The 53,971-nt window shown below is 59.9% G+C and carries 53 protein-coding genes (1 of these 53 cut by a window edge); 22 read left to right on the forward strand and 31 right to left on the reverse strand.

The genetic code is table 11. The features are described 5' to 3' along the window. The 4 genes from BLT77_RS15260 to BLT77_RS15275 form a co-directional block, all read right to left on the reverse strand. Positions 1 to 50, reverse strand: partial view of a 4Fe-4S binding protein gene (locus BLT77_RS15260; RefSeq protein WP_090366991.1) — the 5' portion only. The gene continues 1,186 nt to the left of window position 1, outside the view; the window shows 50 of its 1,236 coding nt (coding positions 1-50); it begins with the start codon at positions 48 to 50; the stop codon falls past the left edge of the window. Positions 51 to 164: 114 nt separating this feature from the next. After that, positions 165 to 797, reverse strand: a complete 633-nt coding sequence (locus BLT77_RS15265) for a DUF2959 domain-containing protein (RefSeq protein ID WP_090366993.1) — start codon at positions 795 to 797, stop codon at positions 165 to 167. A 9-nt stretch (positions 798 to 806) separates the two neighbouring features. Next, the gene (locus BLT77_RS15270; RefSeq protein WP_090366995.1) at positions 807 to 1,022 is read right to left on the reverse strand and encodes a hypothetical protein; all 216 of its coding nucleotides are present in this window, start codon (positions 1,020 to 1,022) and stop codon (positions 807 to 809) included. A 120-nt stretch (positions 1,023 to 1,142) separates the two neighbouring features. Next, positions 1,143 to 2,015 carry a DMT family transporter gene (locus tag BLT77_RS15275; RefSeq protein ID WP_090367087.1) on the reverse strand — a complete coding sequence of 291 codons (873 nt, stop codon included), beginning with the start codon at positions 2,013 to 2,015 and terminating at the stop codon, positions 1,143 to 1,145. A gap of 130 nt (positions 2,016 to 2,145) precedes the next feature. On the opposite strand from BLT77_RS15275, the gene BLT77_RS15280 reads away from it, so the two are divergent. The 3 genes from BLT77_RS15280 (at position 2,146) to dtd (ending at position 4,114) form a co-directional block, all read left to right on the forward strand. Further along, the gene (locus BLT77_RS15280) at positions 2,146 to 3,066 is read left to right on the forward strand and encodes a virulence factor BrkB family protein (RefSeq protein WP_425431739.1); all 921 of its coding nucleotides are present in this window, start codon (positions 2,146 to 2,148) and stop codon (positions 3,064 to 3,066) included. Continuing rightward, entirely contained in the window at positions 3,063 to 3,593 is a 531-nt protein-coding gene (locus tag BLT77_RS15285; RefSeq protein WP_090366997.1) for an outer membrane protein assembly factor BamD, read from the forward strand. The genes BLT77_RS15280 and BLT77_RS15285 overlap by 4 nt, the downstream gene beginning before the upstream one ends. An 83-nt stretch (positions 3,594 to 3,676) precedes the next feature. Next, positions 3,677 to 4,114 carry a D-aminoacyl-tRNA deacylase gene (dtd, locus tag BLT77_RS15290; RefSeq protein ID WP_090366999.1) on the forward strand — a complete coding sequence of 146 codons (438 nt, stop codon included), beginning with the start codon at positions 3,677 to 3,679 and terminating at the stop codon, positions 4,112 to 4,114. A gap of 49 nt (positions 4,115 to 4,163) precedes the next feature. Here the strand turns inward: dtd and rluF are convergent, their stop codons facing one another. Together rluF and BLT77_RS15300 are read right to left on the reverse strand one after the other, a co-directional pair. Then, positions 4,164 to 5,138, reverse strand: a complete 975-nt coding sequence (rluF, locus tag BLT77_RS15295) for a 23S rRNA pseudouridine(2604) synthase RluF (RefSeq protein ID WP_176819335.1) — start codon at positions 5,136 to 5,138, stop codon at positions 4,164 to 4,166. 114 nt (positions 5,139 to 5,252) lie between these two features. Then, positions 5,253 to 6,122 carry a chemotaxis protein gene (locus BLT77_RS15300; RefSeq protein ID WP_090367001.1) on the reverse strand — a complete coding sequence of 290 codons (870 nt, stop codon included), beginning with the start codon at positions 6,120 to 6,122 and terminating at the stop codon, positions 5,253 to 5,255. A 172-nt stretch (positions 6,123 to 6,294) separates the two neighbouring features. Between BLT77_RS15300 and BLT77_RS15305 the strand changes: the two genes are divergently transcribed. Further along, a complete protein-coding gene (locus BLT77_RS15305) occupies positions 6,295 to 7,146 on the forward strand; it encodes a bifunctional GNAT family N-acetyltransferase/hotdog fold thioesterase (protein WP_090367003.1) in 852 nt (283 codons plus the stop codon). A 51-nt stretch (positions 7,147 to 7,197) separates the two neighbouring features. Here BLT77_RS15305 and BLT77_RS15310 read toward each other — a convergent pair whose 3' ends face one another. From BLT77_RS15310 to gmk, 8 genes are all read right to left on the reverse strand, one after another. Next, a complete protein-coding gene (locus BLT77_RS15310) occupies positions 7,198 to 8,067 on the reverse strand; it encodes a DUF3014 domain-containing protein (RefSeq protein WP_090367005.1) in 870 nt (289 codons plus the stop codon). Between the two features lie 60 nt (positions 8,068 to 8,127). Next, complete coding sequence (recG, locus tag BLT77_RS15315) at positions 8,128 to 10,203, reverse strand: ATP-dependent DNA helicase RecG (RefSeq protein WP_090367006.1); 2,076 nt, start codon at positions 10,201 to 10,203, stop codon at positions 8,128 to 8,130. A gap of 88 nt (positions 10,204 to 10,291) precedes the next feature. Continuing rightward, complete coding sequence (locus BLT77_RS15320) at positions 10,292 to 11,965, reverse strand: AMP-binding protein (protein WP_090367008.1); 1,674 nt, start codon at positions 11,963 to 11,965, stop codon at positions 10,292 to 10,294. A gap of 550 nt (positions 11,966 to 12,515) precedes the next feature. Then, positions 12,516 to 13,223 carry a tRNA (guanosine(18)-2'-O)-methyltransferase TrmH gene (gene trmH / locus BLT77_RS15325; protein WP_090367010.1) on the reverse strand — a complete coding sequence of 236 codons (708 nt, stop codon included), beginning with the start codon at positions 13,221 to 13,223 and terminating at the stop codon, positions 12,516 to 12,518. Positions 13,224 to 13,299: 76 nt separating this feature from the next. Next, the gene (locus tag BLT77_RS15330) at positions 13,300 to 13,683 is read right to left on the reverse strand and encodes a RidA family protein (protein ID WP_090367012.1); all 384 of its coding nucleotides are present in this window, start codon (positions 13,681 to 13,683) and stop codon (positions 13,300 to 13,302) included. Positions 13,684 to 13,702: 19 nt separating this feature from the next. After that, on the reverse strand, positions 13,703 to 15,802 hold the full coding sequence (gene spoT / locus BLT77_RS15335; RefSeq protein ID WP_090367014.1) for a bifunctional GTP diphosphokinase/guanosine-3',5'-bis pyrophosphate 3'-pyrophosphohydrolase: 2,100 nt from the start codon (positions 15,800 to 15,802) through the stop codon (positions 13,703 to 13,705). A 21-nt stretch (positions 15,803 to 15,823) separates the two neighbouring features. Continuing rightward, positions 15,824 to 16,102 (reverse strand): DNA-directed RNA polymerase subunit omega, encoded by a 279-nt coding sequence (rpoZ, locus tag BLT77_RS15340; protein WP_028112586.1) that lies wholly within the window; start codon positions 16,100 to 16,102, stop codon positions 15,824 to 15,826. A 59-nt stretch (positions 16,103 to 16,161) separates the two neighbouring features. Beyond that, entirely contained in the window at positions 16,162 to 16,785 is a 624-nt protein-coding gene (gene gmk, locus BLT77_RS15345) for a guanylate kinase (protein WP_090367015.1), read from the reverse strand. A 277-nt stretch (positions 16,786 to 17,062) separates the two neighbouring features. On the opposite strand from gmk, the gene BLT77_RS15350 reads away from it, so the two are divergent. Both BLT77_RS15350 and nagA read left to right on the forward strand, forming a co-directional pair. Continuing rightward, on the forward strand, positions 17,063 to 18,805 hold the full coding sequence (locus BLT77_RS15350) for a glycoside hydrolase family 3 protein (RefSeq protein ID WP_090367018.1): 1,743 nt from the start codon (positions 17,063 to 17,065) through the stop codon (positions 18,803 to 18,805). Then, a complete protein-coding gene (gene nagA / locus BLT77_RS15355; protein ID WP_090367021.1) occupies positions 18,802 to 19,944 on the forward strand; it encodes an N-acetylglucosamine-6-phosphate deacetylase in 1,143 nt (380 codons plus the stop codon). The genes BLT77_RS15350 and nagA overlap by 4 nt, the downstream gene beginning before the upstream one ends. On the opposite strand, the gene BLT77_RS15360 is transcribed toward nagA, so the two are convergent. The 5 genes from BLT77_RS15360 to cobA are packed head-to-tail and all read right to left on the reverse strand — an operon-like array spanning position 19,933 to position 26,756. Next, the gene (locus BLT77_RS15360; protein ID WP_090367024.1) at positions 19,933 to 21,627 is read right to left on the reverse strand and encodes a bifunctional protein-serine/threonine kinase/phosphatase; all 1,695 of its coding nucleotides are present in this window, start codon (positions 21,625 to 21,627) and stop codon (positions 19,933 to 19,935) included. The two genes, nagA and BLT77_RS15360, sit on opposite strands and share 12 nt — an antisense overlap. Continuing rightward, a complete protein-coding gene (locus tag BLT77_RS15365) occupies positions 21,617 to 23,086 on the reverse strand; it encodes a NarK family nitrate/nitrite MFS transporter (RefSeq protein WP_090367026.1) in 1,470 nt (489 codons plus the stop codon). Before BLT77_RS15365 ends, BLT77_RS15360 begins: the two co-directional genes overlap by 11 nt. A gap of 28 nt (positions 23,087 to 23,114) precedes the next feature. After that, the gene (gene nirD / locus BLT77_RS15370) at positions 23,115 to 23,447 is read right to left on the reverse strand and encodes a nitrite reductase small subunit NirD (protein WP_090367028.1); all 333 of its coding nucleotides are present in this window, start codon (positions 23,445 to 23,447) and stop codon (positions 23,115 to 23,117) included. Continuing rightward, on the reverse strand, positions 23,444 to 25,960 hold the full coding sequence (gene nirB / locus BLT77_RS15375) for a nitrite reductase large subunit NirB (RefSeq protein WP_090367030.1): 2,517 nt from the start codon (positions 25,958 to 25,960) through the stop codon (positions 23,444 to 23,446). The genes nirD and nirB overlap by 4 nt, the downstream gene beginning before the upstream one ends. Before the next feature lie 10 nt (positions 25,961 to 25,970). Then, positions 25,971 to 26,756, reverse strand: coding sequence for a uroporphyrinogen-III C-methyltransferase (cobA, locus tag BLT77_RS15380; protein ID WP_090367032.1), 786 nt, complete (start codon positions 26,754 to 26,756; stop codon positions 25,971 to 25,973). A 349-nt stretch (positions 26,757 to 27,105) separates the two neighbouring features. Between cobA and BLT77_RS15385 the strand changes: the two genes are divergently transcribed. Both BLT77_RS15385 and BLT77_RS15390 read left to right on the forward strand, forming a co-directional pair. Further along, positions 27,106 to 29,751 (forward strand): nitrate reductase, encoded by a 2,646-nt coding sequence (locus tag BLT77_RS15385; RefSeq protein WP_090367034.1) that lies wholly within the window; start codon positions 27,106 to 27,108, stop codon positions 29,749 to 29,751. 99 nt (positions 29,752 to 29,850) lie between these two features. Continuing rightward, complete coding sequence (locus BLT77_RS15390; protein ID WP_090367036.1) at positions 29,851 to 30,333, forward strand: Dps family protein; 483 nt, start codon at positions 29,851 to 29,853, stop codon at positions 30,331 to 30,333. 110 nt (positions 30,334 to 30,443) lie between these two features. Here the strand turns inward: BLT77_RS15390 and BLT77_RS15395 are convergent, their stop codons facing one another. The 3 genes from BLT77_RS15395 to BLT77_RS15405 form a co-directional block, all read right to left on the reverse strand. Beyond that, on the reverse strand, positions 30,444 to 31,451 hold the full coding sequence (locus BLT77_RS15395) for an adenosine deaminase (RefSeq protein ID WP_218126939.1): 1,008 nt from the start codon (positions 31,449 to 31,451) through the stop codon (positions 30,444 to 30,446). Between the two features lie 307 nt (positions 31,452 to 31,758). After that, positions 31,759 to 32,622 (reverse strand): YicC/YloC family endoribonuclease, encoded by an 864-nt coding sequence (locus BLT77_RS15400; protein WP_090367041.1) that lies wholly within the window; start codon positions 32,620 to 32,622, stop codon positions 31,759 to 31,761. 141 nt (positions 32,623 to 32,763) lie between these two features. Continuing rightward, positions 32,764 to 34,395, reverse strand: a complete 1,632-nt coding sequence (locus BLT77_RS15405; protein ID WP_090367044.1) for a mechanosensitive ion channel family protein — start codon at positions 34,393 to 34,395, stop codon at positions 32,764 to 32,766. 202 nt (positions 34,396 to 34,597) lie between these two features. Between BLT77_RS15405 and rph the strand changes: the two genes are divergently transcribed. After that, a complete protein-coding gene (rph, locus tag BLT77_RS15410) occupies positions 34,598 to 35,317 on the forward strand; it encodes a ribonuclease PH (RefSeq protein ID WP_090367046.1) in 720 nt (239 codons plus the stop codon). Positions 35,318 to 35,385: 68 nt separating this feature from the next. Further along, positions 35,386 to 36,027: an orotate phosphoribosyltransferase gene (gene pyrE / locus BLT77_RS15415; protein WP_090367048.1), complete on the forward strand. Its 642-nt coding sequence runs from the start codon at positions 35,386 to 35,388 to the stop codon at positions 36,025 to 36,027. 120 nt (positions 36,028 to 36,147) lie between these two features. Here pyrE and slmA read toward each other — a convergent pair whose 3' ends face one another. From slmA to coaBC, 3 genes are read right to left on the reverse strand one after another with little or no spacing between them, the layout of a single operon-like run. Then, positions 36,148 to 36,741 carry a nucleoid occlusion factor SlmA gene (gene slmA / locus BLT77_RS15420; RefSeq protein ID WP_090367050.1) on the reverse strand — a complete coding sequence of 198 codons (594 nt, stop codon included), beginning with the start codon at positions 36,739 to 36,741 and terminating at the stop codon, positions 36,148 to 36,150. A 16-nt stretch (positions 36,742 to 36,757) separates the two neighbouring features. Beyond that, a complete protein-coding gene (dut, locus tag BLT77_RS15425) occupies positions 36,758 to 37,216 on the reverse strand; it encodes a dUTP diphosphatase (protein WP_090367052.1) in 459 nt (152 codons plus the stop codon). Between the two features lie 9 nt (positions 37,217 to 37,225). Continuing rightward, positions 37,226 to 38,431 carry a bifunctional phosphopantothenoylcysteine decarboxylase/phosphopantothenate--cysteine ligase CoaBC gene (gene coaBC / locus BLT77_RS15430; RefSeq protein WP_090367093.1) on the reverse strand — a complete coding sequence of 402 codons (1,206 nt, stop codon included), beginning with the start codon at positions 38,429 to 38,431 and terminating at the stop codon, positions 37,226 to 37,228. 108 nt (positions 38,432 to 38,539) lie between these two features. On the opposite strand from coaBC, the gene radC reads away from it, so the two are divergent. The 5 genes from radC (at position 38,540) to mutM (ending at position 41,105) form a co-directional block, all read left to right on the forward strand. Next, positions 38,540 to 39,214, forward strand: a complete 675-nt coding sequence (radC, locus tag BLT77_RS15435) for a RadC family protein (RefSeq protein WP_090367054.1) — start codon at positions 38,540 to 38,542, stop codon at positions 39,212 to 39,214. A 114-nt stretch (positions 39,215 to 39,328) separates the two neighbouring features. Then, on the forward strand, positions 39,329 to 39,565 hold the full coding sequence (gene rpmB, locus BLT77_RS15440) for a 50S ribosomal protein L28 (RefSeq protein ID WP_028112609.1): 237 nt from the start codon (positions 39,329 to 39,331) through the stop codon (positions 39,563 to 39,565). 11 nt (positions 39,566 to 39,576) lie between these two features. Beyond that, positions 39,577 to 39,747 carry a 50S ribosomal protein L33 gene (rpmG, locus tag BLT77_RS15445; RefSeq protein ID WP_028112610.1) on the forward strand — a complete coding sequence of 57 codons (171 nt, stop codon included), beginning with the start codon at positions 39,577 to 39,579 and terminating at the stop codon, positions 39,745 to 39,747. Between the two features lie 100 nt (positions 39,748 to 39,847). Further along, complete coding sequence (locus tag BLT77_RS15450; protein ID WP_090367056.1) at positions 39,848 to 40,300, forward strand: hypothetical protein; 453 nt, start codon at positions 39,848 to 39,850, stop codon at positions 40,298 to 40,300. Beyond that, positions 40,293 to 41,105, forward strand: a complete 813-nt coding sequence (mutM, locus tag BLT77_RS15455; RefSeq protein WP_090367058.1) for a bifunctional DNA-formamidopyrimidine glycosylase/DNA-(apurinic or apyrimidinic site) lyase — start codon at positions 40,293 to 40,295, stop codon at positions 41,103 to 41,105. Before BLT77_RS15450 ends, mutM begins: the two co-directional genes overlap by 8 nt. Before the next feature lie 6 nt (positions 41,106 to 41,111). On the opposite strand, the gene coaD is transcribed toward mutM, so the two are convergent. Next, positions 41,112 to 41,597 carry a pantetheine-phosphate adenylyltransferase gene (gene coaD / locus BLT77_RS15460; RefSeq protein ID WP_090367060.1) on the reverse strand — a complete coding sequence of 162 codons (486 nt, stop codon included), beginning with the start codon at positions 41,595 to 41,597 and terminating at the stop codon, positions 41,112 to 41,114. Positions 41,598 to 41,839: 242 nt separating this feature from the next. On the opposite strand from coaD, the gene BLT77_RS15465 reads away from it, so the two are divergent. From BLT77_RS15465 to BLT77_RS15495, 7 genes are read left to right on the forward strand one after another with little or no spacing between them, the layout of a single operon-like run. Then, positions 41,840 to 43,234, forward strand: a complete 1,395-nt coding sequence (locus tag BLT77_RS15465; RefSeq protein ID WP_090367062.1) for a polysaccharide biosynthesis protein — start codon at positions 41,840 to 41,842, stop codon at positions 43,232 to 43,234. Then, positions 43,231 to 44,091, forward strand: a complete 861-nt coding sequence (locus BLT77_RS15470) for a glycosyltransferase family A protein (protein WP_090367064.1) — start codon at positions 43,231 to 43,233, stop codon at positions 44,089 to 44,091. Before BLT77_RS15465 ends, BLT77_RS15470 begins: the two co-directional genes overlap by 4 nt. Before the next feature lie 8 nt (positions 44,092 to 44,099). Next, positions 44,100 to 45,161 (forward strand): N-acetylneuraminate synthase family protein, encoded by a 1,062-nt coding sequence (locus BLT77_RS15475; RefSeq protein ID WP_090367066.1) that lies wholly within the window; start codon positions 44,100 to 44,102, stop codon positions 45,159 to 45,161. Between the two features lie 53 nt (positions 45,162 to 45,214). Beyond that, positions 45,215 to 46,024, forward strand: a complete 810-nt coding sequence (locus tag BLT77_RS15480) for a cytidylyltransferase domain-containing protein (RefSeq protein ID WP_090367068.1) — start codon at positions 45,215 to 45,217, stop codon at positions 46,022 to 46,024. Then, on the forward strand, positions 46,021 to 46,992 hold the full coding sequence (locus BLT77_RS15485; RefSeq protein WP_090367070.1) for an N-acetylneuraminate synthase family protein: 972 nt from the start codon (positions 46,021 to 46,023) through the stop codon (positions 46,990 to 46,992). The genes BLT77_RS15480 and BLT77_RS15485 overlap by 4 nt, the downstream gene beginning before the upstream one ends. Continuing rightward, a complete protein-coding gene (locus tag BLT77_RS15490; RefSeq protein ID WP_090367072.1) occupies positions 46,973 to 47,641 on the forward strand; it encodes a NeuD/PglB/VioB family sugar acetyltransferase in 669 nt (222 codons plus the stop codon). Before BLT77_RS15485 ends, BLT77_RS15490 begins: the two co-directional genes overlap by 20 nt. A 6-nt stretch (positions 47,642 to 47,647) precedes the next feature. After that, positions 47,648 to 48,823: a DegT/DnrJ/EryC1/StrS family aminotransferase gene (locus BLT77_RS15495; protein WP_090367075.1), complete on the forward strand. Its 1,176-nt coding sequence runs from the start codon at positions 47,648 to 47,650 to the stop codon at positions 48,821 to 48,823. 63 nt (positions 48,824 to 48,886) lie between these two features. Here the strand turns inward: BLT77_RS15495 and BLT77_RS15500 are convergent, their stop codons facing one another. From BLT77_RS15500 to BLT77_RS15520, 5 genes are all read right to left on the reverse strand, one after another. Next, entirely contained in the window at positions 48,887 to 49,966 is a 1,080-nt protein-coding gene (locus tag BLT77_RS15500; protein ID WP_090367077.1) for a polysialyltransferase family glycosyltransferase, read from the reverse strand. Positions 49,967 to 49,990: 24 nt separating this feature from the next. Further along, a complete protein-coding gene (locus tag BLT77_RS15505; RefSeq protein WP_090367079.1) occupies positions 49,991 to 51,028 on the reverse strand; it encodes a CDP-glycerol glycerophosphotransferase family protein in 1,038 nt (345 codons plus the stop codon). 74 nt (positions 51,029 to 51,102) lie between these two features. Next, on the reverse strand, positions 51,103 to 51,882 hold the full coding sequence (locus BLT77_RS15510) for a glycosyltransferase family 2 protein (protein WP_090367081.1): 780 nt from the start codon (positions 51,880 to 51,882) through the stop codon (positions 51,103 to 51,105). Positions 51,883 to 52,111: 229 nt separating this feature from the next. Beyond that, a complete protein-coding gene (locus BLT77_RS15515; RefSeq protein ID WP_090367083.1) occupies positions 52,112 to 53,227 on the reverse strand; it encodes a glycosyltransferase in 1,116 nt (371 codons plus the stop codon). Between the two features lie 96 nt (positions 53,228 to 53,323). Then, positions 53,324 to 53,971: NAD-dependent epimerase/dehydratase family protein (locus tag BLT77_RS15520; RefSeq protein ID WP_143026652.1), on the reverse strand; the 648-nt coding region annotated here is incomplete at its 5' end.

Genomic DNA, 53,971 nt, shown 5'->3' on the forward strand with positions numbered 1-53,971 from the left:
AGCGCGACGGTGAAGCCGGTGAGCAAGATTAAGGATTCGAAGATGGACATGGACCAGCCAAACAGTTTCAGATGGTCATCAGTATCTCAGCCTACGCTCCCCTTAGCAGTGCCAGCGTTGTGGTTTTTAGACACACTTAACAATTTGGATTAGAAACCAAATCTTTATTGCCCGAGGGTCTTAATAAATTGATCGGATTCGGCAATAGCTTTATTCATCTCGGTTATAAGAGCCTGCACCTCACCCTTGAGATCACCAAATTCATTACCGATGGCATTGACCGCATTGGCATTGAGGTTGTGCTTCAGGTACAGCTCATTGTCTTTGAGGCGGGCCAGTACCGGATCCATCTTCTTTTCGGCGCGGCGCATGCTCTTAAGCATGTTGGCGTATTGCCGTTTGGTGGCCGACAGGCGCTTCTCACTGTCGCGACGCAGCTTGGCAGACTGATACAGCTCCAGCTCCTGTTGCCACTCATCAAACATCGCCTCGGCGACATCATCAATGCTGTCGATGCGATCGCGGACGTCGTTGGCGGCCTTTTCCGAGGCCAGGTATTCGTCGCGGACGGTGTCATAGACGTCTTCGAGATCGCCGCCGTCAAAATCCACCAGAGTCTGCAGTTGTTCCAGCGCCGAGGTGAACTGCTCTTGTGCCTCTTGTTGACTCTCTTGGGCTGACTCTACCCGATCGGTGAGGATCTCCCGTTTATGGTAGCCGACCTGTTCGGCGGCGGCGTAGTACGCAGACTGGCAGCCTCCAAGCATCAGGGTGGCAATCAAAATCCAATACTTCATAGCAGTCCTTTAACGGTATTTGGCGGCATCGATGATGCACCATAGGTGGAGAATGGCGCCGAGGATGGCCGGCACGATCAGGAAATAGAGAAAGTACCCTGAACTGACAAACACAAAGAACAGCAGTGCGGCGAGTATTCGCCCCTGAACCAACTGTCCCAGTCCGGGAATAAAACAGCTGCAAATGGCGGCGATGACGTTACCGGCGGACCCCTGTCCGGACATGCGAACCTCCTTGGTTACCCTGCATTCATTGAGCTCCGGGACCAAGTTTGCCCGGAAGTTGAGACAGTTATGTTAACACCGACCCGAGGTTCGGCAATACCATGACGGGCGATGTCCGGCTTAGCCTTGGCGTCGGCTCATCAGGTTGAACAGGGCGCCTGCCAGGATCAACCCGCCACCGACCAGGGTCCACAGTGCCGGAATCTCGGCAAACACCAGCCAGCCAAGCAGGATGGAAAACAGAATCTGCACGTACGAGTAGGCCACCACCTTATTGGCGACCTCCCCCTGCAGCGCCTTGGTCAGACCCACCTGACCCATCTGAGTGAAGACTCCCACCAACAGCAGTAGCCCCAGAGTGGCAGGATCCGGCATCACCAACTGGTCTCCCAGTAGCAGCAGGGACACCGGCAGGGCGACCAGGGGGAAGTAGAGGATGATCACCGAACTGTCCTCCTTGCCGCTGAGGGTTTTTACCAGGATGTAGGCCACGGCGCTGCCGCAGGCACCGAGCAGGGCAATAGCCACACTGAACCAGGGTAGGGCCTGGTCCGCAGACGCCAGGCCGGGAACCAGCATGGCACCCAGCCCGCATAGGGATAACAGGATGCAGATCAACGTGAACCGGTGTACCCGCTCCCCCAGAAAATACCAAGCCAGGGCCGCGGTAAACACCGGGTGCAGGTACTGCAGCAGGGTGGCTTCTGCCAGAGGCAGGGTGGTAACGGCGTAATAGACGCACATCAGCGCCAGGGTGCCGACCAGACCCCGGGCCAGAAGCAGTCCCCGATGCTGCCCCAGGACCGACAGCCCCTTGCTGCGAATATCCAGGTAGCTGAGGATCAAGGACACCAGCGCCCGGGCGGCCACGATCTCCAGCACAGGAATGCCTTGGGCGCTGGTCAGCTTGACGCAGGCGGTCATCAGGGCAAACCCCAGGGCCGATAATAGGGCGTAGTAGAGGCTAAGGGTGGGGGTGGAGCGGGTCGGCATGGCAGCGTCGGAACTCGGGGGCAGGCTAGCGATGATCGCCATAGTGGCGGCCGAGCCGGCAGTGAGTCAAGGGTGGGGCAACGGTATTCCCGGTTGTGGAGGAATCAAATAGGGTAAATTGTTCTTTTGTATGCCATGTTATCATCAGGGTGACGTAAGGTTGCACAGGTTTACTATGAACATCATGACTCGGGCTCGACTGCAGTGGCAACGGTTTCCCTGGCGTCGCATTCCCGCTTATTTTCGATTTTTACTTCGTCGCAGTGTCGATAACCGGCTGCAGGTGACCTCGGGGTACCTGGCCTACATGACCTTGCTGTCGCTGGTGCCGCTGATGGCGGTGGTGCTGTCGATCTTCTCTGCCTTTCCCGCCTTCAAGGGGGTAAAACAGCAGGTGGAGCAGTTTGTGTACAGCAATTTTGTGCCCACCGCCGGTGGCGTAGTGCAGCAGTACCTGGCGGAGTTTGTCGACAATGCGTCGCGGATGACGGCCGTAGGGGTGGTGTTCCTGGCGGTGGTCGCCCTGGCACTGATCTCGGCCATCGACAAGGCGCTGAATCAGATATGGCGGATTCAGCAGCGACGGCGCTGGGTATATTCCTTTTCCATGTACTGGATGATTCTGACCCTGGGTCCTATTCTGATAGGCGCCAGCATTGTCATGACTTCGTATCTGGTGTCGCTGAAGCTGTTTTCTGACGTCGGCTTGTCCGGTGTGGTGCCGTTCTTTGTGGCTAAGTTGCCGTTTTTATTGTCGGTGCTGGCGTTTGTGATGATGTATGCACTGGTGCCCAACACCCAGGTCCGGTTTCACCACGCCCTCACCGGGGCGGTGGTGGCGGCACTGCTGTTTGAAGCGGGCAAACGGGGCTTTGCCTGGTACATCACCACCTTTCCGTCGTACGAAGCGATTTATGGGGCTCTGGCGGTGATTCCGATACTCTTTGTCTGGGTGTACCTGTCCTGGATGATCCTTCTGGTGGGGGCGGAAGTGACTGCGTCTTTGCCGGAGTTCTTTGCCGTAACTGAAAAACATAAGGAATTGACATGATGAAACATTGGATGATCGCCGCCGTGCTGGTTGTGTTGACCGGCTGTGCCAGTACCGGAAAGGATCCGGTGACCGTCGATATGAGTGGCATGACTAACGAGCAGGCCACGGAGCAGCTGATCGAGGCCCTGAAATCCGAGTCCTATCAGGTGAAGCGGGCCAGTGCCGACCGTGTCCTGGTGGACTACGACGGCAGCCATTTTTTGCTGCAGCCCAAGTTGATGCCCAACGGCCTGGACCGGGTGGTGATCACTAAATACTACGCCCTTCACCCGGATCTGGCCCAAACGCCGGAGCTGCTGCTGATCATCGGCAAGCTGAATCAGCAACTGGATTTTGCCAAGTTTGTGGTGCGAGATGAGGGCAAGGCCATCGAAGTTCGCGGTGCGGCCACCTTCGTCGATCGAATCAGTGTGCTGGAACTGACCCGTTTTATGGACTGGACCAATCAGGGCCTGGCGCTGTTAAGGCAGCAGTTCCCCCAGGCGCAGCCGATGGCAAAAGAGGTCCGGCTCAATAGCCTCTGAGCGACGTCGCAAAGGGATAGTTCCCCTCTTGAGTTGTCATGGTGTCGAGGTCAAACTGGAGCGACTTTGATTGAGGGGACAAGATGATCGCACTGGTGCAGCGGGTTTCGACCGCAAAAGTGGAAGTGGCAGGCCGAATCACCGGCGAAATTGACCGAGGTCTGTTGGTGTTGTTAGGCGTCGAGCAAGGCGATGACACCGAGAAGTTGCGCAAGCTGGCAGATAAGGTGATGAAGTACCGAATCTTTGCCGATGGAGAGGGCAAGATGAACCTGAACGTTCGTCAGGCCGGTGGTAAGTTGCTGGTGGTCAGCCAGTTTACTCTGGCCGCCGACACCGGTCGAGGTCTGCGCCCCAGCTTTTCAGGGGCCGGTAAACCGGATCAGGCCGAGGCGCAGTATCGGGAGTTTGTGACCTATTGTCGCAATTCGGGCATGGGTGTGGAGACCGGTGAGTTTGCCGCCGACATGCAGGTGTCATTGACCAACGACGGTCCGGTGACTTTCCACCTTCAGGTGTAACCGCCGTCAGGGAATAAAAAAGCCGCTCAACTGAGCGGCTTTTTAGTGGCTATTTGGGGGCTTTGCGTTTCAGGCTCAGGGTGCGATCACCGGGCTTGCACGCCTTGGGTTTGTCGACCTTGGGCTTGTTGGGGTTATCGACAAAGATCTTGCGGCCGCTACCACTGGGCTTATCCAGGGCGCCTCGTCCCTCCCCCTGACCACTGGGGCGCCGCGGGGCACCGGAGCGGGGTTTGATTGGCCTGGCAGGCCTGAAGTCGTCGTTGCGGCTGTCTTTGGGCGGGGTGGTGTTCACCGCGGTTTTGCTGGAGCCGGCCACGGCCTGGTTGATGGCTGCCATCTCGTCGGCACTCAGATCCCGCCACTGGCCGGGGCGCAGCCCCGACAGGGTGACGTTCATGATCCGGGTACGCTTGAGTTTGGTGACCTTGTAACCCAGGTACTCACACATGCGCCGAATCTGTCGGTTCAGCCCCTGGGTCAGGACGATTTTAAAGACATAGCGGCTGACCATGGTGACCTGACAGGGCTTGGTGACGGTATCGAGAATCGGCACGCCCTTGGACATCCGTTCGATAAACCGCTCGCTGACCGGCTGATCGACGGTCACCACGTACTCTTTGTCGTGAGCGTTTTCAGCCCGCAGAATCTTGTTGACGATGTCACCGTCACTGGTGAGGAAAATCAGGCCTTCGGAAGGCTTGTCCAAACGGCCGATGGGAAAGATTCGTCGCTTATGGCCGATGGCATCGACGATGTTGCCATGCACGTCACGCTCGGTGGTGCAGGTGATGCCGATGGGCTTGTTGTAGGCGATGTAGATGCGATCGGACTTGTTGCTGGCGCTGGCCTTGATGGGTTTGCCGTCCACGGCGACCTGATCGCCTGGCAGCACCTTGGTGCCGAGCTCCGGAGTGCGGCCATTGATGGTGACGCGGTTCTGCTCGATGAGCTTGTCGGCTTCGCGGCGAGAGCAGAAGCCCGATTCGCTGATGAATTTATTCAGACGTTTTTCGGTAGTCACTGTGGTATCCAACTGGTGGCCGGGTTTTGGCGCGCCACAGTATACCAAACTGGGGCTCAGCTGGGACCTGCGTCATGAAAAAGGCGCCGTTGAGGCGCCTTGTTCTGCGGTGGCTCAGTGGTGTGAGCCGCGAGCGATGGCCGCCAACAGAGCTTCGGGGTCGAACTTGCACAGGCCTTCATCGGCACCGCTGTTGTGGGTGTAGCGGCGGCACACGTCGCTGTTGAGCGAGGTGTGCAGAATGATGTAGGTCTCTTTGAGGCAGGCTTCGCTGCGAACCGTGGTGGCCAGCTGATAGCCGTCCAGCTCCGGCATCTCGATGTCGGAGACCAGAATCTGAATCGGCTCGCCGGCGGCAGCCTGCTCCTGCAGTCGCTCCAGAGCAGCCCGACCGTTAGGGGCGCTGTGGTAATCGATGCCGTGTTGCTCCAGCACATTGGCCAGTTGTCGCCGGGCAAAGCGGGAATCGTCGCAGATCAAAATTCGTTGGCCACGAATCTCCGCCAGAGTGGTGTCGTCGAGGACAAAATTGTCGTTGTCCTGACGGGCATTGAGGCCGACAGTTTCGTTGAGGATCCGCTCCAGATCCAACACCTGGACCAGATCGTTGTCGCGACGAATGACACCGGAACTGTAGCTGGTATCGCCCAACCTCGACGGCATGGAGGCGACGTCATCGCTGTTGCAGTAATGGATGGTATCGATGCCCGTGACCAACAGGCCGTACAGGCGCTCCTGCACCTCGCACACCACTACCTGTTTGCACTCATCGGATGCCATGCCGATGGCGTTGGCCAGATCGATGACCGTCAGAGTGTGGCCCCGCAGCGGCATGGTACCCACCACAGACGGGTGGCTGCCGGGAATCTGGTTGAACTGGCGGGTTGTCACGATCTCCCGCACTTTCAGCGTGGTGATGGCGAAAGCCCGACGAGGCCCCAGGGTAAAGACCAGAAACTCTTGACGATTATTTTCTTGTGACATCCCAAATACCAAAGGTGATTGCGGTTGTAATAGTGATAGCGACGGCAGGTTAGCGGTGATTAAATCGTGGCCGCCAGCCTGGGTTTACCTTGCCTTGGTAAGGCCAGGCTGTCCACCTAATCTGTGTTATTCTCGGCGCATATTTGCGCTACAACCGATTACGCAGGTGACCATGATATTTGTAAAGCCTGACCCAATACAATTGGCCGCGGGATTTGATCTTCGATTTCGGGTACTGCGTCAACCCTGGCAGCAGCCCCGGGGCAGTGAGCAAGATGATCTGGAGGCTCAGGGACTGCATCGGGTCGGCGTCGATGACGCCGGTACGGTCGTGGCGACCGGCCGGGTGCATCCGCTGTCGCCCAGCCGGGGTCAGATTCGCTATATGGCGGTGGCCCCGGAGCGCCAGGGGCAGGGGCTGGGTGCCCGGTTGCTGGCGGCGCTGGAACAGGCGGCGCAACAGGCCGGCCTGGAAGTGGTGGAGTTGCAGGCCAGAGAAGCTCAGCTGGGGTTCTATCTGGCGCAGGGCTACCGGGACATCGGTGTCGGCCACACCCTGTTTGGCACGGTGTCGCACCGGCGTATGGCCAAGGTGCTGGACAGCGGCATTGCCCGCCTGAATGAGGTGTGGCACCAGACCATTCCCATGGCTGACTTTATGAAGGTCGAAGGGCTGACGTTCGATGGGCGTCGTTTCTGTACCCGGGCCAGCTTCGACAGCGGCCGTAACCTGCACGGCACCCTGTTTGCCGGGGCCGGCTACAGCCAGGCGGTCCTAACCGGCTGGGGACGGGTATGGCTGGAACTGCAGCTGCTCGGAATGGAGGGCGATATCGTGCTGGCTCGGGCTGAAGTCAGCTACAGCAAACCGGTGACTGAGACCCCGATGGCCGAGGTGGAGAGCGAAGCGCTGAATCTGGCGCCCCTGCTCAGTGGTCGCAACGCCAAGGTGCCTCTGACCGTGGCTCTGGCGGATGGTCTGAGGTTACAGGCGCTGTTTGCGGTGCTGGCAGAGCGACACTGAGGGGAATGAAACAGGCTCCCTCGGGAGCCTGTTTCAGGTGGCACCGATGGCTCAGTCGTTCATGGCGGCGCGGAAGCGGCGCAGCGTCGACTTCAGTTTACGGGCGTTGTCCGGTCCCATGCGCAGCATCAGCTTCTCGACGTCAGTCAGAGACTCCAGGTCGGCGTCTTTAAACTCGTAGTTGACGCTGTGGCTTTCCAGCGGGATGGCGGTGTCCATCTCCGGCGCCGATAACAGCAGGTCGATGGCGTCGTCCAGTCGGTCGCGGAAGCTGTCTTCATACCCCAGTTCTGCGTAGGCCTGTTCGAACAGAGGCTCCATCAGCAGGAAGCTGTCACGCAGGGCCTGCTCATCGAGGCGGTACAGGAAGCTGGTGTAGGCGTCGTAACGGTGGTAGCCATCGGGATCCAGGTACAGCTGACCATTCACGTCTACCGCTTTAAACTCTTCGCTCAGGCGTTTAAACGGTCCCTGCTCACGCAGGAGGTTACCCTGCGCCAGGTTGTCCACCAGGCCTACAAAGCGGCGAACCAGGCTGTCAGGCACCAGGAACTGACCCAGTTGCATGCCATCGGACAGGCCGTTGAGTTGGGCTTTGGCAAACTCATCGGATTGGGCCAGGGGCGGCAGCTCAATCTTCGGTGCTTCTGGTTCTGGCTCGGGTTCGACCACTTCGGGCGCGGGTTGGGGCTCTGGCTGAGGTTCGGGCTCGATCACCGGCTCGGTCGGCAGGGGCTCGGCAGGCACTTCAACGATGGGTTCGATCACCGGCTCGATGGGGTCGACGGTCGCCACCGGAGCCTCCTTGTCGCCGGCGAAGTAAAACCAGGCGCCGATACTCAGAAGGATAACCAGTACCACCATCACCATGGCAATGGTGCTGGAATTGGAACTGTTGGTGTCGCGTTCATTTGAATTCATGGTGGTCTCTTTGCTCCTGTGCCGACCTACACTCCATTGTGCAAAATTAGCCCTGCCTGTCTAGGCTTGACTGTAAATCTCTCGCCCTTTTAACCACCTATCTATAAGTGGCTGCACATTTTGGGGGTGATTCCGCATCAGGTGCTGGGCCAGCCGTTTCACCTGGGGGATCAGCGCCCCGTCCCGAATCAGATCGGCGATCTTCAGATCTGCCAACCCGGTTTGTTTGGTGCCCAACACCTCCCCCGGGCCGCGAATCTCCAGATCCCGCTGGGCAATGATGAAGCCATCGTTGCTCTCTCTGAGCACGCCGATGCGGGCCTGGGCGGTTTTTGACAATGGCGGATGATACAGCAGCACACAGTGGCTGGCGGTGCTGCCACGGCCGACCCGGCCCCGAAGCTGGTGCAACTGCGCCAGGCCGAGTCGTTCCGGGTTTTCGATGATCATCAGGCTGGCGTTGGGAACGTCCACTCCGACTTCGATCACCGTGGTGGCCACCAACAGATCCAGTGCACCGGTTTTAAACTGATCCATGACCTGTTGTTTTTCGGTTGATTTCATCCGTCCATGTACCAATCCGACCCGCAAATCCGGCAGTTGTTCCCCAAGTTCCTGGGCGGTGTCTTCGGCGGCCTGACACTGCAACACTTCGGATTCGTCGATCAGGGTGCAGACCCAATAGGCCTGGCGCCCCTGCTCCTTGCAGGCCCGGCGCACCCGCTCGACCACTTCCGGGCGTCGGCTGTCGCCCACGGCCACCGTGGTGACCGGCGTGCGGCCCGGGGGCAGTTCGTCGATTACCGAGGTATCCAGATCGGCGTAGGCGGTCATGGCCAGGGTTCGGGGGATCGGCGTGGCGGTCATGATCAGCTGATGCGGGTAGTTGCCGTCCTTGAACCCCTTCTCCCTCAACTCCAGCCGTTGGTGTACCCCAAATCGGTGCTGTTCATCGATGATGATCAGCGACAGGTGATCGAAGTGCACCTGATCCTGAAAGATGGCATGGGTCCCAACGATCATCCTGGCGCTGCCATCGGCGACCCGGGCCAGGGTCTGCTCCCTGGCTTTGCCCTTCAGTTTTCCCGCCAGCCAGGCGACCGGAAAGCCCAGGGGTTCCAGCCAGGCGGCAAACGCCAGGGCGTGTTGTTCCGCCAGCAGTTCGGTGGGGGCCATCAGTGCCACTTGCTGTCCCTGACTCAGCACGGTCAGGGCTGCCAGCGCGGCTACCAGCGTCTTGCCCGAGCCGACATCGCCCTGAACCAGCCGCATCATTGGCTGGGTCTGTGCCAGGTCGGTGCGAATCTCGCCCACGACCCGTTGCTGGGCGCCGGTGGGGGTAAAGGGCAACTGGCTGAGAAAGTCCCGCTCGACGGCGGTATCCACCTGCTGCGGCAGCGCCGTATGCTGATCGGCACTCTGGCGCAGCTGCAGCATCGACAGGTTCTGTGCCAGCAACTCCTCCATGGCCAGTCGCTGCTGAGCCGGGTGCTGGCCCTCGGTGAGCAGGTCGACATTGGCGTCTGCGGGGGGACGATGGACGTAGTGCAGGGCCTGGGCCATGCTCATCTGCTCGTCGTACAGTCCTTCCGGTAGCAATTCGGGCACCTGATGCCGGCGCAGATGGTCCACCGCCTGTTCGCACAACTTGCGCAGGCTGAGCTGTTTCAGCCCTTCGGTCGTCGGGTAGATGGGGGTCAGGCTCTCTTCCAGCATTGGCGCACTGTCGTCGTCCATCAGGCTGTATTCCGGATGGATGATCTCCAGCCCATGCAGGCCGCGCCGGGCTTCGCCAAAGGCGCGCAGTCGCTTGCCCGGCTGCAGGCTGTTTTTCTGAGCCATGGCAAAGTTAAAGAAGCGCAGGGTCAGGCTGCCGCTGGCGTCGAGGATCTTCACGGTCATCATCCGCTTGCGACCGTAGGTGACGTTGGCGGACAGAATCTCCCCCTCCACGGTACCGTGGATGCCGGGCATCAGGCTGGCGATGGTCCAGATTCGGGTGCGGTCTTCGTAGCGCAGGGGCAGGTGGAACAGCAGATCCTGCACCGAGTCGACGCCGATTTTGGCGAGTTTTTCTGCTACTTTGCTGCCGACGCCCTTTAGCGAGGTCACCGGCAGGGCCGCTAGATCCGTCACACCGTTATCCAAAACTACTGTAAATATGATCAGATAATAGCAGCCCTTAGCTGAGGAATCAGCCCCTTAGTGGGGCTGACTGCGGCAGTTAGCTGGCTTTGGCCTTGTCGCTGAGCTGATCTTCCCACACCACGGTGTCGTTGCGGATGTTGCCGATCAGGGAATTAAAGCGTTTCTCCAATACGTGCCGTTTGATTTTCAGGGTCGGAGTAAGCACGTCGTTCTCCACCGTCCAGGGTTCCTGGACCACCAGCACTCCGCCTAGGGTAGCGTGGCTCTCCATAGTGGCACTGACCGCCCGGGAGGCGGCCTGCAGGGAGGCCTGCACCTGCTCCCGCGGCAGCCCGTAGGCGGACTCGGCTAACTGCACCAAAGCGACAGGATAGGGCTGGCCGGAGCCGATGACGCACAGCAGCTCGATGTTGGTGTCCTGGGCCAGCTTGCGCTCAATGGGTACCGGTGCCACGAATTTGCCTTTGGCGGTTTTGAAGTTGTCTTTGACCCGGCCAATGATGCTGACGTAGCCGTCGTCGTCGATCTCCGCCTGGTCGCCGGTGCGGAAGAAACCGTCTTCGGTCATCGATTCGGCGGTGGCTTCCGGTTGCTTGTAGTATTCACGGAACAGCCCCGGGCTCTTAAACAGCAGCTCATGGTTATCGCCAATCTTTAGCTCCACATCCATACCGGCGGTGCCGACGGTACCGATCTTATCCTTTCTGAACGGGAAGTTGAGGGTGGCGTAGGCGGCGTTTTCGGTCATGCCCCAGGCTTCGGTGATGTTCATGCCGATGCGGCCGTACCAGTGCAGCAGGGCCGGAGAGACCGGTGCAGAGCCGCAGCCAAGGATGCGGGCATTGTTCAGGCCCAGCTGTTTGCGAATTTTTCTGGCCACAAAGGCGCCGATGATGGGAATGCTAAGCAGGGTATTGAGTTTGTTTTCGCCCACCTTGGCAATGATGTTTTTCTGGAACAGGGTCCACAGTCGGGGCACCGACAGGAAAAAGTTCGGGTTGGCCACCTGCACATCTTCGACGAAGGTGTCCAGACTTTCCACGAAATACACCGTGCCGCCGCCAAAGATAGAGCTGCCGAAAATGTAGGCTCGTTCGGTGATGTGGGCCAGCGGCAGGTAGGAGATGACCCGATCTTTGGGGGTGCCGCCCAGGTGTTCGTTGATGCGGAAGGCAGCCCAGCTGAAAGCGCCAAAGGTCATTACGGCGCCTTTGGGATTGCCGGTGGAGCCGGAGGTGTAGATGATGGTCATCACGTCGTCGGCATCGGGGTACTGAGTTTGAATCGGTTCTGCCAGCTCCAGCAGTTGTTGCCAATGGTATTGGGTCTTGATGCCGTCGTAGCCCATGCCCAGGCGCAGGGTTTCGCCGCCGATTCCCGGTTCCTGGCTGGGGCCGTCATCCAGTTTACCGACAAACACCGCCTTGGATTCGGAGTGTTGCAGCACGTAGCGAATGGTGTCTGCATTGGCGGTAGGGTAGATGGGAACACTGATGAAGCCGCCGACCATCAAGGCGTAGTCGATGATGAACCATTCAGAACAGTTTTTCGACAGGATGGCAATCTTGTCACCTTTTTCAAACCCCAGCTTATACAGGGCGCCGGCCAGGCGGTGAGCCATCTGGTGCACCTGACACCAGCTGATGTCATGCAGTCTGCGTTGCTTGGGTTGGCGCAGGTAGATTTTATCGCCCTGAACCCGGGCCCATTGATCCAGCATCTCTACGGGGGTTTTGAACGCCTGTGTCATCTCACTCTCCCTAGGTGATATCGTGTCAACGATCCGTCTGGTTGTAGTTTTTTGATGGCACCAGGAGCGGATGCAGATATTGATCGCCCTGATGCTGCCAGTGTCAGTATCGGTTCGGTTGTGAAAGCCGGCATCCTGCCGGGGGCATTGGACTTGGTGGATCAACGCCCTGTCCCCCCGAAAATAGCAGGAAATTGTCGATTGTGTAGCCAAAGCATAGTGTTAAATTGCCATTTGGTGCATTTGGGGTGTGTAAATTGCGCTGTTTCAGGGGGAGTGGTTGCGATCAAATGAAGCGGAATCCGATCCGAATGGTGGTTTGTGTTGTCGCCATTGCTAACACAGGGAGGTAACGCTGTTTTTTTGTCCTGGCGGAAAAATCCGGCACCTGTGGTGCTCGCCGTCTTTGGCGGTGGTTATTTTAAAAACACCTTGAATTTTAACTGCATAAGATAAACGGTGTTGACGCGTCGACGGTGTGGCGAGGAGCGAGTCCAGGAGGGGAAGTGGCAATATTGGGGCCGGAGAGGCCCCAATGGCAGATTCGGGATCAGTCGTCCAGATGAGTCCAGGATTCCTTGTTCATCTGCACCTTCTGCCACCAGTCGTCGCTGGCGTCGATCTGGCCCTCTTCGTCGACCCGTGGGTAGGGCAGGCCCTTCTGGCGGCAGATTTTGGCAAAGATCGGATGGCCGCCTTCAAACAGCAACCGCTGGCACTCTTGCTCATCGATACTGCGCTGTTCGTACATGCCCGCTTCCTGACGCTGGCGCTGGGCTTCGTACAGCATCAGGGCAGTGGCGACAGAGACGTTCAGGGACTGCACCATGCCCACCATGGGGATGATGACGTCCTGGTCGGCCAGGGCCAGCGCTTCGGCGGTGATGCCGGTCTTCTCCTGACCCATCAGGATGGCGGTGGGCTTGGTGTAGTCGATGTCGCGGAAATCCACGGCGGTGTCCGACAGGTTGGTGGCGATGATCTGCATCCCCTGGGCCCGCAACTCCTTAATGGCGTCGACAATGGTGTCGTGGGACTTCAAATCCACCCATTGCTGGCTGCCGGTGGCGGTGCCGCCGGACAGCTTGGTCTTTTGATCCGGCCAGACGGCGTGAACCCGGTGCACCCCGACAGCGTCGGCGGTACGCACCATGGCGGCCAGGTTGTGCGGCTTGTGGACCTCTTCCATGCAGATGGTCAGGTCGGTCTGGCGGCGATCCAGCATGGCGTTGATGCGGGCGAGGCGTTCGGGGCTCATGAAACTTCCTTAAACAATGAATGCGGGGGCGCCATAAGCGCCCCCGAAGAGTATAGCTGTGGTCGTTGCGACGGGATTACAGGATCATCACCGCATCCATCTCAACCAGACTGCCCTTGGGCAGCTCTTTCACGCCGATGGCGGCGCGAGCCGGGTAGGGCTGCTGGATGTATTGACCCATGACTTCGTTGACCTTGGCGAAGTTGGCCAGATCAACCATGAAGATGTTCAGTTTGGCGATGTGCTGCAGGCTGCCACCGGCGGCTTCACAGACGGCTTTCAGGTTGTCAAACACCTGCACTACCTGGGAATCAAAGTCGTCACCGACCATCTCCATGGTGTCGGGATTCAGCGGGATCTGGCCAGAGATGTATACGGTGTTACCGGCTTTAATGGCCTGAGAATAGGTGCCAATGGCGGCCGGTGCGTTTTCGGTGGCGATAACGATCTTATCGGTCATGGGTTCCCCACAAATATTCTTAATTACGATTTCGCGCGACTTTCAGAACCTCGGGCTGCACCCTCAGTTTGCGCATGACGTTCGCTAGATGAACCCGATTCTTGACGGTCAGAGTCAATGCGATGGAGTAGACTCTGCCCTCTTTCTCTTCGGTGTTCAGGTTATGAATATTGGCATCACATGCCGCAATAATGGAAGTGAGTTTTGCCAGAATCCCCTGGTGATTCACGATTTCCATGCGTAAACCGGTGACAAACTCTTCACGGCTGTCCTGATCCCACTCCACATTTAAAAACTTCTCCGACTCCACCTCGCGGGCGCGTCGAATGTTGCGGCAGGTATCGATGTGCACCACCAGTCCTTTGCCCGGACTAACGTGGGCCACGATGTCATCACCGGGGATGGGGCGACAGCATTTGGCAAACGACAGCAGCACCCCTTCGGCACCGCGAATCGGCAGCTTGTCACTGCCGTTGGCCGATTCCAGTTCACCGCGCAGCTTCTGGGCCACCACCAGGCTCATGGCATTGCCCAGGCCGATGTCGGCCAGCAGGGTATCGAAATCGTCGTGGCGGTACTCTTCGACAATCTGGTCGATGCGGCTATGCGGGATCTCGTCCAGGGTCATGTCACCCAGGGCGTGGTTCAGCAGACGCTTACCCAGGGCGGTGGCATCGCGATCCTGCAGGCTCTTGAGCACATGGCGAATTTTGGCCCGGGCCTTGGCCGTGACCACGAAGTTGAGCCAGGCGGCATTGGGTCGGGCGCCGGGGGCGGTGATGATCTCCACCGTCTGACCCGATTTGAGCGGCTGGCTCAGCGGGTAGGCGTGGCGGTTAATCTTGGCGCCGACGCAGCCGTTGCCGACATCGGTGTGCACCGCATAGGCAAAATCCACCGCCGTGGCGCCCAGAGGCAACTCCAGAATCTTGCCGGTGGGGGTGAACACGTAAATCTCGTCCGGAAACAGATCCGTCTTTACGTTTTCAATAAATTCAAAGGAGTTGCCGGCACTTTGCTGCAACTCCAGCAGGCTTTGCATCCACTTACGGGCGCGAACCTGAGCAGTGGTGGCACTGGCTTCGGCGTCGTCTTTATAGAGCCAGTGCGCCGCCACCCCTTTGTCGGCCATCTGATCCATGTCGTCGGTGCGCACCTGAACCTCCACCGGCACCCCGTGGGGGCCATAGAGTGAGGTGTGCAGACTTTGGTAACCGTTGGCTTTGGGAATGGCGATGTAATCTTTGAAGCGATCGAGGCGGGGTTTATACAGGGTATGCATGGCACCAAGTACCCGGTAACAGGTGTCGATGTTTTTCACCGTCACCCGAAACGCGTAGATGTCCATCACTTCCTGGAACTGCAGCTCCTTGTTCACCATCTTGTTGTAGATGGAGTACAGGTTTTTTTCCCGTCCCTGTACCGTGCCTTCGATCTGTACTTCATCGAGACGACCGACAATGGCGTCCCGAATGGAGTTCATGATCGCCTTGCGGTTGCCGCTGGCGGCCTGCATCACCTCTTTGAGGACCCGGTGACGCATCGGGTAGAGCGCCTGAAAGCCCAGGTCTTCCAGTTCATTCTTGATGTTGTGGATGCCAAGGCGGTTGGCGATGGGGGCGTAGATCTCCAGGGTTTCCCTGGCGATGCGGCGACGTTTGTCCGGGCGCAGAGAGCCCAGGGTGCGCATGTTGTGGGTACGGTCGGCCAGCTTTATCAGGATCACCCGAATGTCCTGCACCATGGCCAGCACCATCTTGCGGAAGTTCTCCGCCTGCGCCTCTTTCTTGTCGCGGAATTTGAGCTTGTCGAGCTTGGAGACCCCTTCCACCAGTTCGGCGACGGCGGGACCAAACTGTTCCGCCAGATCCTCTTTGGTGACCTCGGTGTCTTCGATGACGTCGTGCATCAGGGCGGCCATCAGCGTCTCGTGATCGAGTCGCATCTCCGCCAGAATGCGGGTTACCGCAATCGGATGAGTAATGTAGGGTTCGCCGCTGGAGCGTGTTTGCCCATCGTGGGCATCTCTAGCGGTAATATAAGCGCGAGTGAGATTCTCGACCTGTTCCGGATCCAGATAACTGGACGCCAGTTCCCTCAGGCTTTCAAACAGATACAACGACGACCCCCATTATGGACGTTACAGTGCGCGTCCTTCGGCGATGGCGGCTACCGCTGCCAGTTCTGCCGCTTCCTGTTCGCGCTGAGCTTGCAGCTCCTGCTCGTCCAGTGTTTTCGCATCGATAAGGCCGGACTCGATTTCGCGCAGTGCGATAACCGTAGGCTTATCGTTCTGCTCTTCGACCAGCGGTTCCTTGCCGTTTACAGACAGCTGACGTGCGCGACGAGAGGCCACCAAGATCAGGTCGAAACGGTTGCCAATCTTATCTACGGCGTCTTCAACAGTTACCCGTGCCATGAGAAGGAACTCCTGTGTTTGAGCTTAAAAAAATGACGCAAAAGTGTACATGATGTTGGCTAGTCTGCCAACAGATCATCTAGCATATCATTGTGAGTGATCCTTTGCCCAGCTAGATGTAGCCGGTTGGCCTTCACAATGGTGGAAAATTCGTTCAGGGCGGTATCAAAATCGTTGTTAACGATCAGATAGTCGTATTCATCATAGTGGCTCATCTCGTCTACCGCATCGGCCATGCGGCGGGCGATGATGGTTTCGCTGTCCTGCCCGCGGCTGTTGAGTCGACGCTCCAGCTCTTTGCGGGACGGCGGCAGAATGAAGATGCCGATGGACTCCGGCATGACGGCCTTCACCTGGCGGGCACCCTGCCAGTCGATGTCCAGAAAGACGTCGATACCGCGGTCCAGGGTCTGCTCAATCGTGAGGCGGGAGGTGCCGTAGAAGTTGTCGAACACCTCGGCCCACTCAAAGAAGGCATTCTGGTCAATCAGGGTTTTGAACTCGTCTTTACTGACAAAGTGGTAGTGCACGCCATTCTCTTCACCTGGGCGTGGCGCTCGGGTGGTGTGGGACACGGACACCTGCATATCAGCGGGCTGATCTTGCAGCAAGGCGTTGATCAGCGATGATTTTCCGGCGCCGCTTGGTGCCGACACAATGAATAAGTTGCCACGACGAGTCATGGTAAAGGTCCACCCTATATTCGAGTATCACTCGCCGGGCAAGGCTCGGTTAGGGGCCACACCAGACGGGAGTCTAAAGAAAGCGTAGTGGTGAAGGGGCAAAGACGCCCAACCACTGGGATTGAGGCGGCGTAAAGTACCACGAATGGGGGTATAAATCACCCGTGACCGAATGCGGTGGCCACATTTCTTCCATGCGGAGGTGGTTGCAGGCTTGATAACTCATTGAAGGGGTGGGACTCTTGGTGCCACAAGCCAAGCAGTCCCATGACGGATCATGACGTTAGAACAACAGATTGCGCAAAAATTGATGCTGGATCTGCGCTATTTCGGTACCACGCCACAGACCCGCACTCCGATGCGAACCCTGCCGCCGGAACTGGCGGCGCTGATTGCCGATACCGGGCTGGGCGGGGTGATCCTGTTTGCCGAGAACTTGCAGGAGCCGGAACAGATCCTGACCCTTACCGACGACCTGCAACTGGCGTCGGCTGCCTCCGAATCTGGTGTGCCGCTGCTGATTTCGGTGGATCAGGAGGGGGGCCGGGTCTGCCGGACGCCGCGCTCCTTCACCACCGCCTTTGCTGGCAATATGGCACTGGGAGCTACCGATGAGCGTCATGGCGACGGCTTGACCCTGGCCAGCGCGGCGGCCATGGCGACGGAGCTGTCGGCGCTGGGGTTCAACGTCAACCATGCTCCCTGTGTCGACGTCAATAACAACCCCGACAACCCGGTGATCAACGTGCGCGCTTTCGGCGATGACCCCGAGCTGGTGGCGCGACACGGTGAGGCTCAGGTGCTGGGGCTGGAGGAGGCCGGGGTGATTGCCACCCTGAAGCACTTCCCTGGCCATGGCGATACCTGCGTCGACAGCCACACCGGGCTGCCGCGGGTGGATCATGGCCGGCCTCGGTTGCACGACATTGAGCTCAAACCCTTTGCCGACATCATCGCCCGCCAGCCTCCCGGTATGGTGATGACCGCCCATGTGCAATACCCGGCGCTCGACAGCACCGAGTTGACCGGGCGCCATGGCGAGGCGGTGCTGGCGCCGGCCACCATGTCCAGAGCCATCATTACCGATCTGCTGCGTGGCCAGCTGGGCTATCAGGGGGTGGTGATCACCGATGCCATGGACATGGCCGGGATCAGCGACTATTTCGAACCGCTGGAGGCGGTGATTCAGGCGTTCCATGCCGGTGTCGATATCGCTCTGATGCCACTGCGGGTGCGCTGTCCGGCGGATCTGCAGCGCTTGCCGGCCCTGATTGGCGGCGTGGCCGATGCCGTGACCGATGGCCGCCTGTGCCCGCAGGCTCTGGCGGTATCGGCTCGGCGCATATTGGATCTGAAGTGGCGCTTTAACCTGGGCAGCCGCAGCGCCCCAAGGGCCGAGCGGTTGGAATGGGCCGATTCGGTGTTGGGGTGTGAGCAACACCGGTTGCTGGAGCAGCAATTGGCCCAGGCCTCGATTACCCAGGTGGGCACGGCTAGCGCCAGCCTGCCGCAGACCGGATCCTGGCTGGTGTTGCTGCCGGAACTGGCGCAGGGGCAGGCCCTGGCATCGGCGCTTCGACGCTTCGGCCCCCCGGAGCTCCAGCTTCTGGTGATGTCGCCACGCCACCATCAAGATGGCGTCATTCGAGCCGCGATGGCCGCCTCACACGTGGTGATCGGTGGCTACGTCTCGCCGCGGCAAAGCGTGGCGGAGTTGGGTGGCATGGATGACATGGCCCGGCTGACCGAGCAGCAGTTGATCAACGCCCACGACCCCTTGCGTCTCAAGGGACTGATGAAGGAAGCCCGGGAAACCGGCAAGTGGGTGGTGCACCTGAGCCTTCGGGCCCCGTACGATTGCCGCCTTTTTGCCAAGGAGGCCCATTGGATGCTGGCCAGCTACGCCTATCACCTGGATCAGACATCCCCGCCGCAAAGTGCCAGTTTCGATGCCCTGGCCAAGGTGCTGCTGGGCCAGGCGGCCCCCCAGGGCAGCCTGCCCCTGAAGGAGGTGTTATGACAGTACGCTACCGAATTGACCGTTTGTTTGACGGCCGGCAGATGCTGGCCGACCGGGTGCTGACCGTCGGGGGCGGTAAAGTGGTGGCTGTGGATCAGCAGTGCCAGCACGCCGACGTCCATCTGCCGGGCATTGTGGCGCCGGGATTGATGGATCTTCAGGTCAATGGCGGCGGCGGAGTGTTGCTCAATGATTGCCCGGATTCCGCCGCCATGGCCCGTTTGTTTCAGGCCCACACTGCTCTGGGCACCACATCGATGCTGCCGACGGTGATTACCGACTCGTTGGCGGTGATGACCGCCGCCGCCGATGCGGTGGCCGAGGCCCGTCGCCATAACCCCCATGGCATCATCGGCATTCACTTTGAAGGCCCGCACATTGCCGCGGCCAAGAAGGGGGCCCATTGCGGCGATCAGATTCGGCCGTTGTCCGAAGCCGAATGGCAGCTGTACCTGCGTGATGATCTGGGGGTCAAACTGGTGACCCTGGCACCGGAGACGGTCAGCTGTGCCGAGATTCAGACCCTGACAGCCATGGGCGTCAGGGTGTTCTTGGGGCACTCCAATGCCAGCGCCGACCAGGCCCAGCAGGCCCTGAAGGCGGGAGCGGTCGGTTTTACCCACCTGTTTAATGCCATGTCCGCTTTTGGTTCCCGTGAACCGGGCATGGTCGGGGCGGCGCTGTTGGATGACTCCAGTGTGGCTGGCCTGATCGCAGATGGTCAGCACCTGGACTACCGCTCTGCCCGAGTGGCGCTGCGCTGCAAGGGCGCGGACAACATCGCCCTGGTGACCGATGCCATGCCGCTGGTGGGCAGCGATCAGCAGCGGTTTACCCTGGTGGATCGCGAAGTGCACCGGCAGGGGGATCGCCTGCTGGCTCACAGCGGCGAGCTGGCAGGATCGCTGCTGGACATGGGGGCGGCGGTGCGCAATGCGGTGCTGCACCTGGGGGTCAGCCTCGAGCAGGCGCTGAGGATGGCCAGTGCGGTGCCGGCCCGGGCACTGGGGCTGGAGGCCCTCTATGGCCACCTTCGCCCTGGTGCCGTTGCCAACCTGGTGTGGTTGTCACCTCAGCTTCGGGTGCAGGGCACCTGGGTGGCAGGCCGGCGGCAGACCGTTGAGACATCAGCCCACTAGCCACTGGGCAACCAGGGCCGCCATCAGTATGGCGCTGACGCCCTGCCAAAACCGAACCGGGTAGCGCCTGGCCAGAGGCAAGGATCGTTCGTTTCCACCGGTCTGCGGGTGGTGTAGCCGCTGTTGCAGCTCCGACAAGGAGCTCAGTCGTCGCTTGGGGTCGGCGGCGGTGGCCTGCTCAAGCAGGCTATCCAGCCACAGCGGTTGGTTAGGCTGCCACTGTCTGAGGCTGCGGTATCGCCAGTCACTGAGGCGCCGTCGCTGTCCCGGACGCTTACTGGCGTAAGGCAGTTGTCCACAGACCAATTCATATAGGATGACGCCCAGTGAGAACAGATCACTGCGGTTGTCTGCCGGTTGCTCCAGCTGGGTTTCCGGAGCGCTGTAATCGGCGGTGCCCACCGCCTGGGACAGCTGCTGCCAGCCGGGTAACTCCTGCAGAGATCCCGCCCCCATGCTGCCGAAATCGATCAGCTTGATGTTGCCGTCGGTGTCGATCATCACGTTGTCCGGCTTCAGATCCCGATGCACCATCTGCTGTCGCTGCAGGGCGCGCAGTCCGGCGACGATCCCGTCCACCACAGGCCGCAGCCGCTGAATCTCTGGATTGGGGTGATCCTGATGCCACTGCGACAGGGTCTGGCCGTCGATGTATTCGCAGATCAGGTACAGGAAGCGACTGTTGTGATTCAGCCGGGTGGTCATGAGATTGGGGTGACTCAGGCATTGACCGACCCAGGCTTCGCGGGCCAGGGCCGCCAGCTGGCTGTGGTGGTCTTCCAGGTTGGGCGACGGGGCCTTGAGCACCCACAGCCCGCCCTGCTGCCGATCCCGGACCAGATACAGATGAGAGCGCGGGCTGGCGTGCAGGCAGCGCACCACCTGGTAGTGATCCAGGCTTTGCCCGGCGGCCAGAATGGGCGGTATGGCCAGGTGCTGCCATTGCTGCAATAACTGTTGTGGCTGATCGCCGGGGCACTGCTGCACCTCGATGATCAGGCAACTGACGTTGTCGCGACTGCCGTGCTCCTGTGCCAGCTGCACCAATCGCTGGGCGGTGGTTTCCAGATCGTTCTGTCGCGCCAGTTCAGCCTTGATCTGTTTGGGCTTGAGGTGATCGTGAAAGCCGTCGGAGCTGAGTAAAAAGCGATCCCCCGCCTGCAGCTGTAGCTGATGGGTATCGACCCGCAGGTGGGGTTCAGCCCCAAGCGCCCGGGTCAGTACCCGGCCATTGTTGTGGCTGGCGGTCAGCACCTGCCACTGGCCGTCGCGGATCAGGGCCACCTGGCTGTCGCCGACCTGATAGAGGTAGCCCTGGTTGCCCTTAAGAACCAGGGCGGAAAAAGTGGTTAGCCATTGCTGCCGACCGAGGCCGCAATGACACAGCCACTGATTGAGGGCGGCCAGCAGCTTCGAGGCGCGGCGGTGGGTGCCCCAACTGGCCGGGGTGGCGTAGAAGTCCTGCACAAAACTGGTGACGCTGAGCACTGCCGCCGGACCGCCATGGCTGGCATTAGACACGCCATCGGCCAGGGCCGCAGCCCAGCCATGATGTTCTGCTTCCCGGGCGCCGGGGCGCCCCAGGGCAAAAGCGTCCTGGTTGGCGGCTTTGGCGCCGGCGGCAGAGTGACCGCCGAACGCCAGTGACAGCCGGGTCTGGCTGCTGACCGGATTAGCCGACACGGATCAGCTCCACGCTGCCATCTTCCCGAATCTCGGCGATCTGCCCCCGGGGTTCCTCCATCAGCAGCAGGGTCAGCAGGCCCACCACGGCAGTGGCGGCGATGACCCAGAAAAACGTGGCATAGTCCACCATCGACAGCACGGTCAGGTAGACCACGGCACCAACGTTGCCGTAGGCGCCGGTCATGCCGGCAATCTGGCCGGTGAGGCGGCGCTTGATCAGTGGCACGGCCGCAAACACCGCGCCCTCACCGGCCTGGACAAAGAAGGAGCAGGCCATGGCGGCGCCGACGGCCAGCAGCAGCGGCCAGTTACCGTCGATCTGGGCCATCAGCGCGTACCCCAGGGCCAGGCCGGTCGTCAGTATGATCAGGGTGCGTTTGCGGCCAAAGCGATCGCTGAGCCAGCCGCCCCCGGGTCGAGAGGCCAGGTTCATAAAGGCGTAGGCCGAGGCCAGCATGCCGGCGTAGACCATATCCAGTTCAAACACCTCGGCAAAGAACAGCGGCAACATCGATACCACCGCCAGTTCGGAGCCGAAGGTGGCAAAGTAGAGCACGTTTAGTACCGCCACCTGCTTGAATTTGTATTGATGCTCCGCTGCTACCGGTGTCCGGAATACCCCCTTGTTGACCCGCCAGGCCTGTACCACCTCCAGAATAAACAGCAACCCCAGGGCGCCATACAGGCCGTAGACCAGAGGCTGGCTTAACAGCTTGACCCCGGCGGGGGAAAGTTTCCATGTCAGCAGGGCCAGGGCACCGTACATCGGCAACTTCATCACCAGCAACAGGGCGAAGTCCCCCTTGCTGGTGACCTCCATGGCGCCACTCTGCTTGGGTTTGAAGTAGGTAGAGCCCTTCGGGGTGTCGTTGACGTTCTGGTACCAGATGACGCTGAACAGCAGGCTGAGGACGCCGGTCACCGCAACGGCGTAGCGCCAACCGTTGTCGCCGCCGAACCACAGCGCCAGCAGCGGCAGGGTCATGGCGCCGGCGGCGGAGCCGAAGTTGCCCCAGCCGCCGTAGATCCCTTCGGCGGTGCCCAGTTCATGGGCGGGAAACCACTCGCTGACCATGCGGATGCCGACTACAAACCCGGCGCCAATAAAGCCAAGCAGGAATCGCGACAGGGCGGCGGTGGCGAAGTCGTCGGCAAAGGCAAACATAAAGCAGGGCAGACTGCACAGCGCCAGCAGGCCGGCGTAGGTCAGCCTGGGGCCGTAGCGGTCGGTGAGCATGCCGATCACCACCCGGGCCGGAATAGTCAGGGCGACATTGAGGATCAGCAGGGTTTTTACCTGGGCACCACTGAGGCCGAGGGAATCGGCGATCACCCCCAGCAACGGCGCGTGGTTGAACCATACGAAGAAGGTGATGAAAAAGGCCATCCAGCTGAGATGGAGGATTTTCATCTTGCCGGTAAACGAAAGCAGCTTGATGCCGTCATTGCGTTGCATGGGTTACTCCTTTAACCAAAAGTGGGGATCAGGGGCGCAGTTGCACCTTGCCGTTCACCGCCCGCACCGGATAGGTGGGAATCGACACCCGTTCATCCTGCAGGCAGCGGCCGCTGCTGAGGCAGTAGTGGTGGCGGTACAGGGGCGAGCTGACGGTCAGGGTGCCGTCCACCTCCGCCAGCAGACCGCGGGACATGACATTGGCCTTGCCGAGGGGGTCGTGATTGCCGATGGCGTACAGTTCGCCGCTGGCCAGATAGAAGATGGCCACCTGCTTGTCGTCCAGCAGGGCGCAGACGCCGCTGTCGGGGCTGAGATCGTCGAGGGCGCAGATCTCCTGCCAATGGGATGAGGTGCTCATACCGACTCCTTGATGTCGATGGTGGCGGGGCGGATCTGACCGCGTTCTTCGGTAAAGACCACGCCGTCGTCACTCTGCCTGCTGTTGATGAAGTGCTGAAACTGCTTCAGGCGCTTGGGGTCATCCAGGGTGGTTTTCCATTCGCACTGATAGCGATCCACCAGCGTCTGCATCTGCCGTTCCAATTCGGCGTTGAGGCCCAGGCTGTCGTCGATGACCACCTGTTTGAGGTAGTCCAGTCCACCGTCGAGGCTCTCCAGCCACACCGAGGTGCGCTGCAGACGTTCGGCGGTACGGACGTAGAACATCATGATTCGGTCGATGTAAGTGAGCAGGGTGGCGTCATCGAGGTCGGTGGCAAACAGGTCGGCGTGACGGGGGCGCATGCCGCCGTTCCCCCCCACGTACAGGTTCCAGCCTTTATCGGTGGCGATGACGCCGTAGTCTTTGCTCTGGGCCTCGGCGCACTCTCGGGCGCAGCCGGACACCGCCAGTTTGATTTTATGGGGGGAGCGGATGCCCCGGTAGCGGTGCTCGATGCGGATCGCCATGGCGGTGGAGTCCTGAACGCCGTAGCGGCACCAGGTGCTGCCGACACAGGACTTGACCGTTCGCATCGCCTTGCCATAGGCGTGGCCAGTTTCAAAACCGGCGTCCACCAGGCGGCGCCAGATGGCGGGCAGTTGCTCCATGCGGGCACCGAACAGGTCGATGCGCTGACCGCCGGTGATCTTGGTATACAGGCCATACTCTTTGGCCACCTGACCGAGGACGATCAATTTGTCGGCGGTAATCTCGCCACCGGGCACCCGCGGCACCACCGAATAGGTGCCGTCTTTCTGCATGTTGGCCAGGAAGCGGTCATTGGTGTCCTGCAGGCCGACATGGGCGTCGTCGAGGATGTAGTCATTCCACAGCGAGGCCAGCATCGAGGCCACCGCCGGCCGGCAGATTTCGCAGCCTCGCCCCTGACCACACTGGTTCAGCAGGGCGTCAAAGGTCTTAATCTCCCGCACCCGCAGGATGTCGAACAGTTCGGCACGGGAGTAGGGAAAATGGTTGCACAGGCTGCGGTCGACGGTCAGACCCTGCTGCTCCAGCCGGTTGTCCAGCAGTTGCCCCACCAGCTGGCCACAGCCGCCGCAGCCGGTGCCGGCTTTGGTACAGCTCTTGAGGCTGGCCAGGTCGCAGGCGCCGGCCTCGATGGCATCGATGAGGTCGGCCTTGCTGACGTCGTGGCAGGCGCAGATCTGGGCCGAGTCCGGTAGGGCCTCCACCCCGGAGCCGGCCGCGCCGCCCTCCTCCGGCAGTGGCAGCAACAGCGATTCCGGCGGTTGCGGCAGTGGCATCTGGTTCAGACACAGCTGCAGCCAGTTACCGTAATCGCTGGCATCCCCCACCAATACCGCCCCCAGCAGTTTGGTGCCGCTGTCGTCGACGACGATCTTCTTGTACAGGCCGTTAGCGTGGTCACTGAACCAGTAGCTGAGGGCGCCGGGACTGTTGCCGTGGGCATCGCCGATGCTGGCGACGTCCACGCCCAGTAGCTTTAGCTTGGTGCTCATGTCGGCGCCGCTGAAGGCGGATTGCCGGCCTCGAATGGTGGCCGCGGCCACCTTGGCCATCTGGTAGCCCGGTGCCACCAGACCGAAAATGCGCTGCTGCCACAAGGCGCATTCGCCAATGGCGTAGACATTGGCATTCGAGGTCTGACACTGATCATTGATCACAATGCCTCCCCGTTCGCCGATCTGCAGCTGACTCTGGCGTGCCAGGTGATCCTGAGGGCGGATGCCGGCGGAGAACACCACCATATCGGTATCCAGGCTGCTGCCATCGGCAAAGCTCAGTCGGTAGCGACAGGGGCCGTCCGGACTGGCGTCGATGCTTTGGGTGGCTTTGTCGGTGTGCACCGTCAGTCCCAGTTGCTCGATCTTTTGCCGCAACAAGGTTCCGCCGCCATCGTCCAGCTGCACTGCCATCAGCCGGGGCGCAAACTCGACTACATGAGTTTGCAGGCCCAGGGTGTTGAGGGCGTTGGCGGCTTCCAGTCCGAGCAGACCGCCGCCGATGACCACGCCGACCCGGCTGCTGGTGGCGGAGTGCTGAATCGCCTGCAGATCTTCGATGGTCCGGTAGGGGTGGATGTGGGGCTGCTCCCGGCCTGGAATGGGTGGCACAAAGGGGTAGGAGCCGGTGGCCAGTACCAGGGTGTGATAGCTGTACTGCTGGCCATCGCTGCAGGTCAATGCCTGCTTGTTCGTGTCGATGCTGAGGACTCGGGTGGACAGATGGCTGATCACCCCCTGCCGCTGGTAATCCTGTGGATCGGCCAGGGCCAGGTCATCGGCATTGCCGTTGTCAAAATAGCGGGTCAGCTGCACCCGGTCGTAGGCCAGGCGCGGCTCTTCGGCGAACACCTGCAACTGGAAGTCGCTGCAGCCGGCCATCTCTTCGATAAATCGGTGGCCAACCATTCCGTTGCCGACCACTGCAATTATGGGTTTGGTCATTGCTCTCTCCTCAGGCAATCGCTTGCTGGCTGTGAAACGTGGGCTGCCACCACCTCAGGGAGTCGGCCAGGCGCACCACCTCGCCGATGTAAATCAGGGTGGGGCTGCGCAGGTTGTGACGCAGGGCATCGGTGGCCATCTGCGTTAGCGAGGTGATGATCACCCGCTGCTCCGGGCGACAGCCGTTTTCCACCAGGGCCACCGGCGTGGCGTCACTCATGCCGTTCAGGCTCAGCTGGTGGCGGATGTGAGGCAGTTGATTCAGTCCCATGTAGAACACCAGGGTCTGATTGCCCTTGGCCAGGGCGGCCCAGTCCAGTTGCAGCTTGGCATCGGCCTGGCCGGTGATCAGGGTGCAGCTCTGGGACAGGCCCCGGTGGGTCAGGGGAATGCCGGCATAGCTGCCACAGCCGCTGGCGGCGGTGATGCCGGGAATCACTTCGGCGACCACCCCTGCCCGATGCAGGGCCAGTAACTCTTCGCTGCCGCGGCCAAACACAAAGGGGTCGCCGCCCTTGAGGCGCACAATCCGGTGCCCCTGGCGAGCCAGCGCCACCATGCGCTGATTCAGTTGCGCCTGGGGCAGGGCGTGGTTATGGCGCTTTTTGCCCACGTAGATGGCGCTGGCACCGTCGGGAAAGCGGGCCCGAATGGCTTCACTGACCAGATTGTCATACAGGATCACATCGGCCTGCTGAATGCGATCCATCGCCTTCAGGGTGAGCAGTTCCGGGTCGCCGGGGCCGGCGCCAATCAGGGACACCTGGGCGGGGGCAGAAATGGATGGGGGTCGCATTGGGCGATCTCCTGCTGAAAAAGGAACAGTAGTCAGACAGGGGCAAGAGCGGTGCCACAACGTGATAGCTTCGGTTTATTGGTGCTTATTTTATTTATAAACAATGTTTTATATGGATTTTGACTCTCTTGGTTTCTGGGCGTCTATCGGAAAACGGTACGCATCATGCACCGTGATGAGGCACAGCTGCACTAAAGATGGGATTTTATTCGTCTTTAGCGAGTACTAAGTCGTCTTGGGTTGAGCGTCATTGCATCAAGTATTTGATTGGTAAGCGTGTTTTAGGCATTGGCCCCAGTGTTGCAACAGTCAGCCTGTCCCGATAATGATAGGTACACAGGAGAGGCCGATGACTGAGACTCGAACCACATGTCCATACTGCGGCGTAGGCTGCGGCGTGGTGGCCAGCGTCAGTGGCGACCAGATACAGATTCGTGGTGATCAGCACCATCCTTCCAACTTTGGGAAGCTGTGTTCAAAGGGAGTGCGGTTGGCTGAGACTCTGGGTGTGCGGGGGCGGTTGATGCATCCGAGTATCAAGGGGGAGCGTGACAGCTGGTCCCGAACTTTGGCCTATGTGGGGCATAAGTTTCGCCAGGCCGTGGATCAGCATGGCCCGGATTCGGTGGCGTTCTACCTCTCCGGTCAACTGCTGACCGAAGACTACTACGTGGCCAATAAACTGATGAAAGGCTTTATCGGCAGTGCCAATGTCGATACCAACTCTCGGCTGTGCATGTCGTCGGCGGTGGCGGCCCATAAGCGCGGCCTGGGTAGCGACAGCGTGCCGGGGTGCTATGAGGACTTTGAGCTGGCGGATCTGGTGGTGCTGGTGGGCTCCAATATGAGCTGGTGCCATCCGGTTCTGTTTCAGCGGTTGCAAGCGGCCCGCCGGGCCCGGCCCCGAATGCGTCTGGTGGTGATAGATCCCAGGCGCACCGCCACCGCAGAAGCCGCCGATCAGCATCTGGCCATTCGTCCCGGCGGCGATCTGGCGCTGTTTCATGGCTTATTACGATTTTTGATTGAGCAGGGACAGCAGCGGCCGGATGCCCATCAACTGCCGGGCTGGAGCGATATCCAAGCGTCGCTACAGGCCTATGATCTGGCTCGTGTCGCTCGGGAAACCGACCTGAATCGCGACGACATTGTCGATTTCTATCGGCAGTTTGCCACTAGCCCGCAAGTGGTCACCGGATTTTCCATGGGCATCAATCAATCGGAGCAGGGGGTGGATCAGGGCAACGCCATTCTTAATTGTCATCTGGTGACCGACCGAATCGGGCGGCCTGGCATGGGACCGTTTTCCCTCACCGGCCAGCCCAATGCCATGGGGGGACGCGAAGTGGGCGGTTTGGCCAACACCCTGGCAGCTCACCGGGAGCTGGATGACGAGGCTGCCCGCCAGGCCATTGCTGAGCTTTGGTGCAGCCCGCAACTGGCTTCTCGCCCCGGTCTGAAGGCGGTGGAACTGTTTGAAGCGATGGAGCGGGGCCAGATCAAGGCGGTGTGGATCATGGGAACCAACCCGGCGGTCAGCCTGCCGGACAGCGGTCAGGTGGCGAGGGCGCTGCAGGCCTGCCCTCTGGTGGTCGTCAGCGACTGTGTCTCCGGCACCGATACTCAGCGCTATGCGGATGTATTGTTGCCGGCCACCGGTTGGGGAGAGAAAGCGGGAACCGTGACCAACTCGGAGCGGCGCCTGTCGAGGCAGCGCGCGTTTCTGCCCGCCAGCGGCGAGGCGCGGGCGGACTGGTGGATGCTGTGCCAGATGGCGAAAGCCATGGGGTTTAATTATGGGTTTAATTTCACCAATGAGGCGGATATCTTCCGCGAACACGCTGCCTTGTCGGCGATAAATGGAAGGCTGGGTGGAGCGTTTGATATCGGCGCACTGGCGACTCTGACCGACCAGCAATACCAGCAACTGGCCCCGCTGCAGTGGCCGCAGCCCGCCGGTCAGCCACTGCAACTGAACAATCAGCGCCTGTTTGCCAGTCATCCCGCAAGCCCGCCTCAGGGACAGCTGCACCTGTCGTCGCCGGTCACATCACCAGCTCCGGCTGGGTGGGTGCTGAATAATGGTCGCTATCGGGATCAGTGGCATACCATGACTCGGACTGGCTTGTCGTCGCAGCTCGGTCGTCATCGCCCCTGGCCGGAGATCAGCCTGCACCCTGATGATGCCCGTTTGCTGGACGTGACCGCCAATGACCTGTTAACTCTGGAGGCTGGTGATGGCACTCTGCGACTGCCGGTGGCCCTGTCGGCACAGCAGCGACGGGGGGAGTTGTTTGCGCCGATCCACTGGAGTGGCCAGTACAGTGGCCAGGCCGCCGTGAATGCGGTGGTGGGGCGAGGACGGGATTCGCTGTCCGGCCAACCTGGCTTCAAGGGGGCCAGGGTGCAGGCCCTGGCCGTTACCGTCAGGGTGTGGGCGCAACTCTGGTTGCCAGAGCCTGTGGCATTGCCCCAAGGGGTGGCGACATTCTGGGCCAGCCAGACTCATTCTCAAGGGAGGTTGTATCTGCTGGCCAGTGAGTTGTCGATGTCAGACTGTGTCACACGGCTGGGTCAGTTGCTGGAAGAGTTGGGGCATGGCCAGCCCAGCGCCAGTCAGGCGTCGGCTCAGGGGAGCCGGCACCTGTATGTCGAGCACGAGCGGTTGCTGGCCGGGGTGTTTGTATCCCCCCAGCGCCGGCATCTACCTGGGGATTACCTGCAGCAGGCGTTACAATCACCGTTCACTGCTGCACACCAGAGATCTCTATTGATGACACCGACCACCGAATCGCGCTTGCTGTGTTGCTGCTTGCAGCTAACGGAAGCGGACATTGATGCTGCCATTGCCGAGGGAGCCGACAGTGCCGACAAGGTGGCCGATGTCTGTGGCGCGGGCACCGGATGTGGCTCCTGCCGAGGCGAAGTCATGGAACGATGCAGACTGGCAAAGAACGAATTGGAGACTGAGGTTCAAAACGCTTTAGCCGATTAAGGTGATAGTTTCCATTCGTTATCCCCCTGCCGTCTTCAGGTGTAATCTACACCCATTCGCTGCACAACGCGGCCCAAAAGATTCACTGAGGACACCGATATGACCACCACTAATTTGATTGGACTGAACCGAAATGGCGCCGAGGATCTGGCCGCGCAATTGAATGACCTGTTGGCGAATTATCAGGTGCTGTACATGAATGTACGTGGTTTTCACTGGAACATTAAAGGCGTCGACTTCTTTGAACTGCACACCAAGTTTGAAGAGATCTACAACGTGCTGCTGGAGAAGGTGGATGAGATTGCCGAGCGGGTACTGACCCTGGGTCAACAGCCTCTGCACGCCTTTTCCGATTACCTGCAGCTCAGCCAGATTCAGCAGGCGATTAACATCAGCAGCGGCGCCGACGGCATCGACTCCCTGCTGGAAGGCTATCAGGTGCTGATTGCCAAGCAACGCCAGATTCTGAATGCCGCCGGTGAACTGGGCGACGAAGGGACCGCGGCCCTGATGAGCGATTACCTGTCTCAACAGGAGAAAGAGAGCTGGATGCTGGCGGCCTACCGGGGTCGTGGCGCCTGATAGCAGTGACCGAATTTCATCATCATCCTTGCAAGTAGCAGTAAGCAGTACGTTTCATCATCATCTCTAGTTTTTGAGGGCCTGGCGGCCCTCTTTTTTTTGTGCTGAGATCAATCAAAGCACGCCATCAGTTGTTGATACAGGGCGGCTTTGCGGCCATCCGAAGCAAAACTGGCGTCGATGGCGTTGGCGGTCAGTTGCATCCATTGCGCCTGGGTCAGTGACAAGGCATTTTGCACATTTTGGTAATTTTCCAGCATATAGCCACCAAAGTACGCCGGATCGTCGGAGTTCAGCGTCACTTTCAGGCCGGCATCCAGCAGTTCCCGCAGATTGTGGTCGGCCATGGTATCGAAGACTCGCAGCCGTACGTTGGAGTTGGGACAGATGGTCAGGGGAATGCGCTGCTCGACCAGGTACTGCACCAGCGCCGGATCTTCGGTACAGGCGACACCGTGATCGATGCGTTCCACCTGCAGCAGCTGCAATGCCTGCCAGATGTAGTCCGCGGGCCCCTCCTCGCCGGCATGCGCCACCAGTCGATAGCCCTGGGCTCTGGCGGCGGCAAAGGCCCGTTCAAATTTCTCCGGTGGGTGACCCAGCTCAGAAGAGTCGAGGCCGACTCCGGTAATTTTGTCCCTGAATGGCTGCGCCTGTTCCAGCGTGTTGAGGGCGGAGTCTTCACTGAGGTGGCGCAGGAAGCAGAGGATCAATTCGAAGCTGATGCCATACTGTTTTTTTCCCTGCATAAAACCGCGATGCAGCCCGTTAATAACGGTTTCAAAGGCGATGCCGCGCTCGGTGTGGGTCTGGGGGTCGAAAAAGATCTCGACGTGGCGCACATTCTGCTGCTGGCAGCGGCCGAGGTAAGCCATGGCCAGGTCAACAAAGTCCTGTTCGGTTTGCAGGACGTTGGCGCCCTGGTAGTAGAGGTCCAGGAAGGACTGCAAGTTGCTGAAATCGTAGGCCTGGCGCAGGGCATCAACAGAATCGTAGGGCAGGTCGATGCCGTTACGTTGTGCCAGAGAGAACATCAATTCCGGCTCGAGGGAGCCCTCGATGTGCATATGGAGTTCGATTTTCGGAAGGGATTTCAGAAACTTGGGAGTCGGGGTCATTGGCATAATCTCGTTGTAGTCATTGTTAGGAGGTTATGCCCAACTAGTCTAACTCAATTCCGGCATTCCGGTTAGCGGGGATTGTGGCAACTGCCAGCCTGGTCGTGTCGAGTGTCAGGGAGGAACCTGTGGGGAGGCGAATAGTGGGGTGGATGCCGGCCGTAGCGGGGCGGCGGTTTCCCAGTACCCGATACCCACATCGAGGTGCTGGCTGCCAATCCGGGTCAAGGGGCGGTGCCCTTACCAACATCGGCGTGGAAAATAAAAAAGCCCCGCAGGGCGGGGCTGGTTGGCTGACCGGAACCGCTTACTCGATGTTCTGGATCTGCTCGCGCATCTGCTCAATCAGTACCTTGAGCTCCACGGCGGCGGCGGTGATGTCGGTGCTGATGGACTTGGAGGCCAGGGTGTTGGACTCGCGGTTGAACTCCTGCATCATGAAGTCCAGGCGTCGGCCACAGGCGCCGCCCTTTTTCAGAACTTTACGGGTTTCGGCCACGTGGGCATCGAGGCGATCCACCTCTTCGGCGACGTCCATCTTCTGCGCCATCAGGATCATCTCCTGCTCGATGCGCGCCGGATCCAGATCCTCTTTCACTTCCGCCAGGCGGTCGGTCAGTTTCTGGCGCTGCCACTCCATGATCTCCGGCATACGGGTGCGAACAAAGGCCGCCTGCTCGGTAACGCCGTCCAGGCGCTCGATGATCATCTGCTCCAGAGCCTGACCTTCGGAACCACGGGCTTCCAGGAAGCTGTCGACGGTGGTGTCGAACGCCTTCATCAGCTCTTTGCCGATGGCGTCCATGTCACGCTCGTTGGCTTCCAACACGCCGGGCCAGCGCATCAGTTCGACCAGGTTCAGTTGACCGATGCCGGCCATGGTGTGCAGGTGCTGGGCCTTGTCGATCAACTGGGCGGCGAGCTTTTCATTCATCTGAATGCTTTCGCCGGCGTTTTCTGCCAGTTCAAAGCGCAGGTTGACTTCGACCTTGCCCCGGGCCAGGCGCTTGCGCAGGCGGTCGCGCAGCATGGGTTCCAGGGAGCGGAACTGCTCGGGCAGGCGCAGGTAGGTTTCCAGATAGCGCTGGTTTACTGAGCGGATTTCCCAGGAGGCGCTGCCCCAGTCGGCTTTTACTTCGCCGCGGGCGTACGCAGTCATGCTGTGGATCATTAGCTGATGGCCTTGTGATGTGGAGTTGCAGCGATTATACCAACCACGGCAGGCAACGCCACAAGCCACAGGGGATCTTTACCCCCCAGACGAAATCCGGGGTGGCAGATTCGGGGTGAGTTCAGCCCCGGTTGGCTTGGTTCAGGGGGTGCCGGTCAGCAGCGTCCCTTCGTGGCTGAGTCGGCGCTGGGTGGCGTCAGCCAGAGCGACCTTATGTTGCTCCAGCAGCGTCAGAATGGTCAGGTTCAACTCTTCGGCGGCTTCCAGGTACACTGGGAAGTCGGTGGTGTTGATGTAGCTGAGGATACTCAGTTGCAGCGCCTGGGGGCCAAACTTGTGGAACCGCACCCGCACCGGCGCCTCATCCACCATTTCGTGGGTTTGCAGTGCATCGGTGATGGCGTCCATCAGCGGTCGCAGCTGGCTGGCCCGGGTGTCGTACCGCAAGTGGAGGGTGGGGCTGAAGCGAATCTTCTCCCGTTCGGAGAAGTTTTCCAGCTGCAGATCCACAAAGGTGGCGTTGGAGATGTGAATCACGGTGCGATCCAGGGTGCGGATGCGGGTGTAGCGCAGGCCGATCTCCTCGACCACCCCCATCTGGGTGCCAAAGCGGCAAAAGTTGCCCACCCGGACCGGGGTGGACATGTAAAGGGTGATGGCTCCGATGAGGTTTTCCACCGACTTTTGGGCCGCCAGGGCCACGGCCAGGCCGCCAATGCCCAGGCCGGCCAGGATGGTGGTGGCTTTAAAGCCGAGGTTTTCCAGCCACAACAGCAGGCCCGTTAGAATCACCAGCGTTTTGGCTACGGTAAACAGCGGCCGCATCAGCAGCGCTCCCTGATCTTTGCCTCTCTCTCTGAGCACCTGCATCAGGTGCTGCCGAGTCAGCTCCAGCCCGGCGACCACCACCCAGAGAAAGGCAATGATCAGCAGGGTCCGGCCTTCGGCGAAGGCCTGGGCCTCGATGGAGGGGCGAATCAGCGGGAGGGTCTGGCGAATCACCAACACCAGCAGCAACAGCCGTATCGGGCCGCTGATGAATCTCTGCAGGTGCTGAGTGTGGTCGCCGCGGCGGCCGATGAGGGTGTTGGTTAACCAGAACAACGGCCAGCTGAGCACATAGGCGATCAGCAAAAACAGCAGCAGAGCCACGACCTGCCAGCTCTGCAGGCCCATGACCTCGAACGCCGGCAGGTGCTGACTGAGAAACTCGCCAATGGGGCCGTCGCCATGGATGCGGTACAACTCGGGGATGTGGGAGAGGGTGGCGTTGGAGATTTTCCAGATGGACTCGCCATCACCGCGGGGCACCCGTTGCATATAGACGCTGACCTGGCGTTGGTGATGGGCAATCTTGCCCACCAGATCCCGGTAGCTGGGCAGTCCGTCTTCTGATTGGCCATGTTTGCTGTTGCTCATGGACTGCAGGTCTACCCAGAGGGTGCGATCCAGCACCACTTTGAGCTGTCGGGCCAGCTCTGCGGGTTCCAGCGCGGCCACGGTATCGGGCAGGTTACGGGTATCGAGATAATGACCGGCCTGGTCAAAATCACCGTAACGCATGGCGTGCAGCAGCCCCTCCATGGAGGAGCGGGGCGAGCCTCGCTCAAATTCGTCGGCCACGGTCGGCGGTGTCTCCGGGGCGCGCTTTGGAGTCACTTCCTCTGACGGAGTGTCCTGTTCCATGACGTTTTTCAATGTGGGGGTGGTTGCCTGGCTCCACAGTGGCAGCAGTGCCCACATCAGCAGCAATCCATAGCCGACTCGTTTCATGGTGATGCTTTTTTAATCGGGTGATGATTCAGTTATAACAGATCTTTAAGGGGAAACAACCGCCACATCAGTGGCATCGCCGCCGGATGTTGATTCCGAACTGCGGGGTAAGACTCCGATGGGCCTGGCGGTTACCGGCCTCGCTTAACCGGCCCCGGATCGGTATAATGTGGCCCCAAATTTTCAAGCCAAGGCTGACTCCATGCGTCCAGATAACCGCGCCCAGAACCAAACTCGTCCCATCACCATTACCCGCAACTACACCCGCTACGCGGAAGGCTCAGTATTGGTGGAGTTTGGTCATACCAAGGTGCTGTGTAACGCCACCGTCGAAGAGGGCGTGCCTCGCTTCCTCAAAGGTAAGGGGCAGGGTTGGGTTACTGCCGAGTACAGCATGTTGCCACGTGCCACCCACAGCCGCAGCGGCCGGGAAGCGGCCCGGGGCAAACAGGGTGGCCGTACCCTGGAGATTCAGCGCCTGATTGGCCGCTCCCTGCGAGCGGCCATGGATCTGAAAAAGCTGGGTGAGTACACCATCACCGTGGATTGCGATGTGATTCAGGCGGACGGTGGCACTCGCACTGCCGCGATTAGCGGTGCCTGCGTGGCCCTGGTGGATGCGCTTAACGGCCTGCAGCGTGACAAGAAGCTGACCAAAGACCCGCTGAAGTTCATGGTGGCGGCGGTATCCGTAGGTGTGGTTGGCGGCCAGGCAGTATGTGACCTGGAGTACGTGGAAGACTCCGCTGCCGAGACCGATATGAACGTGGTGATGGCGGAAGATGGTCGTATGATTGAGGTGCAGGGCACCGCCGAGGGTGAACCCTTCAGCCATGAGGAGCTGTTGGAGATGCTGGCGTTGGCCAAGTCGGGGGTTGCCGACATCGTCGAAGCCCAGAAGGCGGCGCTCGCCGTCGGTTAATGAATTTTTTGAAGCGACCCGGGTGGTCGCTTTTTTGTACCCACAATGAGAATAAAGGTCGGAAAACAGTGAAAGCTTACCAACGAGAATTTATTGAGTTTGCCCTGGAACGTAACGTACTGCGTTTTGGCGAGTTTACCCTGAAATCTGGCCGTAAGAGCCCCTACTTTTTTAATGCCGGCCTGTTTAATACCGGCCGTGACCTGGCCCGGCTGGGGCGTTTTTACGCGGCGGCGCTGGCGGATTCCGGGATCGACTACGATCTGCTGTTCGGACCGGCGTACAAAGGCATTCCTATCGCCACCACCACCGCGGTAGCGTTGGCGGATCATCATGACATCGACAAGCCCTACTGCTTCAACCGCAAAGAGAAGAAGGATCATGGTGAGGGCGGTAACCTGGTGGGATCGGAGCTGACCGGCAAGGTGATGTTGGTGGATGATGTGATCACTGCCGGTACTGCCATTCGGGAGTCGATGGAGATCATCAAGGCCAACCAAGCCTCATTGTCCGGCGTGCTGATTGCGTTGGATCGTCAGGAGAAGGGCAAGGGCGAGTTGTCGGCCATTCAGGAGGTGGAGCGGGACTACGGCTGTAGCATCATCGCCATCGTTACCCTGGCGGATCTGATCACCTACCTGCAGGAGCAACCCGGCCGCGAAGCGGAACTGGCCCAGGTCAGCGCCTATAGAGCACAGTACGGCATCTGATTATCGCCGGCATAACAACCGTTGCAAGGGCACCGAAAGGTGCTCTTTTTTGTCCTGGCCACAATAAAAAACGGCACCGTTCGGTGCCGTTGTCGACTAATTGCCGGCTATTCGGCGAGATTAGCTTTGAAGGAGTTGCCGCTGAATGAAGGCCCACTGCTCCGAGAATCGGTCGGTGGGCATCAATTTGAATTCACTGCGCACGTACTGGGCGATGCGGCCTTCGGCGTAACTCAGTAGCAGGTTGGCCAGCATCCCCTCCTCCAGGTAGAAGCCGGAGCTTTCCCGCAGCGCCTTCTCCCGTAAGGCTTGCTTGAGATTGGTCTCAATCTTGGCAAACAGCTGATTGATGCGTTCGCGCAGACGCTCCTGTTCGCCGATCAGGGCATCGCCGGTCAGCAGGCGGGTGATGCCGGGGTTGCGCTCGGCAAAGGTCAGCAGCAGCTGCAGAATCAGCTGACAACGCACCATGGTGTCAGTCTCCTCTTCCATGATCAGGTTGATGCGGGACAGCAACGAGTCTTCGATGAACTCGATCAGGCCTTCAAACATTCGAGCCTTGGAGGGAAAGTGACGATACAGGGCGGCTTCGGACACCCCCACTTCGGCGGCCAGCTTGGCAATGGTAATGCGCTGGCCCGGAGAGGTTTCCAGCATCCGAGCCAGACATTGGAGTATCTGCTCACGGCGGTTGCTTTTTTGTGTGGTGGTCATGGCCTTGGGTCTTCTGTTACTTGGTACCGGAGTGGCCAAAGCCACCTTCGCCACGCTCACTGGCATCAAAGGAGTCGACCTGGGTGAACGCCGCCTGCACCACTGGCAGGAACACCAGCTGGGCGACGCGTTCGCCGGGCTCAATCTCCACCGCGGTGTTGCTGCGGTTCCACAGTGAACACATCAGCGGGCCCTGGTAGTCGGAGTCGATCAGCCCCACCAGGTTACCCAGTACAATCCCTTTCTTATGGCCCATGCCGGAGCGGGGCAGGATGGTGGCGGCCAGGCTGGCATCGCCAATGTGGATGGCAATGCCGGTGGGTACCAGTTGGCTCTGCCCTGGTTCCAGTACCAGAGGCTGCTCCAGCATGGCGCGCAGATCCATGCCGGCGGAACCCGGAGTGGCGTAGTCCGGCAGAGGCCAGTCGCTACCCAGTCTTGAGTCCAGGATTTTCAATTCGATAGGTGTTTTCATGGGTCGCTCTTATTGATTCAGTTTGTCGGCGATGGTGAGCAGCAACTGCCGGGCCTGACTGGCCTTATCGCTGTGGCCCAGGCTCTTGTGGCCGCCCTGCCAGTACAGAGTGAGGGCGTTGCTGTCGGCGTTGAATCCCTGACCGGGCTTGGAGACGTCGTTGGCGGCGATCATATCCAGCTGCTTGCGGGCCAGCTTATCCAGCGCGTAGTGTTCCACATCATTGGTTTCGGCAGCAAATCCGACAGTGAATGGTCGCTTACTGTGGCCGGCTACTGTAGCAAGGATATCCGGGTTACGCACCATCTCAATGGTGAGGGTGTCTTTGCTCTTTTTGATCTTGTTGTCGGCGACGCTGACCGGCCGGTAATCGGCCACGGCGGCACAGCCGATAAAGATATGCTGTTGATCCACTTCGGCCATGACCGCATCCAGCATCTGCTGCGCCGATTGCACGTCGATGCGGGTTACGCCCGCCGGGGTGGCCAGGGATACCGGACCGCTGACCAGGGTTACCTCGGCGCCCAGTTGCCGGGCCTGTTCGGCCAGGGCAAAGCCCATCTTGCCGGAACTGTGGTTGGACAGGTAACGCACCGGGTCCAGGGCTTCCCGGGTGGGACCGGCGGTGAGCAGCAGTTTCTTGCCCGCCAGTGGCCTGGGTGCGGCAGCCTCGGTGGCCGCTGCCAGTGACAGGGCAGTGATCTCCTCCGGCTCCGGCATCCTTCCCGGCCCCACTTCGCCACAGGCCTGGTCGCCGCTGGCCGGCCCCCACTGAGTGACGCCACGGGCCTTGAGAGTGGCCAGGTTGGCCTGAGTGGCCTGCGCCTGGTACATCACCTGGTTCATGGCAGGACAGATGCGGATGGGGGCTTCGGTGGCCAGACAAACGGCGGTGATCAGCTCATCGGCCATGCCGGCCGCCAGCCGGGCCAGGAAGTTGGCACTGGCGGGGGCGATGATTACCTCATCGGCCCAGCGGGCCAGTTCGATGTGGCCCATGCCCTGCTCGGCCGCCGGGTCGAGCAGATCGTGGGCGACCGCATGACCAGACACCGCCTGCAGTGACATCGGGGTCACAAAGGCTTTGGCGCCGCCACTTAAGACAACGCGGACGTCGGCGCCGGTCTCTTTAAGACGGCGGACGATGATCGGGGCCTTATAGGCGGCGATACCACCGCTTATCCCCAGCACAATATTTCGGGTGATTTTGCTCATGGCCATTGGTCGTTTTTCGATAATGGCGCCTAAGATAACACAGGTAGTGCATTGGCAATCAATGACCGATGCCACACAGAGCGAGCCGGATCCACAGGGAGGTGCGTCATGGCGATACGGGATTGGCCGGAGACCGAACGACCAAGAGAACGTCTTTTGACTCAAGGGGTTGGTGTTTTAAGCGACGCCGAGCTGCTGGCGATTTTTCTTCGAACCGGCATCGCCGGCTGCAGCGCGGTGGAACTGGCGCGGCAGCTGTTGACCGAGGCGGGAGGGCTGAATCGGTTGTTGGCGATGGATCGCCGCCAGTTCGCCGACATTCGCGGCGTGGGGCCGGCAAAGTACGCCCAACTTCAGGCGGCGCTGGAGTTGGGGCGCCGCTGCCTGGGGGAGAAAAGTCAGCGGGCCTGCGCCCTTACCAGCCCGGATTCTGCCAGGGAGTATCTGCAGGTGAGCCTGGGAAATCTGGGCCACGAAGTGTTCGCCATGCTGCTGCTCGACAGTCAGCATCGAGTAGTCAAGCTAACGGAATTATTTCGTGGTACCATAGACGCCGCTAATGTGTACCCCCGTGAGGTGGTGAAAACGGTTCTGGCTGCCAATGCGGCAGCAGTGATACTCGCTCACAATCACCCCAGTGGCGTCAGTGAGCCCAGCCAAGCGGATCGTGCCATTACTAAACGGATACAGAATGCCTTGGCACTGATCGATGTATCGGTGCTCGATCACTTGGTCATCGGCCATGGCGAATGCTGCTCATTCGCACAAAGAGGATGGCTTTAACATCAGTTTGCTTGATCTTTGCTTCTTTATCTTGTATAAAATGCGCCCTTCGTGTGCCTCGGGCGACGGCCATACGAGGCACAATGATGCTCGAGCAATATTTTGGAGACTGAAATGTCTAAAGTATGTCAAGTTACCGGTAAGCGTCCGGTAACCGGGAACAACGTATCCCACGCAAAAAACCACACTAAGCGTCGTTTTCTGCCAAACCTGCAAACTCACCGTTTTTGGGTTGAAGATGAAAAGCGTTTCGTGAAGCTGCGCGTATCCACCAAAGGTATGCGTATCATTGATAAGAAGGGTATCGAAGTGGTTCTGAAAGAACTGCGTGCCCGCGGTGAGAAGGTTTAAGGAGATAAATCATGGCAGCTAAAGGTGGTCGTGAGAAGATCCGTCTGGTATCCACTGCTGGTACCGGTCACTTCTATACTACAGACAAGAACAAGCGCAATATGCCTGAAAAGTTCGAAATCAAAAAATTCGATCCTAAGGCTCGTAAGCACGTTCTGTACAAAGAAGCCAAAATCAAGTAATTGATTCTGGACTCTTGAAAAGCCCGGCTTCGGCCGGGTTTTTTTATGGGCGATAAAAAACTACAATTTCAGAATAACTTAACTGAAGTTGAGCGTGCTTATGGCGAAACGTCGCACCTGGAACAACGTGCTGATTCTGGCGCTGTCCCTGTTTGGCATGTTGATGCTGTACGTCAGCAACCTGATCAGTCCCAACAGCAGCAGCTACCCGCTGCTGCCGGAAGGGGCTGGCATTGAGGCTCTGGTGATGCAGGAGCTGGTGGTGCGCCGCGATGGCGGTCACTGGCGCTCGGTCCCGGCAGTGGATGACGCTCAGCTGCAGGCGCTGATGGCCCACTGGCGGGAGGCCAGGTTGCTGCCCGTCGCCGAACCGGTTCCGGCACCGATGCAGCCGGTGCAGGTGGATCTGTACCTGGATGACGGCTCGGCGCCGATCACCGTGCTGATCTACCCCCGCTACGGCTACCTGAAGCTGCTGGGGCAGCCGCAGTGGTGGAAGCTGCTGTCGGCCGAAGGCGCTCAACTGTTAAACCGGGAAGGAAAGGATGCCTGAGTTACCGGAAGTGGAAGTGACCTGCCAGGGAATCCGTCCCCACCTGCAGGGGCAAAGGGTCACCGAGGTGGTGGTGAGGCAGCCGCAGCTGCGTTGGCCCATCGAGCCGGAGATTCTGCAGATGCAGGGACAGACGATCACCGGCGTGCGGCGGCGGGCGAAGTATCTGCTGCTGGAAACCGACATCGGCGTGTTGATTCTGCACCTGGGCATGTCCGGCAGCCTACGGGTGCTGGATCCGGCGCCAGCGCCGGAAAAGCACGACCACCTGGATCTGGTGCTGGGCAGCGGGGCGGTACTTCGGCTCAACGACCCGAGGCGCTTTGGGGCCGCCATCTGGTGGACCCACCCCTTACTCGAGCATCCGCTGCTGGCCAAATTGGGCCCTGAGCCGCTCACCAGCGCCTTCAATGCCGATTACCTGATGTCTCAGCTTAAAGGCAAGAAGAAAGCCGTTAAACTGGCGTTGATGGACAATCAGGTGGTGGTCGGTGTGGGCAACATCTACGCCAACGAGGCGTTGTTCAGTGCCGGCATTGATCCCCGTCGTCCGGCCGGCACCCTGAACCGAGCCCGGGTATCGCAGTTGGTGGATGAGGTGAAGACCGTGTTGGCCCGGGCCATCAAACAGGGGGGAACCACCCTCAAGGATTTTACCCAGGCTGACGGCAAACCGGGGTACTTTGCCCAGCAACTGCTGGTGTATGGCCGTGGTGGCGAGGCGTGTCCGCTGTGTCAGCGGATCCTGACCGAGGTGAAGCTGGGGCAGCGGGCAACGGTATTTTGTGACCGCTGCCAGCGCTGAACTCGTTTAACGGTCTTTCAATTTGGCGGCGACCGCGGCATCCACCACCGGATGCAGGAACTCGCTGACGTTGCCGCCATGGGAGGCCACGTCCTTGACCAGGCTGGAGGAGATGAAGGTGTACTCCTGGGCCGGGGTCAGGAAGATGGTTTCCATCTCCGGGTGCAGGTGACGGTTCATGCCCGCCAGCTGAAATTCGTATTCGAAGTCGGCCACCGCCCGTAGCCCCCGAATCAGCACGTCTGCCTTTTCGGCCTTGGCGAAATCCACCAGCAGTCCAGAAAACCCCTTGATGGTGACGTTGTCGATATCGTCGGTAATACGCTGGGCCAAATCTACACGCTCTTCCAGTGACAGCAATGGCTTCTTACTGGCACTGGCGGCGATGCCGACCACCACATGGTCAAACAACTTGGCGCTGCGCTTAATCAGGTCCAGGTGACCATTGGTGATGGGGTCGAAGGTTCCCGGGTAGATGGCGATGCGTTTCATGTGGGCCTCTGGTGAATGGATTAGAATGACTCCGCGCCGGCATGAAATTTTGAGCCAGTCGCCGGCGATGTTGGTGTAGAATAGCAGCTTTGCAAATACTGCTGTAGTTTCAGTATTTCCAGCGTTTTTTTATCCTCTGGGTCAACGCAGGCCGAGAAGAAAACCGGTGCTTCGGCAGGCCGTCCGGCGGTGAACGGAGTCGACAGCAACGGAAGAAGACAGAGTAGAAGGCGAACGATTCTATGAAAAATGTGGTCATTTTTGGCGCATCCAGCGGCGGTAAGATCGTTGCCGATGCCTTGTTGCGCCAACCAGAACGCTATCAGCTGAAGTATTTCCTGGATAATGACGCGTCCCGCTGGGGTCAGCAGTTGCTGGGCATCACCATTGCCGGTGGCATGGATGAGCTGGCCACCCTGGCCAAGGCGGAGCCCATTGACAAGGTGATCGTGGCCATCTCCAGCATCGGTGAGGACGACCTGGCGGTGATCTCCGATACCTGCCGTCAGTGGGACATTGAACTCAGAATCATTCCCCAGGCCCTGGATATCGTGTTTGAGGATCCGATTCTCAATCAGATGCGCGAAGTCAGCGTGGCCGATCTGCTTGGGCGCCATGAGGTCAGTCTGGCGGATGATCTGGTGTCGGCGGAGATTCAGGGGCAGACCGTGTTGGTGACCGGCGCGGCCGGCTCCATCGGCAGCGAGGTGGTGCGGCAGGTAGCGAAATTTGCCCCCGCCAGAATCATCGGCCTGGATGTGAATGAAAACGACCTGTATCTGTTGGAACTGTTTGTCGGCCGCCACTTTCCGGAGATCGTGTTTTCGTCGGTGATCTGCTCGATTCAGGATCGCACCGAGCTGGAACGGGAGTTGACCGGCCAAGGCATCGATGTGGTGTTCCACTGCGCCGCCCATAAGCATGTGCCGTTGATGGAGCGCTCGCCGGTTCAGGCGGTAAAGAACAACGTCTTGGGAACCCTCAATGTGGCCCAGGTTGCGGATGAGCTGGCCATCGGCCGCTTTGTACTGATCTCTACCGATAAGGCAGTGAACCCCACCAACGTCATGGGGGCCTCGAAGCGGGTGGCCGAACTGATTGTGCTGGAGATGAACCGTCGCTCCGATACTCGCTTTATGGCGGTGCGATTCGGCAATGTGCTGGGATCTGCCGGCAGCGTGATTCCCATCTTCAAGGAGCTGTTGAAAGAGGGGCGGGATCTGACCATTACCGATGAGCGCATGACCCGCTACTTTATGACCATTCCCGAGGCGGCCCGGCTGGTGATCGAGTCCGGGGTTCAGGGGCAGGGTGGCGAGCTGTTTGTGCTGGAGATGGGCGAGCCGGTGGAGATTCTGACCCTGGCCCGCAAGATGATCGAGTTGTCACGGGCCCAGTCCGATATCAAAATCATCGGCCTTCGTCCCGGAGAGAAGCTGTACGAAGAGCTGTTCTACGACATGGACAGCGTTATCCCCACCGACAACCGCAAGATTCTGCTGTCCACCGCCGAGGCGGATCAGCAGCTGGATCTGGCGCAGCTGCGCCAGGAGATTGAGGCGGTCATCGCCGACGCCAGCGGCAGCCGGTCCTTCCTCGGTCGCTACGTGGCCAGTTTCAGCGGAGCACAGGCATGAACACCCTGGTGGTGACCCACGTTTACCAGCAGGCCAAGCCGTACCTGGCGGAGCTGTTTGCCTCTATCCAGGCTCAAACCGATCAGGAGTTCGACTGCCTGGCGTTCAACTATGGCCTGGATGCGCCGCTGGCGGAGTTCGGCTTTGTTGGCACGGAAGTGGCTAATGACCACAATCTGGGCATTCCGGATGCCCGCGACTGGGCTCTGCGTTATGCCCTCGAACAGGGGTATGATCTGGCGATCTTTATCGATGCCGATGACGTGATGGCCGCCGACAGGGTCGCCCGCACCAAGGCGGCTTTCAGCGACGAGTTTGGTTTTTACTACACCGGCCTCAACCTGCTGTCGGATCGCCAGCGAGATTTTTTTGAGGGGCAGCAGCCGTCCCAGGTCACGTCGGTCGATGCGGTGATGGCACATAACTTTGTCGGCCTGTCTCACTTCGCCATCAATGTGAAGGCCGCCGCGGCGGTGATTGAGACCATGACCTGTCCGCTGGACGTCATCGCCTACGATTGGTTTCTGACCTCGGCGCTGCTGCTCAATGGCCTCAAGGGTAAGCGGGTGGACAGTATCACCTATTACCGCATCTACGAACAGAACACCGCCGGTTTTACCAACAGCCTGACCCCGGAGAAGCTGAAACGCACCATCAGCGTTAAGGCGATTCACTACCGGGTCATGGCGGAGTATTGCCGGGCCCATGGCTTCAGTGCCATGCTTACTGCTTACGCCGACAAACGGCACCACTATCAAGGGCTACTGGCGCAGGTTGAGGTGGAAACCCCGGCTCAGACGCGCCAGAGACTCACGACTATCCACCCCGCCAATGCCTATTGGTGGAGCGCAATTTAGGAGCTGTAATGAACAGTAAAGTTATCAAGCTGGGCGATCGTGAGATCAGTAACTTTGGTCGCCCCTACGTGATTGCCGAGATCGGTGCCAACCACAATGGTGACATGGCGCTGGCAAAGTCGATGATCGACTCCGCCGTCGACAACGGTGCCGACGCGGTGAAGTTCCAGTCCTGGAGCAACACCTCGCTGATCGCCAAAGAGGAGTATGATCGCAATCAGAGCTATGACGATTGTAAGAAGAAGCACTTTGGCTCCCTGTTTGAGATGGTGGACAAATACGCCCTGAGCACCGAGGACCACCACGAGCTGAAGCGCTACTGCGATGAGAAAGGGGTGGCGTTCTGCTCCACACCATTCTCTGAAACGGAAGCGGATCTGTTGGAGTCGCTGGGGGTGCCGTTCTTCAAGATCGCCTCCATGGACATCACCAACTTGCGCCTGCTCAAGCACGTGGCGGCGAAAGGCCTGCCGGTGATCATCTCGACCGGCATGTCCACCATGGCCGAGATCGATAACGCCGTGGCGGCCATCGAGTCTACCGGCAACCACCAGATCGTGATTCTGCACTGCATCTCCATCTATCCGCCGGCGATGGAAGACGTCAACCTGGCTAACATCAGCATGCTGATGCAGGCCTACGACTACCCCATCGGTTTCTCCGATCACTCCATCGGCAGCGCCCTGCCACTGGCGTCGGTGGCGCTGGGTTCCTGCCTGATCGAAAAGCACTACACCACCGACAAGGATCTGCCTGGCTGGGATCACGCTATCTCCGCCGATCCGGCCGAGTTGAAGGTGATCTGTGACGAGTCCCGTAACATTCAGATCGCCATGGGCAGCACCAAGCGGGTGGTGTCTGATGCCGAGTTGGCCAAGAAAGACAAATTCCGCCGCAGCGTGGTGCTGACCCGGGATCTTCAGCCAGGCCATGTGCTGCAGGCCAGCGACTTTACCTTCAAGCGTCCGGGAACCGGCATCCCTCCGGAGATGGAGATGCAGGTGATCGGCCGCACCATGAAGGTGGCCAAGGGTGAAGACGAGCTGCTTGGCTGGGATGACCTGGGCTAAGTAAACCGACAACAGTAAAGGGCGCCGTCGGCGCCCTTTAGGAAACTAACTGCATGAAAACCGTAGCCTGTATTATTGCCCGCACCACCTCCAGCCGTTTGCCGCTGAAAGTGCTGCGCAGTTTCGATTCCGAGCGTCGTGTGTCGATGCTGGACATCATCAGCACCAGTTTGAAAAAAGCCCGCCGGGTCGACGACATCTTTCTGTGTACCTCCAGCGAAAGCTGTGACGACATCATGGAAGACGTGGCCGAAAAAAATGGCATCAAGCTCTACCGGGGGGCTGCCACCGCGGTGATCGAGCGGATGCTGGCTGTGGCCGAGCAGACTCAGGCGGACTACGTCATTCGGGTCACCGGTGACAACGTGTTTACCGCCGGTGACATGCTGGATGAGCAAATCGCCCAGTGCTACGAGCAGCAACTGGATTACTGCCGGGTGGTGAACGTGCCGCTGGGGATCACTGCCGAGGTGATCAAGGTGACGGCGCTGAAGGACATCTACGCCAAGATCGACCCTGAGGTCAGCGAATATCTGATGCTGTTTGCCTTTGACCCGGCCTGTTACCGCTGTGGTGTGCTCAAGGTGGAGAAGGATTACAGCCACTTCAGCCTGACGGTGGATACCCCTGCGGATCTGGCCGTTGGCCGGGCGCTGCTGCGGGAGCTGGGAGACCGGGCCGATGCCGTGTCCCTGGCCGGGGTGCTGCGTATGCTGGATCAGAAACCTGATACCTTCAAGGCGATCCCCATGGACACCAACATCAAGTTGCCCTACGGCAAGAACGTCGATTTCGCTGCCTTCCTGGCTGATCAGCAGCGACGCATCGATGCCTGCCACGTGGTGAAAGAGGTGCAGTTATGATTGTGATTGCCGAAACCGCCTTCAATCATGAAGGGGACTTCGAGTATCTGTTGAAGCTGATCGATGCCGCTGCCGACAGCGGCGCCGACATGATCAAGTTTCAGGTGCTGATCAATGCCGATGAGTTTGTCAGCCACGGCGCCGATAGCCATGGGCTGATCACCAGTTGGTGTTTTTCGCTCGAACAGTGGCAGCAAGCGCTGGACCGGGCCGAATCCCGGGGACTGCGCCTGTTCCTGATGCCGCTGGATACCGCCGCGGTTGCCCTGTGTGAGCGGCCCTCGGTGGAATTTGTGGAGATCCATTCGGTCAGTTTTAATGACCAGGCATTGATTGACGCGGTACAGGCGCTGCCTAAGACCCTGGCCTTTGGCATTGGTGGCCGCACCCTGGAAGAGGTGGAGTACCTGGTGGCCACCTATGGTGAGGATCGGTTGCTGTTGATGCACGGCTTCCAGGCCTACCCCACCGACATCGAAGATGTCTGCTTTGAGCGAATCAACCACCTGAGTCAGCGCTTCCCCGGGGTGCGCATCGGCTACGCCGATCACTCACCGCCGGACAGCGACGAATCGCTGGAGGCCTGCCTGATGGCTTACGCGCGCGGCCTGCGGATCTTTGAAAAGCACGTCACCCTGGAAGCGGAGCGTACCGATGCCCAAGCCGGGTTACTGCCGCAGGCGATGACCACCTTCGTGGCCAAAATGCAGCGTTTCCACCGCCTCGCCAACCCGGATTCGGCCAGCTGGCAACCGATGACCGACGCCGAGCAGGTGTATCGCCAACGTCAGAAGCAGGTGGTGGCGGCCGAAGCGATCGAACCCGGCCAGGCCTTTACCCGCAGCAACCTGATGCTGTGCATGCATACCAGTGCCGGCAGCCATACCCGTATCAGCGACTTGCTGGGGCGATCCGCCGGCAGCAGTTATCGCAGTGGAGAGGTGATCAATGAGTCTGCCGCAGACTGAGTGGCTGCAAGGCCTGAAAGCCCAGGGCCGATCGGTCTATGCCGTGTTCGGCGCCGGCGGTCATGGCAAGGTGGTGGCGGATGCCATCGAACAGCAGCACCCCGGTTGTCAGGTGGTGGTGTTTGACGATGGCGATGATGCCTCGTCCGCCTGGCCGCTGATGGGAGGCCAGCAGCAGCTGCTGGCCTACCGCCCCTACCTGGACGGTGTGGTGGTGGCCATCGGCAGCAACCCGGTGCGGCTGGCACTGCACCGGCGTTTGCAGCAGGCCGGAATGATGATGTTGACCGTGGTGCACCCCCGGGCCTGCGTCAGTCAGTATGCCAGTGTTGGTGCCGGAACCGTGGTGCTGGCCAATGCCGTGATCAATGTGGATGCACGGGTTGGTGATGCGGTGATCGTCAACTCGGCGGCCGTGGTTGAGCACGACTGCCGGTTGGCCGATGCGGTGCATCTGAGCCCGGGCGCCGTGATGAGCGGCGGCAGTCAGGCCGGCCAGTGCAGCTGGCTGGGTGCGCAATCCTGTTTGCGTCAATTAATTACCGTGGCCGACGGGGTGACCGTCGGCGCGGGCGCAGTGGTGGTGGCCGATGTAGACGCCAACCGTTGCGTGGTGGGCGTTCCTGCCAAACCCCTGAAGTCGGAGTAAGACAACGTGTTGAATACCCCATTTTCCCCCTGGCCCAGCTACAGCCAGGAGGAGGCCGATAAGGCCGCCGAAGTGATCCTGTCCAACCGGGTGAACTACTGGACCGGCGGTGAGTGCCGCGAGTTTGAAAAAGAGTTTGCCGCCTGGTGTGAGTGTGATTATGCGGTGGCGGTGACCAATGGCACCGTGGCGCTGGATCTGGCTCTGAAGGCGTTGAACATCGGTGCCGGCGATGAGGTGATCACCACCTCGCGGACGTTTCTGGCTTCGGCGTCGTCCATCGTCACCGCCGGTGCCACGCCGGTGTTTGCCGACGTCGATCTGGACACCCAGAATGTCAGCGCCGACACCATCAAAGCGGTGCTGACCGAGCGCACCAAGGCGGTGATCGTGGTCCACCTGGCGGGGATGCCGGCGGAGATGGACGCCATCATGGCGCTGGCCGAGCAGCACGGCTTCTACGTCATCGAAGATTGTGCCCAGGCTCATGGCTGCCGCTACAAAGGTCGTCCGGTGGGCAGCATCGGTCACATCGGTGCCTGGTCATTCTGCCAGGACAAGATCATGACCACCGCTGGCGAAGGCGGCATGGTGACCACCAATGACAAAGCGTTGTGGGCGGCGATGTGGAGCTACAAGGATCATGGCAAGAGCCACGCTGCGGTGTACGAGAAAGCCCATCCGCCAGGGTTCCGTTGGCTGCATGAGAGCTTCGGTACCAACTGGCGCATGACCGAGGTACAGGGCGCCATCGGCCGGATTCAGCTGCGGCGGATGGCCGACTGGCAGGCCCGGCGCACCGCCAACGCCGAACGTCTGGTGAACACCGCCAGTGAGTTTGCCCTAATCCGGTCGATTCCGGTGCCGGATTACGTTACTCACGCCTGGTACAAGTGTTATCTGTTTATCGAGCCATCGCAGTTGGCGCCGGGCTGGAACCGGGATCGCATCGTGGCGGCGATCAACGACGCCGGGGTGCCCTGCATGCAGGGCAGCTGCTCCGAGGTGTACAACGAGAAAGCGTTTGACGGTACCGGCTGGCGTCCGGCTGCGCCGCTGGCCAATGCGGTCCGGTTGGGGGAGACCAGCCTGATGTTTCTGGTGCACCCGACACTGACCGAGGCGGAGATGGACACCAGCTGTGAGGTGCTTCGCCGGGTGCTGACTCAGGCGCAGCGCTGAGTCCAACGGTACCAGACACAACAAGGGCACCTGCGGGTGCCCTTGTTGCGTCTGGCGAGGGGGTCAGCTCGTGCCCACGCTGGTCAGGGCCTGCTTCAGCGCCTGCTGCCAGCGGGCGGGGTCGCTGCCCCAGCGGCTCAGGGTGTCGGCCAGGGTGGTGTCGGCCAGGGTCAGCCGGTGGCAGTGCTGTTCAAAGCCGGTGCCGGCGGCGGACAGGATGGAGATGGCCGGTATCACCGAGGGCATGCCAAGCAGAATGGCTTCCAGAGGCACCTTGGCGTTCAGCAGGGTACAGCGCTGGGCAAACTCCTGATACTGGGCGGTGTCTTCCGCCGGGTGGATCTTCAGGTACACCTGGTAGCCCTGGGCCATCAGGGTGTCGATCAGGGTGCGGTAGATGGTCAGCTTGCCGGTGACCCCACAGCCGGCGATGTTCTCAATGGGCTGGGTGCTCAGCACCGCCTCGCGCTGGCCGGTTTGGGCCGGTGGCGTCAGCCGGAACAGCCTCAGTACCATGGCTGACTGCTCCTGAGGATCGAGGAAGTCGATTTTGACCGCCTTGTGACTGATGGACTCGGGGGCCCGCTCCGGCGTGAGTAGGTGCACCTGTTGGCAGCGGGGGCTTTCGCCAAACACCTTATAGGACGGCGTACGACCGGTGAGCAGCCGGCCCGGGCGCTTGAACGCTTTTACCGGCAGCTTGCGGTAATTGCCTTCGCCGTCTTCGATGATGGAAAAGTGCGGTACTACACGACTGAAAAGGCGGGCCATCTTGTTCTTTTCATTGAACAGAATCATTTGTGGCTGGCGGGCATCCAGTAGCGCCCGGGACAGGGCCGGAGACAGGCTGGCCAGTTGCGTGCAGAAGTGGCGGCGGAATCGGGCCGGTGCCGGCAGGTCGCGCATGGCCAGAAAATAGAACAGGGTGCCGATCAGGGTTTTGCTCTGCAGCTTACTGGTTTCCCGGCGGCTGAGCAGGTGAACCTGGATGTGGTCGGGCAGTACGCCGGTGTCCAGCAGCTCCGGGGTGATCCCCTGATAATCGGCAAACAGCACCACGTGGGATTGCACCTGAGGGCGGGTATTGGCCCGTAACACGGCAAACAGCAGGTGGCGCACGGTGGAGCAGACGTAAAATTCCATTGGGATTCCCTTGGTGAGTCAGGCTTACCAGCGCCAGTAGCCCAGGCTTTTTCGTTGCTTGAAGCGTCGGATCAGATTCAGGGGTTTGGACTTGAGGTGCCCCAGCCCGGATTCGATCAGGTTGTTGACCGCCACCAATACCCGCTCGGTGGAGCGGCCATCCCGGTAGGGGTGCAGCTGATTGCTGAAGGTTTCGATGGCGGCCATCAGCTCCGCTGGGTGGCTGTGGGCCAGATCCAGGGCGCCGGCAATCTGTTCCGGCTCGGTGACGTTGAGCAGGTGCGGCTGTGGTGTCTGGGTGTTAAAGGTCACTACCGGCTTTTGCTGCAGCAGGAACATCAACAGCATCGAAGAGGTGTCGCACAGCATCAGGTCGGCGGCCTGCAGCAGCGGGATGACGTTGTCGGTTTCGACAAAGGTCAGGCTGTCGTTCTGCATCCCCTTGTAGGTGTCGATCACCTGCTGCTCCATCTTTGGATGGAATTGCACCAGAATGCGCCATTTGCCCGAGTCTCTCAACGCTTCAATCTGCGGTACCAGCTTCTTGGCACAGCTGTATTTCTGAGAAAACGTTGAGCAGAACAGCAGGGTGGGCCTGGGGTCGCTGGCGTCGAGATAGGGGTTGTCGGCACAGGGGGTAAACAGCGGGTCCAGGTTGGCCCAGCCGGTCTCCACCACATCGAAGAAGCCATGCTGTTTGGCCAGCTCGATAAAGGGGGCAGTGGTGTTCGGGCCCTGGGTGCAGTAGAGGTCGAAACAGCCGCGAATCTCGAAGTGGTCTTCGCGGCCACGGCTGTTGATCTTGCCGGAGTTGAAGCCATGGAACACCCCGACCTTGATGCCGGGAATGAAGCTGGGAACCACATTGCCGGGCACCAAGACCGCATGGGGCTGCCACTCCCGCACCTCATCGACGCTCATCAGCCGGCGTTCGTCCGCCGTCAGAAAACCCGGGTCAACCTCATCGGTGGCCAGAAACCAGCACACTTCGCCTCCCTGTGCCCGTATGGCCTGTTGCAGCGGCCGCAACATGGCGTAAGCGTAACTTTGATGGATGAACATCAGATAGCGTTGATTATGACAGCGATGCACGTGGTACCCGTTAATGTCTGACCGTCGATAAGCCGGTTCTGTGGTTACTTTTTAGGGGGATTGTCGCGGCGGTATTCCAGATACCACAACCCGGCGTATTTGTTGAACGAGGCCTGGGCGAACATCACCGCCATCATCAGTCCGCGGCGGCCATCCAGGAAGCCCAGACGAATGATGTAGATCAGGAAAAAGGTCCACAGCGCCCTCAGTACCGCCACTTCCGGCCCCAGGCTGGGTTTGCCCTGCTCGAAGTATTTCTGGGTGGTTTCCCAGGAGTAGGTGCGGTTTTTCTCCATCAGGTGGTCGAAGCCACGCAGGGAGTTGTGCATCAGGAAGCCGTCTTTAATGGTGGACATCTTGCCTTCGGTGACCACGTGGGCGTGCACCACCACCGGCGTGATGTGGGCACCCTCGCGCTTGAACAGTCGCTTAGGAGCCCGGGCGGAGCGGCCGTGCTTCATCAGTTTGTCCATGATGACGTTGCCCCAGGGCAGCTTGAAGGCGGTCTCTTCGATGGTGTCCTGGGCCAGGATATTGCCGATGGTGCGCTTCATGTTGTCGTCGAGCCATTCGTCGGCGTCGATGATCAGCGCCCAGTCGCAGCTGGCCTGATCCAGGGCACGCTGCTTCTGGAAGCCGTCGCCCGGCCAGTCTTCGGTGATCCACACCTTGTCGGTGTATTCACGGACAATGTCGATGGTGCTGTCGGTGCTGCCAGAATCGAACACGATGATTTCATCTGCAAACCCTTTGAGTGACTCCAGGCAGGGACGGATCCTGTCCTCTTCATTCATACAAATAATCAGTGCAGATAGGGTGTGCATCGATGTGATCCTTTCAGGGTTAAGTGTGGCCTATAGAGTGCCAGTAATGGTGCGCCCTGACCGACTCAGAATCAACGTTTGTGACGGCGGTGGGCAAAGTCGACCAAAGGATATGATTCGGGATGTTAAAAGTCTAGTGACTGAAGGGGATAGAGGCTCAGAACCGGTAGGTTGTGGGAGAAAAGGCGCTGCGTCCGTGTGCCTCGGTGGCCGCAGCGCCTGGTCATGGTTACTGCCTTCCGGTCAGTTGCTTGTACAGCTGAAGGTGCTTATCGATGCCCTGCTGTACATTGAAAATGGTTTCGATGCGCTGGCGGGCGTTGGCACCAAACGCGTCGGTCTGGTCCCTATTCTGCCACAAGCGGGTGATCGCCTTGCCCAGGGCCGGGGCGTCGCTGGGATCCACTACGTAGCCAGACTCGCCGTCTTTCACCAGCTCCGCATTGCCACCGGTGCTGGTGACCACGGCGGCCCGCCCGTAGGCCATGCCTTCAAGTATGGCGCGGGACAGCCCTTCCCGTTTGGTGGTCGGCAGCACAATGATGTCGCTGGCGCCGGACACCTGGGGTGCGTCGTTGCGATAGCCCAGGGCGATCACCTTGCTGGGATCCACCGCCTTGGCCGCCATCTCTTTGACTTTGGGGTCGTCCGGGTTGGCGCCCACCAGCAGGGTGTAGATGGGAGCGTCCTTGGGGAAGTGGTGGGTGGCTTCCATCAGCACATGCAGGCCCTTACGGGGCCGAAGGTTGGCCACCAGCGACAGGGTAAAGGCGTCGTCGGGTAGGTTGAGCTCCGACAGATCGGCTTTGGGGGCCTGGTACCAATCCAGTGAGTGGCCCTTGTAGATGGTGATCAGCTTGTCCTTGCTGCCCCACAGGTGCTTGCGTAGATCCAGTTCCACCGCCTTGGCCACACAGACAATCTTGTCGATGCGGGGGTGCAGCATGTTCAGGTAACTGGAGGGGTCGTAGCGTTTAATGCTGCCGGTCTGGCCGCGATAGGCGATCACCTTCACCGGCAGGCCGATGGCAGCGGTGGCGCCGTTGCTGATGGCGCGGCTGTTAAACAGGTGCAGCAGCTCAAAGCCCTGTTCACGAATCAGCTTGCGAATGAAGCGGATGCTCTTGAGTGACAGTTTGCCGTCAATCTTATGGGGAATGACCGTCAGGCCGTTGTCGCGGTAGTAGTCCACCAGAACCGATTCCGGGCTGCAAAGTACGCTGATGTCGGCTTCGCCGGATTGCTGCAGGCCGAACAACTGAGCGGCTTCGGGACGCACCGGGTTAAGGTTGCTGCGGCCAAGGTAGTCGGCGATGACCAGGACTTTGATTTTCTGTTTTGACATGAAATTGAATCGGTTCTCTGGGTAATAGGGGGATGCTAGAGGGTTGCCAGAAAGAACACAAGGGGCGCCCAAGCTCCCCTTGTGTGGCGGTGAGGTTCAGCCGTAGAAAGCGCGGTACCAGTCGGCGAATCTCTGCAGGCCATCGGCCAGGGAGGTATCCGGGCTGAAGCCGACCGCCTGCTGCAGGTTATCGGTGTCGGCGTAGGTGGTGTACACATCACCGGCCTGCATTGGCTTCATGTTGAGCTTGGCGGTAACGCCCAGCGCCTGCTCCAGGGTGCGGATAAAGGTCATCAGCTCTACCGGTTGGTGGTTACCGATGTTGAACAGCCGATAGGGCGCACTGGAGCGGTCCGGGGTGGCGCAGTCGTTGCTGTCGTCCCGTTCCGGCACCTGCTCCATGACCCGCACCACACCCTCGACAATGTCATCGATGTAGGTGAAGTCCCGCGACAACTTGCCATGGTTAAAGACATCGATGGGCTCGCCGGCCAGCATCTTCTTGGTAAAGCTGAAGTAGGCCATGTCCGGCCGGCCCATGGGGCCGTAAACGGTAAAGAACCGCAGTCCGGTGGTGGGCAGATCGTACAGGTGGCTGTAGGTGTGGGCCATCAGCTCGTTGGACTTCTCGGTGGCGGCGGACAGGCTGATGGGGTGATCGACCGCATCGGTTTCACTGAAGGGCACCTTCTTGTTCATGCCGTACACCGACGAAGAGGAGGCGTACACCAGGTGCGGTACCTG

This window comes from Ferrimonas sediminum (assembly GCF_900100175.1).
GTDB classification, from domain to species: Bacteria; Pseudomonadota; Gammaproteobacteria; order Enterobacterales; family Shewanellaceae; genus Ferrimonas; species Ferrimonas sediminum.

Bases quoted from the DNA above. Each gene is read 5' to 3' on its own strand.
- BLT77_RS15265 (WP_090366993.1), bottom strand. From the start codon at position 797: ATGAAGTATTGGATTTTGATTGCCACCCTGATGCTTGGAGGCTGCCAG.
- BLT77_RS15270 (WP_090366995.1), bottom strand. From the start codon at position 1,022: ATGTCCGGACAGGGGTCCGCCGGTAACGTCATCGCCGCCATTTGCAGC.
- BLT77_RS15275 (WP_090367087.1), bottom strand. From the start codon at position 2,015: ATGCCGACCCGCTCCACCCCCACCCTTAGCCTCTACTACGCCCTATTA.
- BLT77_RS15280 (WP_425431739.1), top strand. From the start codon at position 2,146: ATGCCATGTTATCATCAGGGTGACGTAAGGTTGCACAGGTTTACTATG.
- BLT77_RS15285 (WP_090366997.1), top strand. From the start codon at position 3,063: ATGATGAAACATTGGATGATCGCCGCCGTGCTGGTTGTGTTGACCGGC.
- dtd (WP_090366999.1), top strand. From the start codon at position 3,677: ATGATCGCACTGGTGCAGCGGGTTTCGACCGCAAAAGTGGAAGTGGCA.
- BLT77_RS15300 (WP_090367001.1), bottom strand. From the start codon at position 6,122: ATGTCACAAGAAAATAATCGTCAAGAGTTTCTGGTCTTTACCCTGGGG.
- BLT77_RS15305 (WP_090367003.1), top strand. From the start codon at position 6,295: ATGATATTTGTAAAGCCTGACCCAATACAATTGGCCGCGGGATTTGAT.
- BLT77_RS15310 (WP_090367005.1), bottom strand. From the start codon at position 8,067: ATGAATTCAAATGAACGCGACACCAACAGTTCCAATTCCAGCACCATT.
- BLT77_RS15320 (WP_090367008.1), bottom strand. From the start codon at position 11,965: ATGACACAGGCGTTCAAAACCCCCGTAGAGATGCTGGATCAATGGGCC.
- trmH (WP_090367010.1), bottom strand. From the start codon at position 13,223: ATGAGCCCCGAACGCCTCGCCCGCATCAACGCCATGCTGGATCGCCGC.
- BLT77_RS15330 (WP_090367012.1), bottom strand. From the start codon at position 13,683: ATGACCGATAAGATCGTTATCGCCACCGAAAACGCACCGGCCGCCATT.
- rpoZ (WP_028112586.1), bottom strand. From the start codon at position 16,102: ATGGCACGGGTAACTGTTGAAGACGCCGTAGATAAGATTGGCAACCGT.
- gmk (WP_090367015.1), bottom strand. From the start codon at position 16,785: ATGACTCGTCGTGGCAACTTATTCATTGTGTCGGCACCAAGCGGCGCC.
- BLT77_RS15350 (WP_090367018.1), top strand. From the start codon at position 17,063: ATGACGTTAGAACAACAGATTGCGCAAAAATTGATGCTGGATCTGCGC.
- nagA (WP_090367021.1), top strand. From the start codon at position 18,802: ATGACAGTACGCTACCGAATTGACCGTTTGTTTGACGGCCGGCAGATG.
- BLT77_RS15365 (WP_090367026.1), bottom strand. From the start codon at position 23,086: ATGCAACGCAATGACGGCATCAAGCTGCTTTCGTTTACCGGCAAGATG.
- nirD (WP_090367028.1), bottom strand. From the start codon at position 23,447: ATGAGCACCTCATCCCATTGGCAGGAGATCTGCGCCCTCGACGATCTC.
- nirB (WP_090367030.1), bottom strand. From the start codon at position 25,960: ATGACCAAACCCATAATTGCAGTGGTCGGCAACGGAATGGTTGGCCAC.
- cobA (WP_090367032.1), bottom strand. From the start codon at position 26,756: ATGCGACCCCCATCCATTTCTGCCCCCGCCCAGGTGTCCCTGATTGGC.
- BLT77_RS15385 (WP_090367034.1), top strand. From the start codon at position 27,106: ATGACTGAGACTCGAACCACATGTCCATACTGCGGCGTAGGCTGCGGC.
- BLT77_RS15390 (WP_090367036.1), top strand. From the start codon at position 29,851: ATGACCACCACTAATTTGATTGGACTGAACCGAAATGGCGCCGAGGAT.
- BLT77_RS15395 (WP_218126939.1), bottom strand. From the start codon at position 31,451: ATGACCCCGACTCCCAAGTTTCTGAAATCCCTTCCGAAAATCGAACTC.
- BLT77_RS15400 (WP_090367041.1), bottom strand. From the start codon at position 32,622: ATGATCCACAGCATGACTGCGTACGCCCGCGGCGAAGTAAAAGCCGAC.
- BLT77_RS15405 (WP_090367044.1), bottom strand. From the start codon at position 34,395: ATGAAACGAGTCGGCTATGGATTGCTGCTGATGTGGGCACTGCTGCCA.
- rph (WP_090367046.1), top strand. From the start codon at position 34,598: ATGCGTCCAGATAACCGCGCCCAGAACCAAACTCGTCCCATCACCATT.
- slmA (WP_090367050.1), bottom strand. From the start codon at position 36,741: ATGACCACCACACAAAAAAGCAACCGCCGTGAGCAGATACTCCAATGT.
- dut (WP_090367052.1), bottom strand. From the start codon at position 37,216: ATGAAAACACCTATCGAATTGAAAATCCTGGACTCAAGACTGGGTAGC.
- coaBC (WP_090367093.1), bottom strand. From the start codon at position 38,431: ATGAGCAAAATCACCCGAAATATTGTGCTGGGGATAAGCGGTGGTATC.
- radC (WP_090367054.1), top strand. From the start codon at position 38,540: ATGGCGATACGGGATTGGCCGGAGACCGAACGACCAAGAGAACGTCTT.
- rpmB (WP_028112609.1), top strand. From the start codon at position 39,329: ATGTCTAAAGTATGTCAAGTTACCGGTAAGCGTCCGGTAACCGGGAAC.
- rpmG (WP_028112610.1), top strand. From the start codon at position 39,577: ATGGCAGCTAAAGGTGGTCGTGAGAAGATCCGTCTGGTATCCACTGCT.
- BLT77_RS15450 (WP_090367056.1), top strand. From the start codon at position 39,848: ATGGCGAAACGTCGCACCTGGAACAACGTGCTGATTCTGGCGCTGTCC.
- mutM (WP_090367058.1), top strand. From the start codon at position 40,293: ATGCCTGAGTTACCGGAAGTGGAAGTGACCTGCCAGGGAATCCGTCCC.
- coaD (WP_090367060.1), bottom strand. From the start codon at position 41,597: ATGAAACGCATCGCCATCTACCCGGGAACCTTCGACCCCATCACCAAT.
- BLT77_RS15465 (WP_090367062.1), top strand. From the start codon at position 41,840: ATGAAAAATGTGGTCATTTTTGGCGCATCCAGCGGCGGTAAGATCGTT.
- BLT77_RS15470 (WP_090367064.1), top strand. From the start codon at position 43,231: ATGAACACCCTGGTGGTGACCCACGTTTACCAGCAGGCCAAGCCGTAC.
- BLT77_RS15475 (WP_090367066.1), top strand. From the start codon at position 44,100: ATGAACAGTAAAGTTATCAAGCTGGGCGATCGTGAGATCAGTAACTTT.
- BLT77_RS15480 (WP_090367068.1), top strand. From the start codon at position 45,215: ATGAAAACCGTAGCCTGTATTATTGCCCGCACCACCTCCAGCCGTTTG.
- BLT77_RS15485 (WP_090367070.1), top strand. From the start codon at position 46,021: ATGATTGTGATTGCCGAAACCGCCTTCAATCATGAAGGGGACTTCGAG.
- BLT77_RS15490 (WP_090367072.1), top strand. From the start codon at position 46,973: ATGAGTCTGCCGCAGACTGAGTGGCTGCAAGGCCTGAAAGCCCAGGGC.
- BLT77_RS15500 (WP_090367077.1), bottom strand. From the start codon at position 49,966: ATGGAATTTTACGTCTGCTCCACCGTGCGCCACCTGCTGTTTGCCGTG.
- BLT77_RS15505 (WP_090367079.1), bottom strand. From the start codon at position 51,028: ATGTTCATCCATCAAAGTTACGCTTACGCCATGTTGCGGCCGCTGCAA.
- BLT77_RS15510 (WP_090367081.1), bottom strand. From the start codon at position 51,882: ATGCACACCCTATCTGCACTGATTATTTGTATGAATGAAGAGGACAGG.
- BLT77_RS15515 (WP_090367083.1), bottom strand. From the start codon at position 53,227: ATGTCAAAACAGAAAATCAAAGTCCTGGTCATCGCCGACTACCTTGGC.